Consider the following 45,656-nt stretch of genomic DNA (forward strand, 5'->3'; position numbering starts at 1 on the left):
GCCAATTTGCCACAATGCCTTATCGCTATTGAAGCTTGCGGAGGATCACACTACTGGTGCCGTAAGTTTACCGAGCTGGGTCATGACGTTCGCATCATTGCCCCCCAATTCGTGAAGCCTTACGTTAAGTCAAACAAGAATAATGCTGCTGATGCCGAGGCTATTTGCGAAAAAGCTGGGGTCACGAAAAAGCTGGGGTCAGGTCTTTCTTTTTGAAAGGGAAAACAGGACATCCACTAATCAAGGGTGAAAGCTTCAGAAAACGTTGGTTCAATTCGTATTATTAGTAAATTTATGGATGTCCTATTTATTCACTATTCATTCAGTCCTATTCATTCAGTCCTATTCATTCATACTATTCATTCCGCCTATTCATTCTTGATTGGTCAGATTAACCGTCTCTTCTCTGCGGGCTTTGGATCAGACCCGGATGAGACGTATATGTTTGGGTTTGTTTACAGCCCGGACGATGAGTTGATCGGTATATCTTTCGCGACAATGGAAAGCCTGCGGGATGAAGACAGCGACGACAGTAACGCGAGGATTTATACGTTCACCTCATGATATAGTGTGGTGCGTCCGGATGTTTTAATTTTGAACCCGGAGCCTATCTAAGTGCCGTTGCTTATTTAAGGAGCCGAATGCTACAACTGGCGTTTGATCTTGGCATTGGGCAAGCAATCGCCAGAGCTATTTCAGTCTTCAGTGCTAAAACCTTTTACAGGCTTGGGTTCTACAAACATGATGAACTGTAAGATGTTATGACAATGCCGGGAGGTCTTCCGTTTCTGCGCTTTGCGATACGATACGGAAGTAAAAAACCTCCCTGTCTCTTGTGGGTGTTGCCATGATCATCATTTTCTGAATATATCGGAGCGGAGAACAGGATATTCATAAAGAATTTATGGGTGTCCTTTTTGTTCTTCTTTTTGTTCTTTTTGTTCTTTTTGTTCTGCTATTTTTGGGGTGTATCGCTCAATACTTGCTATCATGGCATCGGGTGAGCGGTTATTTTTTTTAATTTTTTCGATACCGGGTTGTAAGCTGTTTCGCAAAGTAATCACTCCAGAATGCGGGACAGGGTAGCATTGGAAATCATTCAAACTATGGGCCAGATTACTTAGCCGGCTCACCAGTCGAATTCCAGCCTGGTAATATATATTTTTATCACCTTCTATGGCATTCAGATACTCCCTAACTTCAATCAGAATTTTCTCAACGCAGGTGGGCACTTCTTGATCATTAACAATAATCACCGAAGAATCGGATGAAACAGTATAAGCAATGGATAACATAAACAGAGAGATCACTGTGTAGTTCAATTCTTTTTGACTGACGTTACTATTGTGACAAATAATCCAACAGTTTTTTAACAGCAACCAACCAAGGCGGTCAAATAAGAGTTCTATATTATTGGTATACTTAAGATCCGCATTTTCCAGAAAATCAAAAAGAGCACGACTGTATTGATGAAAATCATTAGTTACGCACAGGTTTAAAAGGTAACTGTCTAACGCATAGATCCTGAAATTAAAGTTTTGATAGTTAGAGCGTTCTATAACAGATACCGATTTTTTTTTGCCATGGAGTTTAACCTGCCATTCTGGTTTGAGGATATCTATCTGCTCTGATTTTTTTGATGGAGTGTAACTTGCGATATGTGTTTTAAGGATCTTATTTACTCTGGCCAGGATGTTTTCAAAAGAGATTACATCTGAACGCATGATCGTTTCTGAAATCATCGTTATATCAGGTTGAACAGCGCTACTTCTCGGACTGGCGCCATCAGCAAATATTTTTTCCCCACCTGCCAACTTGTTTGCATTGTTTGTTGATGGTCCGGTCTGACTGGTCCGGATGATTTTGGATGGTTCCCTGTTCTTCTTCACCTTTGGGTTTTTATATTCAGTCACTGCCTGTAGTGTCGTATCCGTTAAAGGTGGGGCGGAATCGCCGTTTTTTTCAGCTATCCCCTTATCAATCATGATCGATTTAATCTCCTTAAGAGAACACTCTAAGGTTGGAAGATACTCTTCGGTAAAAATTCTTTTGTCCTGATAATAAGCAATAGCCAGAGTCAGATGTTGTTGTGCGAGGCTCAGGAAATCATCATTGCCACTAACTGCCTGATGGTAGTAACACAAACCAAGATTGACATTAACGTGAGAAGGGTTCTGACTGTTATGAGATCCTTTTCTAATAAGATTAAAGCAGGTAATCGCTTCGTCATACTCTCCAATTTGTTGATATATCCATCCCTTGAGCCATAATCTCTTTGAGTCGGCTTTATTATTGGCTGATATATTTTTTAATGTTTTATCATATCCATAGGTAAGAAGGTTGCTGGCATCAACGGGTAAAAAATTTCTCCCTTTACTCAGGCCTCTCACCCTGTCTTGCCTGATCTTTTCATGAATAGTACTGGATTTAGATGGATTGTCGTACTCGTATAAAGCTATTAAGAATAATTCAATGCTCGCCAGATCATCATCTACATTATCAAGAAGCATACCTTTCGAATTAAAGGTATGTCCGAAGGTTATCATATCATTGTCAAAATGGTAGGGCGTCGGGTTTCGGGCAACCGATAAATGATTTAAGGCAATATCGGGTAAATAATATTCCCGATGGTTTAACAATAGCCATGCACTATACGCTCTCCCCAGAAGGTGTCCTTGTTTCGTTAGAGCCACCAGAGAAGGTAGAAATTCTGTCTCTTTTTTTATGATGAGTGACAATGATTGCCATCTAGCCATAGATATAAAGAAAATTGACTGATTCATTACAAATAAAATATCAGATTTTATTAATGATTCTTTGATGCATATTAAATGATCGAGAGTGGTTTTTAACTCATTAGCACGGAAAGTGAAAGTGCATTCGGTGCTTTTTATTTCTCTAGAATGATCTGATTGTTTTTTTTCCTGGCCCCTTTGTTGTAAATTCTGTGATTGTAAGTAATGCTCTCTATTTATATAAATTGTTTTGCTGACGTTAATTATTTTGTCAGTAATGGCTGTCTCTTCTGGTTCAATTGATTGCGAATTTTCTAATTTGGTTGATAATAACGTCCAATACTGTCTGATATTGATAAGAGCAAAAGCAAGAATGGAATTCAAAACGTGGGCTGATATGTCTGTGATACGGATTGTTTTTAGGAGGTCACAGGCTAAATCCATGGTCAATCCATTAAAATTTGAAGCGTGTAGTTTATCCAAACCAAGCCCTGTTACTAATTTTACAAAACCCGATATTTCCTCCATTCCTATATCCTCCAGGGATACAGATCCTGTCAGTTGCCTGGATAATTCATCTTTTCTCTTTCTGATAGAGCTGGCAAGTTGTTCTGTTTTACACTTAAAAAGAATAGTGGTTATTCTATTGGTCATCTCTGCTAATGTATCGCTGGTGTTGCCATCATGGTGTGACTGTTCATTTTCTACGGGCAAAACCGGTGATTCATAAGCATCTTTACCTTGACTACCGCGCTGCAGAGAGTTTGTGACAGATTCTGTTGGCGGAGGATTCTCAGCATTTACTTCGCAGTGGCGTGAATTAAAAACAAAGCTATGTATGAGCGAGTTTAAAAGATATGGCGTATTGATATCCTTAGAGGTCATTAAATTGGCAAGAGCCATTGTAGTTTTTAAAGAATTTTGGGACTGTTGTTTTGTTAGAGAGAAGTTAACATTTAAAAAAGAAAAATTAAGCCAGTCAAAATATACTATTGATAGTATGTGCAGAATCAGAAATACCTCATAGTGATTAGCTTTAGATAGAATATCTATTAATGCTTGTTTTAGAGTTGTTTGATGTTTTAAGCTAGATTTATTTGAAATGAAATGAAAAATTGATGTGATTAATTTATTCGTTATTCTGTCGTTAACGCAAAGATCATGTTTGCTTTTTAAAATACTGCAGTCTGTTATTATTGTGGTCCTCAGTTGTATAAGCGAAAATTTGAATATGCTTTCAATAAAGGTTATTTTATTTGTTCTATCTATTCCTTCTAAAAATAAACCTATTAAATGGTTTATGATATTTGACTTGGCTTTGATGATTCCGCTTCGTTTCAGATGCGTTTCCATGACACTTCTGCTTGATAATATATCGTTCTCCAGAGAGGTGCGTGCGTCCGCTGATAATTTGTCAACCAGTCGTTCAGGGTGTTTGATGCAATTTTCAAGACAGAACAGAAATGTATTTTCCTGAAGATCTTCCTGATTGCGAATGGGCGGGATACCAGCCTGTTGGGTTAACCGATAACGGGTTAAAGGCTTTCGTTCATTCCCTGTTTGGTGTGGGATTTTTGCATTTACTGTGCTCTGTTGGGTTGCTCTGGCTCCCCCCACTGTTTTTTTTTCTTGTTCTCCGGGTTGTTTGGATACGGGCTTTGGATCTATTGCACCGTTTGCGCTGTTAATCATTTGTCGTTGATACCTTTATTCCAGCTATAACGAATTGTTGGCTGGTTATTTTCCTGATGATTATTTTGGACAAAGCGTTCGAAAATAAGTTCCCTGGATTTCTGGCAAGAGGTACGTCTGAGCCTTCGGATTAAACCGGATTCCGGGTAACTCGCCAGTGAGACAGCGCCGCCACTGTAGTCGATCTTGCCGACCTGAACGCCTGCATTGGTTTCAGTGCTGATTTTCTTATAGACCGAACCATCCCGATCAAAGTAGGTTTCACCATTCCATGAAAAGACGACACTACCGGGAAGGAGGACGGTGTTCTCCATCAAGGGCAGCAGCAGCAATTCCCGCTCTTTATACGCCGATGCTCGTTTAAAAGTTAATTTTCACTTACCTCGCAAACCAGTTTAGATAAGCGATTTATGGATTGTAAGCAGATTATGCTAAACAAAATTTGACAGCAAACTGTGCGAACAGTGCCGATCATGCAGCGATCTTGCACAGGTATACGACAGTGAAACCAAATGATATCAAGGGGTTGGTATTTAGTTTTTTATATCACCGCACAATTTTTTCATTATCAAATTTGTGATTTAGTTATATGACGCTACAATCCCTATTTTCAAAGGGGTAAAAATTATTTCATGCCAACTTTAACGAGAATTGACGTGTAATCATCGGGAACTGCTGGGTCTTTACCCTGTTTCTTTACTCGCTTCAGGTCCTTCTCGAAACGTCGGGTAAATACCGGCGTTAACATTCATCAAGGCCCAGTTTTTTACAGAAATCTTTCAGGTCTTTACAATGCACCAGGTCTTCGCCCCGGTCAGTCGCCTCGAAAGTCTTTCGGGTTTCTTCATTAGGGATTCTGACCGGGAAAGGTAATCCCCTGTGCAGCTGCACCTGTTTATAAAAAAGGGTGATGGCCTCCGTGGTGGTCAGGCCAAGCTGCTGAAACACGGTTTCAACGTCGGACTTTAAATCCTCCTCCATTCTGGCTCTCACCGTGGTATTTCTGTTCATTTGAAACCTCCGCTGAGTAATGACCTCAAGTGTAGCTCACTTGGGCTATAGCTGCCCATCACCTGTGGATAACCAAAAAAAGCTTACCCCCGGTTGCCGGGAACCTGAGAATGGGGGGGGGAGCCATCTTGTTTTCCATATCATCAGTTCCGGACCGCTCATGGCGAACCTCCTCATGTTATGGACTATCGATCACAGGCAATCATGAGATTACGGTTTCACTATGGGAAGTGAGATTACAGAGAAATGTGATACGCCACGGGAAAAATATTCTGAAGAGCACGAGCAACGCTTTGAAAATAGCACTGAGCCAATGCAATATAATTTATCCATACAAAACATAAGGAAATGTGCGATGAGATTGGTAGCTGCTTTTTGCTTACTTTTAACCGGCTCTGTTTTTGCCTCAGAAAGTGGCTTTTATGTGGGAGGTAAATTCGGGGTTGAATCTGTGACCAATAAGTTGGAATCATCGTCTGTCACTATCGATTCCATTGGTAGCGAGGGTACCCTTTATGGCGTATTTGTTGGTTACAATATACCTATCTCTTCGGACTTATATTGGGGGGTTGAGCTGGAGCATTTGTCGCACGATGTAGCCGCAGCGTATGAGGATGATGGCTATAAAGCGGAAATTTCTTTAGAGAATGAGTACGGCGTTGGTCTTCTGTTTGGGAATAGATTCAGTGATAACGTTAATATCTATTGAGCCCAAAGATTGTCTGGCTAGCCTTGAGCCTGGTTTTGGTTTTGGTTTTTTCAACCATGGAATATCTGACCCAAGCCTTAAAGCTAAGTTATACCAAGCCCAGACCTTTCTTGGCTTGCTGAAAAATGAGCTGTCTAACCCAGTAAGCTGGTAATCGTAAATCTGTTTGCCATTGTCAAAGATCATAAAAGCGTACCAAAAAACGTCACCATATCTGATCAGTTGGTAGCGTTTGATGATCAAGAAGCGTTTAGTATTTCATCATTACACCCTGATGCTTTGGCGAACAAAGATGTTATTGAGTTCACTGACGCCAATGGGGTTAGATACCTTTCCTATAAAAGTCCACCTGAGTCTATTAGGGCAGAGCTTAGTGCAGGGCGCTTGGAGGCTAGAGAACTTACCACAGTAACCACTGAATCTCTGGGTGAATGGGTAAGAATGAAGGGGATTGATTCGATTTTTTCCGGTCTGACGGAACTTGACAACCGACGGCCGAATTATCAGGACCGTGATATTCCGTGCCTGCTGGAAGATATAGTCAAAATTGATACTGATTTTTTTGGAACCGAATTGAACACCTGTCTTAGTACTCTTCTTCATTTGTGCAACGAGGGGTCAGTAGGCAGAAGTACAAAACAGGTAGTACAAGAATACTTAGAAGAAGTATATGGAATTAGACCGGAGTCAGGCCAAAGTGAGCGTATTGCAACGATATTGAGTCGAAAAGACTCACCAGCGGCATACAAAGAAGGCACAAAAGTGATCACTGAGCCATTCAATGAATATATAGACAACAAAGAGGAGGGCGCTCAATCATCACAGGCATTTAAAAAGCGACAACAGACTCTGTTTCATGCCTCATGGAGTTCAAAATCGCCCAAGAATTAAAAAAATAATATTTAGTTCAGAGCATACCCCCCCTATCTAAGCCCAGTAAATATCTGGTCTACACAACCATGCCCCCCGGTATAAACCAACCATGCCCCCCTGTATCAGGGGGTTTGGAACTCCCTTTTTGGCTGTGTTTATTTATTCCTGTGAGCCAAGGAAAGCTATGGCTAACCACAGGAGATGATACATGCCCATAGATAAAAAAACGCACATCCTTTTGAGCCGTTCAGAAGTACTCGATCGCTATGGCATCGGTAATACGACGCTCTATCGCTGGCTTAGTGATGGCCGTTTCGTAGAACCCATACGTTTTGGCCCACGATGCATCCGCTGGAAACTGCAAGACCTCGAAGCATGGGAACAACAGCGACAGGATGCCGCTGAATAGCCTTCTTAAATACCACCCATATTATACAGGGAGATGTAATGATGAAGCCCCCATCCAAACGTGAAGCCCTTTTGCTGGAGCTATTGATCGCTGGTCGTAAAGGCATTAGCCAGCTCGACATCTTGAGCTCCAACAGGTTTCAGCCTCATCAACGACGAGACCGTTACTGCTCATGGAATCTTAGCTCCGATATTTCAAAGCTCCGCAGGGAGTACGGGCTTAGCATCACCAGGCAAACCGAAGCGTACAAATCTAATTCAGGCAGGGTCGTTACCTGCAAGCGATACCGTATTCCGGATTGTGCTTCTGCCCAGAGGATCGTGAACCTTATTAATAGACTCCGTCGTCTAAGAAAAGCACCCCTTATGGAGTGCAAAAGGTCTTCTTACCTGGTCTCAGAGTTTGCAGGACCAGAGGTGATGACGAATGAAAAATGAACGGTCAGAGCAGGTTAAACTGGCCGCGTATGGTCAGTGGGATATGATCCTGCAGAATCTGTGTGGTTTGTCAGATAAGGAAACTATACCCACCAAGTCAGGCATGCCTTGCCCCAACTGTGGCGGTCATGATCGGTATGAATTCAAGTCAGCAGATGACGGCTATCATATGTGCCGTGGCTGTGGTGCAGGCGACGGGTTCTGTATGGTGATGAAGTTATTATCCTGTTCGTTTCCCGATGCTGTGAAGCGGGTTGAGCAATTGCTGGGTTTGACTCCGGAAACCAGTTATATGGAAACGGAAGTTCTGCGGAGGAATCATCAGAGCGCTCTACAGGCAAAGGCAGTTGCACAGGAAGAGAGGGTACGTTCACAGTATGAGCAGGCGAAACAGGCGGCCCATCGTCTTATGCAAGGTGCAGCCCCTGCCAATCCTGACCATCCCTATCTTGTCAGTAAACAACTACCGCCGTTTGATCTGTTGCAGGATCAGGGCAACCTGTTGATCCCTCTGTTTGATGAGAACCACAACCTTGTGAACATTGAGCGCATTGCTCCTGATGGCCGTAAACGCGGCCTGAAGGGAGGCCTGCGTCGTGGTGTTTATCACCGTTTTGGTGAACCTTCCTGGACGGTACTGATTGCTGAGGGTTGGGCATCTGCTGCCAGCATTTACCTTAGTGAAGATTGTGCCTGTCGGGTCTATGCCGCCATGGGTAAAAGTAATCTTGAAGCTGTGTGTCAGGTCGCCGCCAGACAGAATCCTGAAAGCCGCTTTGTGGTGGTTGCAGATAACGATACACATCTGCCAGATAATCCGGGTGTTCATCAGGCACTGGCGGCCGCTTATGGCATTGGTGCAGGGCTCATAATTCCCGTTATGGAGAGCCAGACAGGCGGTGTTGACGCCTCAGACATCTATACCAGCAGAAGGGATATCACATAATGGCAAAGCTGGATCAGTACGTTCAAGTAACCGCAGAAGATGTTACCAGACTGGTTACGTCCAGTGGTGCTGCAAATACTACCGACGACAACTCCGCAGAATACAAACAGGCCTTTCCCATGACTATTGGGTCTGATGGATACGATGCCAGGATGGCCTATCTGATCAAGGAGTATATCCCCGCAGAGTCGTTTGGTGTGATCTACGGAGCCTCCGGAAGTTACAAGTCCTTTCTGGCTATCAGTCTGGCGTGCCATGTTTCGTCCGGCAGTGGCTGGAATAAGGCCAAAGTACAGCAGGGATTGGTATTTTTTATTGCCGGGGAGGGGGGGGATTGGTGTCCCAAGGCGGATCAAAGCCTGGGAGGATGAGTATAACCAAGGCGAAAAACTGCAAAACCTGTATGTGATTAACCAGCCTGTCTATCTGGTGAATGAAAGCAGTGTGCAACAGCTCATCAACACCATTAAAGCTACATCCCGTGAGCGTGGCATTGAGGCTTCGTTAATTGTGGTAGATACATTAGCCCGATGTTTTGCCGGTGCCGATGAGAACAGTACCCGTGATATGAATAACTTTATCGCTGGTTGTGATCGGATTAAAGCAGCTACCCGAGCAACGGTCATGGTTGTTCACCATACGGGTAAAGATATAGAAAAAGGTGCCAGGGGGAGCAGTGCATTACGAGCAGCTTCCGATTTTGAATATGCGGTAAAGCGTACAGACGACGGAGGCGCTTTTATCCTTAGTTGTACCAAGTCCAAAGACGACAGAGAGCCGGAAGCGCAGCTATTCAACCTTAAATCCCGAACTATTTTTGTTGACGAAGAGGGGGATGAGGTCACTTCACTGACTTCGGAAAAAGAGGGTATACCACTGCCCGGTGAGTATGATACCCCGCCCAAAGGCAAGAATGTTACCGCTAACCATATCGCTGTCTGGCAGTCGGTACGCAGCCGTCTGGCTAAAGACGAACCCACCACAAGGGCGATGATTAAAGATGATCTTATAGCCATGGAATTTGACAAAGATCTGGTCAGGAAGAAACTGGGAGGCTGGATCAAGAAGCTGATCGATGATGGCTGTCTGATGGAACGTGAGGGGTCATATTACCCGACAGATAGCGAGTTTGAAGGGTGCTGAATCTGGTGTTAGACAGATCGTGTGACATGGGTTGAGGGCAGTGTCACACTTTCTGTTTACTAAGTACCTGAAAAGTGGGGACACCAGAAAATGAGCAATGGTTTTGACGGGAAATGTCTTTTTTCGTAGGGATTCAGGTTCTACCAGGGAGGTGGGGTTCATTATGGGTGGCTATAACAGCGGCAAAAAAGGCAGTGGTGAAAAGAGTGTTGAAGACTTCTATTCGCTGGACGTTTGCTGGCTTTATCAACAAGGGATGCTGAAACCCGGTAAGCGGGGCATCGTGAGATTGGGTAATGACTTTGCGGTCAAAGTGAAGTGTAAGGCTAAATTCTGGGGCTGGCAGCAGTGCCTTTATGTCTGGTATCCGGTATGGAACGAGGCAGGGAAAATTGAGACCAGAGAACAGGTCATCGGCTTTGAAATGGTCAGCACCCTCAATGGCAAAAGTCAGCGGCCTTATTTTTTCTGCCCAATGCTCGAAATTCGAGCTGGTAAGCTGCTAATGGGAAGCAATGGCTTTGCTCATCGCAAATGGTACGGTCCACTATACCATGGCCAGACGCTTGGGCATTTTGACCGGGCAATCAGGGCCTGCAGGGTTATCAGGAACAGGTTGGGCAGTGCTGAAATGGAGTTTGCCACTGACAGGCCTGACAGGCCTAAAGGAATGCACCAGAGCACATATCGGAAGTACCTTGAAAAACACGCCAGAGCCGCTTTGCCTGCTCTTGCTTGTATGGGGGGCACGTCGTGAATGTTGATTAACAAATGAGGCGGTTAACAAGCCCATTTCCAGTGTCAGTAATAAACCAGTATCGACAGTAGAATCAATATCAAGCCTTGAACGAACCTTTCTGGCTGGACTGTCCTTGTGGGGACGTTCAACGAACCTATAAAAGGACTTAATGATGAATGACATTGTTTATATAGATCAAGGCCAACTGAAGACCAACTCAGTCTTACTGGCAGACCTGTTTGGTTGCCATCACTGCGATGTCTTGAGACGTCTGAACAGCCTTGTTTCAACCGGTTATTTTAACGAGCGAGACTTTGTGCTCATTAAATACACCGATATTAAAGGCCAGCAAGGTGCTATGTATGAGTTGACCGATCGGGCTTTCCTGATCGCTACGTCCTTTATCGGTGGCGTAAACTTGAAAGAAGGGCAGTTAGCATTAGTAGATGCCTTTCTGGAAAAGAGAGCACTGCTCAATGCTCAGCACCAGGCAAAACAAATCACCCGTAGTATTCACTGAAAGTGAACATGCCCGAAAGAATTCAATGTTAGCACTGCTTCAATGACCACACAGCCAGTTCCAGAAAGAGTTGCAGGGCTTTGCCATGGAGGATGTCCGAACGGGGGTGAGTAATATCAGTTTCACTGTTTGCTGGTTAACAGGTTATAAAGAGTCTGCCTGCTGACCCCATACTCCTGGGCCAACGCTTTTTTCTGTTCTCCGGCAGCCACTCGATCCTTGAGTTCTTCCATCTGTTCAGAAGACAGCTTTGGTTTCGCCCCAATCTGCTTACCCTGTTTCCTGGCAGCAGCAATACCTTCCCGTTGTCGTTCACGGATCATACCGCGTTCAAACTCGGCGAAGGCTCCCATCATCTGGAACATCAGCTTGTGCATCGGGTTGCTGTCACCGGTAAAGATCAGGTTCTCCTTGTGGAACTGGATGCTGATGCCCTGCTCGGTCAGGTCTTCAACCAGTGTTTGCAGGTCTTTCAGGCTGCGGGCAAGACGATCTATAGAGTGGACATGCAGTTGATCACCTTTACGCAAATGACGCAGGCAGGCCTTTAATTGAGGCCTGTTGGTATCCTTGCCGCTGCAATGATCTTCAAAGGTCGTATTCAGCTCGATGCCATCAAGCTGGCGAGCGGTGTTCTGGTCAACGCTGCTGACTCGGATATATCCGACGTTCTGGCCTTTCATACTGCTACATCCTTTACTTCTTATTTGTGTAAAGGAAAAACTAGACGCTGCTTTACGATCTGTCCAATTGATCAGAAATAAGCTTATTGGACACGGTAGATCAATTACTTAGGCGGGGCTGTGAATGTGTCCAGCAAGTACACTCATCTTTACAGATGAAACTGGGCTTGGGGCTGACTGGAGGCTAAAGAGTGAATACCAAAGGGGAAGGGTTCCACGTATACCGGACATGGGACTTCCCCAGTGCTTTAGACCGTTCAACCACTGCGCGCGGACACTGGTGAGTATGGGCTGAAGGGTGGCTAGTGGTATGTTTCAATATGAGGCACTATATGTTGTGTTTGGGTCGTATTGACTTTAAAATAGTTGCCCGATTTTTAAATTGCGTATTGACTTAGTTCATAGGTGAGCTAAGATTCTCGGTAACACGACCTCTTTCGACTGAACCGCATGCGGGAATGTTGCTAAGGGGTTTTTTATTGCCTGCTATTTACCACTCCCAAGTTTCCCACCCATCAATTACCCCCATACCATAGAGATTAAGCCCGAGATGATCCAGTTTCGGAAATTCAGACATATGTTTCGATAGCCTTTGAAACCACGAAGAACCCGGATTTATTGTCACCATCAAATGCTGGGCTATACAGAGCAAAAAGAAGGCTCTGAACTGCGCATGTTCATTGCTCCGGAAATGCTCAACAAATGTAATCTCGCCTCGTGAAGTAAGCTTTGGTTTGTCGATAATGTTGCGATTCCACAGGCGGCTATGGTGGGCGCACAGGTTTCTGAGATAGTTCAGCCCCCGCAGCCAGGAGGCGAAATGGCGACCATTTTTAACACCATACTTAACCGAAATTGCATCCTGATCTTCCAGCCTCATACCACTGTATAGCGTAGACAGGGTGCCAAAATCCCAAACCTCGCAGGTAATCCAGATCGGTAGCGGTAGGCCATATTGAGCCTTGTTATGTTTGATAAATTCCTCTTTTGACCGGTTGATGAGTTTGGCGTGGCGCCTTAACCAGTCTTGATGTTGGGTCAGCTTGGTTTTGGGGTTGATTACCGAGGTAAATTTGTCAAAAAACAGAGCCGGGTTTACATAAGCAAATGAGTCTTTTTCTCCGAGGAAATGGGAAATATCGACCCGTAATGCAATTTCAATCCTTTCCAGTGCATCCATGGCCAGCATGCAGGTCGGAGACTAATTGGCGGATTTTACTTTTATTTTTAAGAATGTTAAGGGCATCATCGAAAATATTCATAAATCTGATTCTCTGCGTCATGGTGGGGTAACAGAGTATTCTACCTCAATCAGATAGTTTGTTACCATCGTCCATATAAAAACACGGGTAACTGTTGTATGTCATCCAGAATATTACCCTTTGAAGATAGGTTTAGCCTTTGCTGTGGGCACTGCCTTCAGCCACTCATTGGCTACAAAACAGATCGGGAATTGTGGGGATTGGGTTGCCCGGATGTTTTGTCGCCGCCATATATTCGGAAGTCATCTCATACGCTATATGAGGCATGTATCTATGTTCTGCTTCAGCCAGACTTACCGGGATGATTAGGACAGGACTTGTGGGTGGTAACGCACATTAATGGCAATCACTTGTGGGTTCTGGAAAGGGTCATTGGCAAGGAGATCGGTACAATTGGCAGGTGGTAGCATTGTCAGCATTGTCAGAGGTGTAATAATCCAGACTTGATAATAGTGCAACCTAATATGAGCAAGAGAGTGCTAGATCAAGTCTTGGCAATTACATTTAAATAATTTCCAATATGGTGAACTATATATTGGTACAACTTCCGCAATGTAAGTATTTTACATTGCGAAATTTCTGTGTGTCGGAGTTACGATAATTCATTGAGGGAATTATTGATTTACCCAAAATGGTTTAATAAATATCTGGAGTTTTTTCACGTTTCGCATACGCCTCTGCATATTTTGGATTCATATTTGCTCCATACAAGCTATTAAACAAAGAATTTGTCACGTAATCTAGATCAGGGCCATCTTTTTCCATAAAGATAAAACGATTTATTATAGTGCTAGCTGTGCCGGATAAAAAACTTCCCGTTGAAAACTTATAACCTCCACTACGATCTAGCTTTTGTGCTGACAACATTGTTTTTATTTCTTCTTTTAGTTCGCTGGCAGAACCGAGGAAAATATCAGGTTTTGCCATATAGCTACATCGTGTTAGATCTAACAATACTGGGTCACTTTCCTCCTTACTTTTGAAAACCAAGCACGAGTGACCAACCACTCGTGGAGTCTCTTTAATATCACTTAACAGTCTAGATTCAGGCAATAAGGAATAACTACCTAAATGATGTTTACTGATAAGCAATCCAACACTATATCCCAAAGATAAGACATTGCTATCATGACTAAATACTTCGAATATCGGCGAATTGATGTACATGCTATTGTTTGTCCGGTTATAGATTTTATCCATTCTTCCCGTAGAGGGGATTTTTTCCTTTGTATGGATCAATTCTTCGCTGTATGGTTCGACAAATTTAAGATCAAGCTCTAAGTTTAACAATTTTTTTTGAATATAACTGATTAATGCCGTAGATTTGGAGCTACATTGCCGCTCCCGAATAGGCTGAGTTAATAACTGGTCAGTTAATTTTTCCTCCTGACGGCTGGATGTACTAATTCCACCTAGAGCAACATTTTCTAATGATGCCGCATGCTTTTGGGCGAATGATGGCTTTTTATCAGATAATTCTGAATAAGGGGCAGTATTGCTATTACCATTATCATGTGGTTCAGCTTGACTACGAATAGAAGGTAATGAAGTTTCCATTGAGCACCACTCATACTTGAAGAAACAGGTGATCTATTGGACAACCTCTGAAGATAAAAGTTTCCTTAATCAAGATTACAAGTACAAAAGGGAAATTAATAATAGCTTATAATTTAGCCTGCGCTGTGGACACTGCCTTCAGCCACTCATTGGCTACAAAACAGATCGGGAGTTGTGGGGATTGGGGTGCCCGGATGTTTTGTCGCCACCATATTTTCGGAAGTCTACACATACCCTTTACGAGACAGGTATCCCTGTCCTACTTAAGCCTGATTTTTCGGCTACGACCTGTAGGGCTGGTCTGGTTTTGATACATATCACCGGCCAGTATTTGAAGGTTATGGAACGAGTTATTGGTAGGGGAGGGAGGAATCTTATTAGGAATATAACAGTGATTTATAGGATCAGTGGTTTGGTTTCAGAAACTGATCAGGCTATTGATGAGCCTGCATGTCATTACAACATTACGAATGAGTGTAATTCATCCAAAGGGTTTAACTGCTGAGCAGATTGTTGGGATGGTTTCTCAGCTAGTTAAAGCGACTTTATTTCAGGGCAGGCGATATAATGCGAAGTAGCCATTTATTGTTCCAAGTTAGTGGCTACCCCCATATGTGCATATATTATTTAAAGCATATTCTGACGGCTTAGCTTTCCTGAGTTCTCAGTTTGAGAATCCCGGAGCAAGTGTCAAAGAATTAATATCATGTAACTCATGCAGGTTCATCAACTGAAGAGGAAACTGAAATGGTGATAGTTCTGCTTTAGCTGAGCAGTCTACCCTGAGATCAGATAGCACAAAACCTGCCATAGCAGCATTGGTTACAATGTTTGACACTGGTTTGTCGGTGACCCAAATCCATTCGAAGCGCCTCTGGATGTGGGTGCTTTTGATGAGGAGCGAGTGTCAGTGTGATAGAGGTATTCCAACTTTCATCCTGCGGTAACGCCTTTGAGTCATACAATTTCTGTTTCTCGGCAGACAGGACTCTTGAAAACTTGTAATTCCTGTACGACTTTCTGGCTTGATCATAAGCCCTGAAGTACCACCCACCTTGGCTTGAGAAAATATGCTGGGGAATTACGTTTCTCTTTCCGGCCTCAGAACTCGCTGATATGTAGTTAATCTCAATCCCCCTTTGCTGTACCAATGCTGTGGTGATAGTTGCAGTAATCTCCGCATCCAACGTCGCCATAAACTCTTGTACAACAGCAGGACCATATTTAAATGATGAGAGTTGTCGCTCCTCAATACCATATGCCAGATGCCTAAGTGCCGAATCGGGGTTGTGATCAAATCTTACCTTAAAACTGTCTGATGCAATGTAGCTACGCTGACTGACATCAAATGACATGTTTTTCGGATACTGTTCTCGATATGCTTTCAATGTACGGCTTGCAGTGGCAATAGCAATATCATTGTGACGCATCAAGTCACTCCTGCCCACCTTGCCCCAGAACATTAGATAAAAATCGATCTGCTTTAGCCTAAGTTCAACTTGTGTTTCCATAACCATCACCACCAATTTGATAACAAGTATCATAACGCACTGTATGAATTACCTCTACCGAATCATTTGATTCGATAGTACAGTAAAACTATCTGAAGTCCGTTTTGTCTGGAGTTGGTTATGCGTTGGGATGATCTACTAAAGGAACAGCTCTTCAACATCGCTGTTGAGCACAATGTGGAAAGCATTCAGGATGCAACCATCACAGAAATTCACCCTGTGGTTTTACAGGTTACTGAAGCGTTCGGACACCAAGATGCTGATACCAAGGCAGTGCTGTACCAGTTGGAAAAAATGAACTTTTTTTCAACTGATAGGAATAGCCGAAGGGATGGTATTTTCTACAAGAGACATCCTAATAATACCGTGCAGAACTTCCGGGTCTCAGTTGAAAGGTCGCACCTGGTTTGAATTGATCCAATGCTAACCGGTCTGTACGGCCTATGTTGCCGCCATTGATCGGACAATACTCACCACTTCGTTCCCGGAATGGAAACCAATACCCACTTAACCGGTAGTATCCTATCCGCTCAAGGTAGGATAGTGCTTTATCATCATCGGTCACCACCAGTCCGCGTTGCTTTAACCTGTCCAGTTGTTCCTGGTAGCTGATCCAAGGTTTGCTGTATGGCACTCAATCACTCCGCATCGGTTGCCTGATTCTTCTTTTCTGGTGTTTAGCCAGAGTTATCTCGTCACTGAAAATTTTACACCGGTCTTGTCGCAGAAACCTCAACAAAAAAATGTTGGATGCCTACCGGCCACAGCACTTCTTGAACTTCTTGCCACTGCCACAGGGGCAGGGTTCATTGCGGCCAACCTTTGCCGCCTGGTTGATGACCGGGGCTGAGATATGGAAGTAATCGTCATCATCGTACGGCGCATCGGCGGGTTTCAAATACGCTTCCTGAAACGCTGCCCACCCTTTAAGTTCAGCGATAGTGTCGGTGATGTAGTGCTTGTCGTAGCTGAGCCTTCGAAGGTCGTCGTATTCTGTCTCTATTTCGACTTCCACATCTTTCAGGGCCGCAAAGCGGTTAGTGGCCAGACCTTCTTTGTAGGCCTGGCGGATATCGGGTAGCAACTCGCTGAAACGCATCGCTTCTGAACAGATAACCAGAGAATTCCAGATCAGGTTGGGTTCACGGATCGGGTGCAGACGGAACATACTTTTGAAGTACGACAGCAGGTCATCACGGCTTAATGCCTGCTCCGAGTACAGGGTGATCAGACTGTGCAGGGCCGCACTGCGAACATAGGGGTTTACGCCGTTACTTTCCACCAGCCGTTTGATCAACGTGGTGTCACCCTGGCAAACGGAGGCCAGTATGCGGCTCAGCCCTTCGGTCACGATATCGCCTAAATGGAAAAAGGCCGAACCCTCCCAGGCCGACATCAGCCGGTAAATCAGCGGGTACGCCCCGGCCTCACGGAACTGGGCCAGAAGGTACACGGTGAACATCGTCAACCCCTGATCGCCATGGTGCTCATCATCCTCTTCTTCTCTGGCCTCTTCTCCCAGGTCCACCAAATGCTGTAAATGGGCCAGCAGGTGCGGGGTGATGGTTTGCTGCTGCTCTATGGCCGCTTCGACGGCGGCAGTGGGGAAATAGCCTTCCCAGAGGTTCAGTTCGTTCAGGATTTCTTCAGTGGTCACAGTCAGGCTACCTTGTGGGATTCGTTGGGCTGATTATGAGTGGTGATGGCCTGTTCCACCAATGCGGAGGCCAGTTGCTGCTGGGTGCTTTGGGCTTGTTGAACCTGTTGTTGCAGGGTCTTGCACAGGGTCATCAGCTCGTTGATTCGGGTGACGATGCGCTTTTGTTCTGGCTCAGGAGGGCAGGCAATGATTACATCGTTGATATCCTCACGAGATATGCCTGGTATTGCGATACCTACACCTTTGCTTTGGAAGTAGCGATAGAGAGATTTGGTAATCAGTTGGACATAGTCACTTTTAAGTAAAATTGGCCGTATAGACATAAGCTGCCTGCTTATTGCCGTAGTTTCTTTGGCGAGGTTCATTTTGCCGATACCTGACCCTTTGCAGGTAATCAATATATCCCCATGCTCAGAGACCGCTCTTTTTTCTTTTGTATATTTCGAAAAAGTCGGATACACGGGCCCAAATTCCGCTGGGCCTGTTATGTATGGTATGGTTCCATCTTGATGAGAGCCGGTGTACTCATCAGGCTTTAAGTGTTGCCCTGAAATTAAAGTAATAACTTCTCCAAGTCTTACCCACTTCCAACCATTTGGTAATTCAACCAGCTTTTCTTTATCTGTGATGGTAGGTAGCTTCTTTTGTTTTTTTATTTTGCCATCTTTGATTAGCTGGACCTTTTCAGCGGAAATACGCTCCAACAGTTTGGCTGCCGGTTCATCGTCCGGATTTTGTGGTACCAGTCTGCCCATCACCGCCAGTTGCAGGATGGTTTGGCGCAGTCGGGTAATGCTGGCTTCGGTGGTGAACAGGGTGTCGAAGTGCTCTGCCACCAGTGACCAGCTTTCTGCCAGCTCGAAGGCGTCCTTACTGTCGGTCAGGGTGGTGAGCATGACATCCACCAGCGTCTGGTGAGCGGTGATGCTGATGGTTTCTTCCTGTTCAAGTTGGTCGCACAGGGCCATTAGTTCATCGACTTTGGTGACGATGCGGTGTTGTTCAGCTAAGGGTGGGTAAGCAATAGGTAATGAACCAATATGTGTTTGGTTGACAGTTTTTTGCCCGGCAGTACTCACAAACAAGTCTGCAATTTTGTTTCTAATAAGTCTGGATGACCCGAGGGTAGATAAATACCTGCTATCCAAACATTTAATTGGAAAACGCATTCGTATGAAATGATCGCAGTAAATTACATCATAATCTTTGCTGCATGTGATAAACCGTCCGACGATTTCTGCGCTGCCGTTTACTCGGATAATCAACACATCATCTTTCTCTACTGAGTATCGAGTAATTGAGTTATGGGTAATAGTGAGCGATCTCGTATCCTCAAGCGATACTTGCCAATTTTTGATATCAGCCAAACGCAACACTATGACGTTTTCACCATCTTTATCACCACGGCTCGATGCTCCATTCTGGAATTGTGGGATAAGCTCTGTAAGGCGGCACCATTCCCAGCCATCCGGAAGCTCAAAGAACTTTTCCTCTTGTTTCATGGCTGGTAACGGATTCTGCTTTTTTATTTTTCCCTCTTTCACCAGCTGGGCTTTTTCAGCAGCAATCTTTTCCAGCAACGCGGAGGCCGGTTCATCCTCTGGATTCTGCGGCACCAGCCTGCCCCGCACCGCCAGCTCCAAAATCAACTCTCGCAGTTTTTTAATGCCGGCCAGCTCCAGCTTGTTACCCCGCCCCCGCACGCTGGTGGAACGGTTGGTGCGGGTGGTGGTGAGCAGGTCAAGGTGCTCGGTCAGTTCATTTAACATCACGCGTTCTCCCCAGCCATTGCCGCTTCCAGAATCGCCTTAATCCGGCTACGGGTTTCAGTCATGCTCTGTTGCTGTTGCTGATAGTGCGCCAACAATACTTTCGGGTCGTGGCTCACCTGCTCCCCCTCATGGGGGTTTTTAATATCCAAGTTGAAGATGGGCCAATAGATGGCATCTGCCGTCTTTTTCTCAATATCGGCTTTGGCTTTTAGCTGTTTTGCTTCATCGCTCTGCTGACGAATCTGTTCATTCAGGCTGGCCTTGATACCGGCATCCTTCGTTGCCTTCAGGTCCTCCTTCAGTTGCCGGACGCTCATTTCCAGCGCATTGGCCTGCTGCTTATAACGGGCCTCGTTATCCCGGTGGGGCTGGCAGCGTTGTTCGGCGGCGGTTTTGATCGCCTTAAAGTCCACCTTCCAGGCTTGTTCATTTTCAACCCGGCTGGCAAAACCGTCCGCTTCATCGCCCCACCACGCTTGTTCTGTGGCAAACTCGGCGACTCGCATGGGGCGGGTTTTGCTGTAGTTTTTGTAACCTTCGGGATAGGGATGTTCGTAGTACCAGATGGTGTCCGTGGGCTTGCCTTTGGTAAAGAACAGCAGGTTGGTTTTGATGCCGGTGTAGGGATTAAAAACGCCATTGGGCAGCCGGATAATGGTGTGCAGGTTGCACTCGGTCAGCAGTTTTTCCTTCAGGCGGGATTTGGTGCCTTCGCCAAACAGAAAACCATCGGGCAGTACCACCGCTGCACGGCCATTGTCTTTCAACAGGCGAATAAACAGCGCCATAAACAGGTCGGCCGTTTCCCGGGTGCGGATATCGGTGGGGAAGTTTTTCTCAATGCCTGCTTCTTCAGTACCACCAAACGGTGGGTTGGCCACGATAACATCCACCCGTTCCTCTTTGGTCCAGTCTTTCAGAGGACGAGCCAGTGTGTTGTCGTGACGAATCTGGCTGGGTACTTCAATGCCGTGCAGAATCATATTGGTGGTGGCCAGCAGGTGTGGAAGCGGCTTCTTCTCGACACCGAAAATACTCGCCTCCAGTCGCTTTCCGTCAGCTTGGGTATGTTTGACGTAATGCTTGCGCTTATGCTCAATCGCGCAGGTCAGAAACCCGCCGGTACCGCAGGCGGGGTCCATCACCTTGTCGTCCAGCTTTGGGTCAACCTGTGCCACCATAAATTCGGTGACGGCTCTGGGTGTATAAAACTCCCCGGCGTTACCGGCACTTTGCAGGTCCTTAAGAATCTGCTCGTACATATCCCCGAAGGCATGGCGTTGTTGAGACTTATTAAAGTCGATATCTGCCTGAATTCTGTTAACCACCTGCCGGATCAGGTGGCCGGACTTCATGTAGTTGTAAGCATCCGCGAATACATTACGAATCACTATGGCACGTTGATCACCTTCTTTGGCATGAAGCGTTTGCAGCTCCGGGAACAGTTCAGTATCGATAAAGGTTTTCAGTGCGTCCCCCGTAATACCGGCTGGATCAGCGGCCCAGTTGCGCCAGCGCAGTGCATCCGGAATAGGGCTCTCATAATGATCGTTCAGCATTTCCCATTCCTGCTCACGGTCATCAAAGATTTTCAGGAACAGCAGCCAGACCAACTGGCCAATTCGCTGGGCATCGCCGTCGACGCCCACATCCTGACGCATAAGGTCCTGGATAGACTTGATGGTGGTACTGATCGACATGGGCAATCCTTATTCAAAAACAGATTAGGCAGCGCCGGACTATCCGGGCCGCCATTGTAAAAGAGGTGAGGGTAAAAATCAGGCGGATTGTGGTTTGCTATAAAGCAGGGCTTCCAGCTCCTGAACCGCTTGCAGGTAACCGGATTTGCCGCCAAAGGCACTGACCAGTTCCATGGGGGCGCCAATCTTGCTGAAGGCCTGATCGGTGAGGATGGTGATCTCTTCCACCGGCTCAATGCCCACATCGGCGTACTTCTCCAGCAGGGTTTCCAGAACCTGCCGGGCAGCCCCTTCATAGCGGGTAAAGTAGTTGCGCTTTTTCACGTTGTCCGCCCGTTCCCTTCGGGTGAGCGGTGGCTGATCAAAGGCGACATGGCAGATCAAGTCGAAAGGGTCCAACTCAGTACCCAGTTTTTTGCTGACGTTGGCTTGCAGCTCAGGCCAGAAGACACCCTGCTCAGCCAGTTCGGCGATCACGGCCTTTTTCTTGTCGGCACTGCCCCATTTACGCAGAAAGTCGTCCAGGCTGGCGTACTGGCGGGTGACGCATTCCCTGGTGTGGTCGTGCATGGATTCGATGACCAGTTTGCCGTTGGCATCCAGATGCTGTACCCGTTCTTTGGAGACTTTGAATTCCTGACCCTGAACATGGTATTTGATGCGGGGCTCTGGCTCTCCTTCTTCTTCGGGTGGCGGTGGTGTGGGCGTATCTTCCTCATCGGTGTCATCGTTGCCCCACTCTTCGCCATCTTCAATGCTTTCATCGTCGACGGGATCGTCAATATCATCCGGGGTTATGTCGTCATCTTCGGGCGGGATGTCGTCCGGCGGAACAATATCGTCGCCTTCTTTGGGTTTGAAAATCTGTACCGGGTCGCCATCGAAGTCTTTGTCGGCAAATCGTTCGGTTGCCTTTTTGAAGTCCATGATGGTGAACCAGTGTTTGTTGTGTTCCTCATCGATGCGGGTACCCCGGCCAATGATCTGCTTGAACTCGGTGGGCGAATTGATGGTTTTATCCAGTACGATCAGTTTGCAGGTTTTGGCATCGACACCGGTACTCATCAGCTCACTGGTAGTGACGATGGTGGGATAACGGGATTCCGGATCGATAAAATTATCCAGCTCGGCTTTGCCTTCGGGATTGTCGCCGGTAATACGCATGATGTACTTGCGGTTTTCTTTGACCCGCTCAGGATTTTGGTTGACCAGTGCCTGCCGCATTCGTTCCGCGTGGTCGATATCAGTGCAAAAGATGATGGTCTTCTGGAATTCGCCGGTCTGCTGCAGGTACTCGGTGACTTTGAAGGCCACCAGTTGGGTGCGCTCGTCAAAAACGATATTGCGGTCCATATCTTTCTGGTTGTAGATGCGGTCTTCAATCAGGTTGCCGTATTTATCCTTCTGCCCGGATTTTGGCCGCCAGCCTTGCAGGTCAACATCAAGGTCGATGCGGATGACTTTGTAGGGGGCCAGAAAACCATCCTCAATACCCTGCTTCAAAGAATAGGTGTAGACCGGTTCCCCAAAGTAATTAATGTTGGAAACGTCTTTGGTCTCTTTCGGTGTGGCGGTCAGCCCCACATGGGTTGCCCCGGAAAAGTAGTTCAGTATCTCCCGCCAGGCAGAATCGTCTGAGGCACTGCCTCGATGACATTCATCAATAATGATCAGATCAAAGAAGTCCGGCGGAAATTGTTTATAGATGTTTCTGACTTCTTCATTACCGGTGACGGCCTGATACAGTGACAGGTAAATTTCAAAGGCGGTGTTGACCTGACGCTTTTCAATCTTGGTCATGGCCGGACCAAAGGGTTTGAAGTCGTTGGATTTGGTTTGATCCACCAGAATGTTGCGGTCGGCCAGAAAGAGGATGCGTTTTTTCTGTTTACCCTTCCACAGTCGCCAGATGATCTGAAAAGCCGTGTAGGTTTTGCCGGTACCGGTGGCCATGACCAGCAGTATACGATTTTGACCCCGGGCAATGGCTTCGATGGTTCGGTTAATGGCATTGGCCTGATAATAGCGGGGAGACTTACCGGATCCGTCATCATAATAAGGAAAGGAGACAATCTGTTGAGCCGTGTCGTCCAACCCCTTGTACTGGCTGTAACGTTGCCATAGCTCGGCGGGGGAGGGGAACTGGTCAAGGCTTAGCTCGGTTTCCATCTGGCTGGCAAGGCCGGTACGGTCATGAAACAGAAAGCCATCGCCATTGCTGGAGAATATAAAGGGGATATCCAGGGCCTCGGCATAACCCAGTGCCTGTTCCATTCCGGCACCCAGACTGTGTTTGTTGTCTTTGGCTTCGATCACCGCCAGCGGCACATTTTTTTGATGATAAAGAATGTAGTCAGCCCGTCGCTTTTTGCCTCGGGTATGCAGCCTGCCACGGACGATGATTCTTCCGGCGGTGAAGGTGACTTCTTCCCTGATCTGGGTTTGCAGATCCCAACCCGCTCGGACAATGGCCGGGGTGATGAATTTGGTGCAGATGTCTCGTTCGCTAAAGTGCTTCTTGTTCACCGTACAGACTCCCGAGCGTCCACAAATAAGAAATGCTGAGAGCCTTTATTACTGACGATGTAGGGGCAGATAATGAGGGCAGGCTGGTACAGCGAAACTATTGTACCAGTCAACCGGGTGATTTGGGGATTGTGGATTTATGAATTCAGGTCAGCAGTTGCCATTTTGCCGAAGGGCAAGCTGGACGATATTGCCTCTGTGCTTGCCAGCAGTGCCATGGATAGTACAGCAGGCTGCTATCAAATAACGATCAAATAAAAATAGCCTTATTATTTCTTTAATATTCAATGGGTTAATAAGTTGCGGTGCCTGCTTTATCAGCATCCCATCAAATAACGATCAAATAAAATCAGGCCCAGAAGGGAACGTAACGGGCATTACGCCGTCCCTGGTTCTCATCAAAAGGGCGGATCTGGATCAGGTGTGCCGGGTGACGGGGCTGGACAGTTTTATCCACCAGTGCCCGGACGGTTACGATCATGAAATCAGTGAACAGGGCCGGAATCTTTCCAGCGGCCAGCAACAGGCGTTGTGTTTAGCCAGAACCCTGTTGCAGGGTGGCAAGCTGTTGCTGTTGGATGAACCCACCAGTGCCTTCGATAACCTGAATGAATCCCGGCTTTGTCAGCAGCTGCCGGATTTTCTGGACAAGGAACAGACCCTGATTGTCATCACCCACCGCACCAGCCTGCTGCAGCTGGTGGACAGAATCATTGTTCTGGCCAGGGGTGAGATAGTTGCCGATGGTCCCCGGGAGCAGGTGCTTGCCCGAATGAATTCCAAAGGTGCTAACTGACACGCAATCATTATCACCAGATTGTTGACGAAACTTATCCTGTCCTCTCGAGTCAAATCTGTCAGAGATTTACAATTCTCTGTAATACATTTAACTGGGTGCAATGTTGTCGGAAGCGGTATTTTACCTGAACAGCCTGGGAATAACTCTTTCCAGACTATTCTTAATTGATTTTCCAATACGTTAAACGGGACTTAAGGATATTGGCTCTGAGCGGCGTATCTACTTCCGACGACAGTATGGAATTGTCCCAAAATAACTTGCACATTTCTGAGCCTCTAAACCCCGTTCGTCCTGAGCCTGTCGAAGGGCGTTAACTCCGGGCCCTATCGTGCCAGACATCCTTCGACTCCGCTCAAGATGAACGGAAACCGAGTTGGAAATGTCGGAATTATTTAAGAACAATTCCCATATAAGCACCTGAGCACCTTGCGTTTGAGCAAATTGTAAGCTGGACGAAGAAGTAGCAATTGGAAACTCAATCCGGCCCGGAGAAAATAGACTCCTGCACTGTCATTGGCTTCGGCTTCGGCTTCCTGACAATAGTCTGAGCCATTTACAGAATGCACAAAACCATCTGCCTGGCTATCCGTGATTTCTGAATGTTTAGCATAAAATGCACATACCGTACCAGTAACGAAAAGACCCACGCCCGCCACGGCAAAGACGCGATCTAGCACCTTAATAGATCTGTTTATCATTGATTTGCTAGATTGATTATCCGATTCTGGAATATTTAACACTACTATTTCTTCTTCACAATGCTTGTGGTCATTGTATGATGATGGCGAGATTGGGTCTGATGCCATACCAGACCGGACGATGGATTGATTTGTTTCAAACATGCTTTTACAGCCAACATTTGCATAATACGTTAAGCATGCAGAGGCGAAAGCTACGGTCCTTGCTTTATAACAATTCAAGTTGGCAAGAGCAATGGTGTTGATTTCAATGCAATCGTCTGTTGTATTTCCATTAATTGAATCTTCAGGAATATCTGATAAATCAAGAAAAAACCATGTTGCCAGACCAGCTGTGTACAGCACCACGGTCGCACCCGAAAGTGTGCGTGTAACCGCGGCTTTCGTGATATTGCGTAACTTAGCTCCTATTGCATTACGGTCGACTTCAGGTTGATCCCTGTTAGCTGGGATTATTGACTCCGCTGACGTTTCACGACAAGTCCGGTGGTTGTGGATCGCTGAGGGTGGATATAATGAATCACAACGGGGTGGAGGATATACTGAACGGTGACCAAGTGGCTCTTTATAGTCAGTATTAATAATTTCACTAAAATTCATAGTCAACTCTTAATAAGTAAGGGATCATTTGCAATCGACTATTTCGACCATTAGTTCGGGTATAAGTTTCAATACTTTTTGTTCGCTTCAGCAGCTTTTTCTTCTTGGCTTTCACATTCACTGCAATATCAGGACTTCCTGCGGATTTGCGGATTTTATACCCGGATGAATGACTGATCTACAGCCTTTTTAATTCGGTAATTTGAAATTACAAGCGCTAAAACTGCGGAATCGGATTTTAGTCAAGGCATCAGCAGCCGAAGGCATCCCGGTATTTTCCGGCGGGAACTATTCAGGGGCAAACATTCATCTACTTTTTAAGAAATAGCGACCATGCTTCTACACCTTGGTATCACCGGTGATGATCGGTTCATAAAACAATAATAACCACACGTTCAGTTAGTTTATATTGAAGCAGATTTCCACCTGCTTAAGTTTTGCAATGACTTAGACCATTCCCAGAATGGTATTCTTGCCTTCGCCCCACGAAAAGCACAGCACCGGAGCTTCAGGGCAACCAGGCGCCCCGGTTTTGGGCTCTGAGTTTTTCATCAGTACTCACCGAAAACCCGACATTAGCACCATCAATTTTTTCTTCGACTGTCAGCTCTGCCTGAAGCAGTTCTTCAGCATCGGTAGCTGACAGCATCTTATCCCCTCGGGGTTTACCGGAACCCAGCCATTGAATATGGGGCGTCTGGGGAAACCGGAAAAAATCAGTGGTCATGGTGTTTTTTCTACTGGTAATTTCCGGGTAAGGGTAGAAGTGTTTATCGCCCGCAACACTTTTTGAACTTTTTACCACTGCCACAGGGGCATGGATCGTTACGGCCGGTTTTCGGTGTTTCACGAACCAGAGTACCGTCGGTATGGATAAACCGTGATTCCGGGATGGCATCGTTACGTCTGTTCGGTTTGGGTTCGGGTCTGAATGTTGCCCAATCCTGGAGTTCAGCAACGGTGTCATCAATCAGTGATGTCTTTATACGCCTGAACAGGGGTTCGCCGCTGTGCTCAAGCAGCAAATTTTCAAGGCAGTTATCCTGATAGTAATAGGGCTCAGTCAAGTCATTACTGAAGGCTTTGTTCATCTCATCCAGCAGCTCGATAAAACCGAACGCTTCGGTGCAGGCTACCAGGGCATTCCATACCTGACTGTACTCACGGGTTAACTTGCCACGGTAAAGTTGGGTGAAATAATCCAGTATGGTTTCCCGCGTTAATTGCCCTGACTGATATAGGGGAGCCATGGCTTCTATTGCTGAACCACGAACATACTGACTGTTATCATCGTCTTCAATCAGGGACTGAATGGGCGTCAGGTCACCATCATAGACGGAGGCAAGAATCTGGTTCAGCCCCATACATGTGATATCGCCAAACAGAATTTCAACCGTCTCTGGTTCAGTGGCTGCCATGGCCACAATCAAGGGGTAAGCACGGGTTTCCCGGAACTGTGATAACAGGAACAGGGAAAACAGGGATAAACCGGAGTTGTCCTCCTGGTCAACAGCATCGCCGGCATCGGCCAGTCTTTGCAAGTCTTCCAGAAGGTAAGGGGTGATGGCCTCTTTTTGTTCGATGGCCGCGACGACTGCCTCTTTGGGGAAATAGCCTTTGCGCTGGGCAAACTCGTTTAAGATTTCATCAATGGTCACAGGTGTACTCTTGATTAAAGCCGCAACGAGCACAACATTCGTTGTTATGACTACAGCTCAAGCTGCATTTATGCAGGTTCAAAGCACAAAAACCTTTCTCTTACGGAGAAAAATTCTCGTGTTTATTGCACATAACCACCTGCAACGAACTCATTCTAGATAGTCTTGTTGCGAGTGTTGCTATTTTTTGTAACTGCCTTTTCACCAAGTTAAGAGAGGGCGACTGAAATCGTCTGTTCCATCGATGCCATCAGCCGCAAGCGGGGTTGTTGCTTTCGTTCCTGATGGCGGTGCTTTAATGACGGGTCATCATCGAATGCTCATGGGCACTCAAAAAGAAACCACCGTCTGGTCTGATTTAATTCGCTCCAGATTGTCTTCGATAAAACCGAGTAATTCCTCGCCCTCCGTTATATCAATCAGCCCGAGCCCGTAATGGCTAAGGATATAACAAAACGCAAAGGCCATATGAGGGTCCAGCAGTATTGGCTGGTCATTCCTGTTGGCCACATAACTGGCGAGAGCCGCATCGGTTGCTTTTTTTCTGGCTGTTTTGGTGGGCTTAATCCCGCGAAACTTCAGGCATACATCGGGAGCAACGTGAAACAGTTCATGCTCTGTCGTCTTGTGCCCGATCACTTGTCCGTATGGAATCACTTCTGTGGCGTCTTGCCAGGCGGCCCGAATTTCCTGAATCCATTGATCTTTAGTTTGTGGCGGTTGTTTTTTTACCTTCACAGGCCAAACCTCGTTTGCTATGCCAGATGAATTGAATAATCGCCATCATCAAACGGTTGATCATGGCTGCATCCATGATCTTAACCTGTTAATTCCGTTTTCAGAATCGCCAGCGCGGCTTCTCTTTCGTCAATAATATCCTGATGCCTGCCATTCAACCGGTTGGGTGGCACTTCAATGGGAGCCTCTGTATGAGGTATCCGAAGTTATTGCCTGCTATAAAACCGGCCAGTGTCGAAGGACGATTGGCCGGATGATTTCTCAATTTTCGATGCTTTCGTGGGATGTCCGACCCGATCCTAACGGCCACAACACTTTTTAAACTTTTTACCACTTCCGCAGGGGCATGGGTCATTGCGGCCGACTTTGGGGCCATCACGGACCGTTGTTACCGCCTGGACGACAGGTTCTCTGGGTGCCGAACGGACTTCCGGTTCCGGTCTGAAAGCGGCCCACCATTGGAGCTCTTCTACCGTATTGGTGATCAGGGTAGCGTCGCTTTCTTCTTCAGGCATGCTGTTTTTTTCCATCAGCATATTTTCAACATCGCTGAGACTGCAATACATGTCGTCTACCAGATCATCCTGGAAGGCCAGCTTTACTTCAGGCAGTAATTCATCCAGTCCCATTTGGCCGGTGTAATCAACCAGTGAGCCCCAGATGAGGTTTTCGCTGCGTTCTAACCTTTCTTGATAAAGTGTTTTGAAATACGCGAGAATCGTATCCCGTTCCAGTTGGCCCGTGAAATAGAGTACGGTTATTGCTCTGATGGCGGCACTGCGAACAAACTCATAGGTCTTGTCGTTTTCAATTACTGCCTGTAACGGTGCCAGCTCACCGTCGTATACGGAGGCCAGAATCCGATTGAGCCCTTCGGTGGTGATATCGCCCAGCAGATATTCCGCTTCTTTCGCAGGCCGGTTAATGACGTTGATGATAATGGGATAGGCTTTCTGCTCCCGAAACTGCGCCAGCAGGAACAGGGCAAAGATGGAGAGCATTGCATTGCTGTCATCATCAGTGCGGCCATTAGCTGCCATTTTTTCCAGGGAGTTCAGCAGGTAAGGGGTAATTGCCTCTTTCTGCTCAATAGCGGCTTCAACGGCGGCTTTGGGGAAGTAGCCTTTGCGCTGGGAAAGCTCGTTTAATATCTCGTCAACGGTCACAGGCGACCGTTGCGGTGCAGAAAGTCCACAAAGAGAAAAGCGCCACTTCGTTTATTGCCGTCGGTAAAGGGATGGTTCTTCACAACAAAATAGAGAAGATGAGCCGCCTTGCTTTCAAGGGTAGGGTAAGCCGGTTCACCAAAGGCACTCTGATCCAGATTACCCAGCAGTGCGCCCAGACCATCGCCCCGGGGACGGGCAAACAGGTCGGTGGCTTCGCCTCGTTCCATCAGTTGTTGCTTCAGCTCCGCCAGTGCTTTTGTAGCCTGCTGTTCGGTGGGCAGGGTGCCGCCGGGTTGGCCATGGGGTTCATTGAGCAGCCCTTCGTCGTAGCGTTGCAGCCAGAGAAAGGTTTGGGTGTAGCGGCTGATGATTTCAATCAGTCCACGGCCAGTATCGCCTTGCAGTTCTGATGTCGCCGCCGCTTTACGCACCAGTCTGAGCGCCGCTTCCAGCTCCAGGGCGTTCTGTTCGAATCGCTGCTGGTTGATGGTGTAGCCACGGGTCAGATGGTCTTTCAGGATGCCAGTCGCCCATTGCCTGAAGAGTACCGCCCGCTTGGAGTTCACCCGGTAGCCTACTGAAATAATGGCATCCAGGTCGTAGTGTTTCAGGTTCCGTTGCACCTGCCGTTTGCCTTCCTGCTGAACTACTAAGAAATCCTTAGAAGTTGCCAGCTCCTCAAGCTCCTGGTCTTTGAAGATGTTCTTCAGGTGCATCAGGATGTTTTCAGGCGTAGTGCCGAATACCTGCCCCATCTGCCGCTGGGTAAGCCAGACGGTTTCCCCATCAAGCTGCACACGGACATCACCACTTTCCCCCGAGAAAATACGGAGATCACCAGACTTCGGCTGCTCAGACGATTGTTCAGACATAATTATTATTCACCGGTTGTGGATCAAAGCGTCTTCAAACGTAGCCTTTAACTGGTCCAGAAGTCCGGTCAATTCCTGCTGTTGCTGGTTATAACTGGCCAGCAGTTCATCCGGGTCGTGGTTGATAACTTCACCGACATGGGGGTTTTTAATGTCCAGGTTGAAGTTGCGGGCGATAATCTCATCAATGCTGACCTTCCATGCCTGCTCGTTTTCTACCCGTGTTGAGAAGCCGTCCGCCTCATCGCCCCACCAGTCCATTTCCTGTTGGAACTCTTCATACTTCATGGGTTTGGTTTTGCTGTAGTTCTTGACCCCAGCCGGGTAAGGATGCTCGTAGAACCAGATCGCTTTGGTGGGCTGACCTTTGGTAAAGAACAGAATGTTGGTTTTGATGCCGGTGTAGGGATTAAAGACGCCGTTGGGCAGACGCACGATGGTGTGTAGGTTGCACTCTTCGGTGAGCAGTTTTTTGATTTTGGTTTTTACGCCTTCGCCAAACAGGGTGCCATCGGGTAAGACCACTGCCGCACGTCCACCGTCTTTTAACACCTCAATAATAAGCTGCAAAAACAGGTCGGCGGGGAAGTTTTTTTCGATGCCGTCTTCTTCGGTGCCACCAAAGGGTGGATTGGGGTCGATCACATCGAGCTGCTCATCCCAGCTGGACAGCGGCTTGCTCTCTATTTGCCTGCTTTTGGCTGGTAAATGGCCAAAAGAAATCTGGCTCACTCTTCACTCTGATAAGGCTCAACACCGTCACCCAGAAAACGGTTATTGGCTTCCCGTATTTTTGCGGCTGCATCATCATAAAGAAAGGGCAATGTGACATAGCGGGTGCCACGGGTAACGGGCGTTGCTGCGTGCATTAGTGAGCAGGAGAAAACGATGGCACCGCCAGTGGGTGGCTTGTACCGGCGGTTGCCATATTCCGGGAACCAGAGTTCGCCTCCATCGTAATCTTCACTGTTCAGGTTGATGCTGATGGCAAAGCGTCGGTGCGCTGTCCCTTTGGTGGTATTGTCTCTGTGCTCTTTGAAAAAACCGGCGTTATTTTCGTCATAGCAGGCAACAATATAGCGCTCTATGCGTGTTGCCTGAAATTGGAAGGCTCTGGCAATTTCCGGCGTCAGGCGGGACCAGATTCGCTGTCGTAGCGCGATTTGTAGCGTTTCATCATCAATGTTGACGTCGGTGCGACGTTTAACATTGTTATCTCTAAGCTCAAGAGTTTTGCCATCGACAGTACGCATAAAACCGGAGGGCTCAGGCTGTCCTTCCTGATAATAACGGATAAGGGTTTCACAAAGGTCGGTTTCCAGCACCCTGGGTACCAGCAGTACCGGAGCCCAGAGGTCTATATTGGGGGCAGCGTGGTGAGCAGGGTCAGGCAGGCTCTGCATGGCGTTGATAAAACGGTCTGGCTGATCAATGCTGCCTTTGGCATAGACCCGGAGGGTTGGGTCAAGAATAAGCCAGTAGGGGGAAAATGCTTCTTGCTGCGAGCCATGGTCATGGCTCAGTGCTCCGTATTCTCTGGCAATGCTGCCATCTTCATCATAAAAGAGTCGTTGTTTCGGGAATGTCGCTAACGCCAGAGGATCCTGCAGGTCCTGCTGGTTCAGGGTAATGGCAAAACGGACACTTTTATCATCATTTATAATTAAGTTTGATTCTTTAATTGCTTCTAGAAATTTAATGACCGGTGGTGCTGAGCAATTGCCGAGTAAAGTAAGCCCGACAAATCGTCCTGCGACGCTTGAAAATGCAAAACGAGGGTTGTTAAATGTGTGTGCATGGAACCAGGGGACAGATTCCCCCCATGACGGTGTTTTATTGTTCATAAATGCTGATCTTAATGGTTTAAAATTAATAATTAAAAATCTTTTTAATTATGAAATCTGTTTTATTAAATGCACTTCTTTTTATTCTCTGGATTCTTTGAATTAATGGTATCGGCTAACTATACCTTATTAAGATGGCTTGTGATTTAAATAGGGTGCTTAGCTGTTTAATAGGGCTGGTGAGAATTGTTGAATACAGAATAATTATAAAATCAATCAGGGTTGATTGGTTGTTCCTTTTCTTTGCAATTAATGAAAAAGAATACACAGGGAAGTTGCTATGGCCGAAGATAGCGGCGCCAGCGGTGATCAGCAGTCGCAAGCTACTGGCAGTTCAGGGGGAAATCCAGAAGATAATAACAAGAAAGTAGAAGTAATTAATGCTGAATCATTATCAAAATCGGTAGTTAAGCCTGCATCGGGTGATACTCAGTATCAGCTTGATGTCAATCCGGATGACGTCAAACTGGAAGTCAGGGGGCCTGACTTTGTTCTCGTTTTTCCCGGTGGAATTGAAGTAACACTGTTGCTTGCAGGGGTAATGATTGCGACTGAAAAAGCCATTGAGTTTAAATTTGCTGATGGCACAGTGATTTCCGGCGATGATTTTATTGCAAAGGCTGAATTTGCTGAATCGGAAGATGTTCCGGTCAATATGCTCAAAGGGGCTGAAGGGGAATCAGAGGAGTCGGTAGACGAGTCAACGGAGCAGAAGCAACAGTCTTCATACAGTGAGTCTGATGCCAAAAAACAATCTAAGTCCACAAAAGAAATCAAGAAAAATGAGGAGGAGTTTAAGGCTAAAGAGAAGGTAGAAGAGGTTGAGCAGCATGAAGGCGACTTTACCGAAAGCCTTACTTCAACCAAAAGCAATGTCAGTAATATCGCCCCTGATGATAACGTTGCCCCTTATGAGTCTTTGTCTGAAGGTAATGTCGATATTACCTTCTCCGTTTCAGTCACCAATGTTGGCGCAAAAACAGCCGGGCAGCTGATTGTTGGTGGTGGTGGTAATGATCCGTCAATCACTCAGGCAGATCCGGAGCAGCATCTTGGGGCCGAGTATTTTGGTGGTTCCGGTGATGGACTTAATGGCGAGAATCCCGATAACACCTTCAATACAAACAATGGCTTAGAAATATACGGTGATAATCCATCACTGTTTAGCAACACCCTCAACAGTAAAGAGTTAATTCTGCAAAACGATGCCAATATTACTGATATTGCCGAGATATATGTTGAAAATGTGCCTGATGGGTGGGGGGTCGCCAGCGGTGCTGATCAGGGGGATGGCAGTTGGCTGCTGCCCAGTCTGACGTCATTTATTCTCTCGTTTCCAGGCGAGTCTGATAGTCAGGTTGTCGACCTGTCCTTCCGGGTTGTCTTCAATGATGGCTCTGAAAATGAATACGGTATTCCAGTGGTTCGGCGGGACGCTGATGATCCTGATGAACTGACCCTGACGTCCTCAGGCCTTACTCCCCTGATATTAGATACCAGTCCGAACAATGATCAGATTATCACCGGTGATCAGAATGACATTATTCACGCAGGCGTTGGTGATGATGTGGTTGATGCCAGGGGGGGGGATGATTTCGTTTCCGGCGGCTCTGGTAATGATCAGCTCGATGGCGGCGCAGGCTCTGACACCATTCAGTTCAGCTATGAATATGAGGGGAATACCATTGGGCCTGACAGCGGTGTTACCGTTGATCTCGGCTCCGGAACGGTGGCTGATGATGGTTATGGTACTTCCGATGCTATCAGTAATTTTGAGAGCGCTATCGGTACCATCCATGACGATACCATCACCGGTAGTGAATACCTTGACGCCAGTAATCATGGTGGTAATACGCTGACCGGCCTTGCTGGCGACGACACCATTTATGGCTTGAGCGGCGATGATTTTCTGGAGGGCGGTGCCGGTATTGATGAACTCAATGGCGGCGACGGGAGTGATCTTCTGGACGGTGGCGCTGATGACGATACTCTTTCAGGCGGTGCGGGTACGGATACGCTGAAAGGGGGTGCCGGTGCCGACAGTCTGGATGGTGGTGCTGATACGGATACGGCGGATTACAGCGATGAAGCCGGTCCTGTCATGGTTAATCTGGCAGGCTCCACCGCCACCGACAGTGGTGGTGATACCGATACCCTGACCAATATTGAGAACGTGACCGGCAGTTCCGGCGATGACCAGATTTTTAGTGATCTGGGTGCCAATGTTCTTAATGGCATTGACGGCAATGACACGATCTCTGGTGGTGGCGGGGCAGACACCATCAACGGTGGTGCCGGTAACGACACCATCAATGGTAATGAGGGCGATGACACCATCGATGGTGGTGAAAATGACGACACCATCCATGGCGGTTTTGGTAACGATACCCTCGACGGTGGTGCTGGTATCGATACGCTGGACATGGTGGGGACGGTAACCAGCCCTTTCGATACACCGGATGATATTACGGTTGATCTGAGCGCCTCACCGGATGGCTCCGGGACAGTGACGGTTAACAAGAGTTATGGCGGTGGCCTGTTTACCGGTACGGATACCGTTACTGGTTTTGAGAATGTCACTACGGATCATGGCAATGACACCCTTATCGGGAATGATCTCGATAACGTGCTGAGCAGCGGTCGTGGCGTCGATACGCTCGATGGTGGTGAGGGACATGACACCCTTCAGGGTGGCGCTGGCGATGACGTGCTGACCGGGGGCGCGGGTAACGACCTGCTCGAAGGTGGCGACGACAACGACATACTGGCCGGCGGCTCCGGCAACGATGATCTTCGTGGTGGTGATGGGATTGATACCGTCAGCTTTGCCGCGCTCACCAATGCGGTCAGTGTTGACCTGAGTGATGGCCGTATTTCCGATGACGGTCTGGGTGGCACAGATACCATTGATTCCATTGAAAACCTTGAAGGTACCAACCTGTCGGACCAGGGCGATACGTTGCTCGGTGATACCGCAGACAATGAAATCTTTGGTCTGGATGGAGACGATACTCTGGGTGGCGGTGGCGGTACCAATACCCTGGATGGTGGTGACGGCAGTGACACCGTCAGTTATGGCAGCGAGACTACCGGCGTTACCATCGATCTGGATGATACGGCCAATCCCGTTGTGACCAGTTCCGGTCAGGATACGCTGATTTCCATTGAGAACGTTGCCGGTGGTTCCGGCGACGATACATTGAAAGGCACTTCCGCTGACAATACCCTCAGTGGCGGCGATGGCGACGACACCCTGGTTGGGCGAGGCGGTAACGATACGCTGGATGGTGGCAATAATGGCCTGGTCGGCGACCGGGTGGATTACAGTGATGCCAGCACTGCCGTAACCGTTAACCTTTCCGCTACTGATTACACCGTTTCTCACAATATTGGTGCCAACACGGCCCGGGATGGTGAGGGTGGCATCGATACCCTTCAAAACCTTGAACATGTGACCGGCTCCACGGGCAGTGATCTGCTGATTGGCAATGCTGCGGATAACCATCTGCAGGGCGGTGATGGTTCGGATACCTTCGTGGGTGGTGATGGCAGCGATACCTTCGATGGTGGTACTGGCCTGGAGAGTGATACCCTGACTGGCGATGCCGAAGCCAATACCCTCAACGGCATGGCGGGGGATGATCTCCTGGTCGGTGGTGAAGGTGTCGATACGCTCAATGGCGGCGAAGGTGCTGAAACCCTGGGCGACACGGCCGATTACAGTGCCGCGCTGGCAGGGCAGACGCTCACGATTGATCTCAGCACCGGCTCCGCAACGGACCAGTTTGGTGACACGGATACCCTGCAGAATATTGAGAATGTCACCGCGGGTGCCGGTGATGACCATCTGACGGGTAATATGGAAAACAATGTTCTGACCGGTAACGACGGTGATGATGTGCTGTCCGGCGGGGTGGGCTCTGTTACCGGGGCAGACATACTGGATGGTGGTGCCCACGGTGTCGGTGGTGACACCGCTGATTACAGTCTTAACAGTAGTGCTGTTGAGGTGGATCTGTCGGCGGCCAGTAATCAGGTGAAGGAAGGTGGCCTGACCACCGACACCCTGATTGGCATAGAAAACGTCACGGGTTCCGGCGGTGATGACACACTGACCGGTGATACCCTGGATAATGTCCTGACCGGCAATGCTGGCGTGGATACATTGCGCGGTAATGACGGGGATGACACCCTCAATGGTGGCAATGAAAATGACATCCTCGCCGGGGGCGGCAGCGGTAACGATGCCCTGACCGGTAACAGTATTGACAATACCCTGCAGGGTGGCAGTGGTACGGACGCGTTATCCGGTAATGACGGCAACGATGTGCTTGAGGGGGACGATGGCGATGATACCCTCAGGGGCGGTGAGGGCAGCGATACCTTGCGTGGTGGTGAAAATCAGGAAACCATCGGTGATACGGCGGATTACAGTACCCATCTGCGAGCCATCACCGTCGACCTCGCCAATGGCACGGCAACCGATGTCACCAGCGCGGTTGATACGCTGGAAAATATTGAGAACGTCACCGGCTCGGACCTTGGTGATACGCTGACGGGGGATGCCGGCAAGAATATCCTTACCGGCGGCCTCGGAGGCGACACCTTCTCGGGCGGCGCCGGTGATGATGTGATTATCGGTGGTGATGATGCCAGTATCGATACCCTGGATTATTCCGCTCAAACCACCAATGTTACCGTCGATTTGGAAAACCAGGCGCTCAACAACGATGGCCTGGGTGGCAGGGACGACATTTCCGGTATTGAGGCATTCATCGGTGGTTCCGGCAACGATACGTTGCGGGGTGACGCCAGTGCCCAGAGCATCACCGGGGGCAGTGGTAACGACAGTCTGAGTGGCCGTGACGGGGATGACACCCTGGATGGCGGCAGCAATGATGACACCCTGTCCGGCGGTGCCGGTCAGGATACGCTAAATGGTGGCAGCGGTACCGACACCGTTGATTACAGTTACAACACCACCGATGCCATCACCGTCAATCTCGGGACCAACCAGGCCACGGAAGGCACCGTCACAGAAACACTGAGCAGCATTGAAAGTGCTATTGGCGGTGCGCTGGACGACACCCTGACCGGCACCAACTCAGAAAACAGCCTCAGTGGTGGCGACGGAGATGACACCTTGCGCGGCGGTGCGGGTGATGATGATCTTGATGGTGGTATGGGTACTGATACTGCGGATTACAGCCAGGATGGTGGTTCCGTCAGCATTGACCTTGATGGCACATCCACGGACGGCAGCGGTGGCCGGGATACGCTGAGCAATATTGAAAATGTGACAGGCAGTGATCATGGTGATTCTCTCACCGGTAACAGCAGTGATAACTTGCTTCAGGGTGGACTTGGGGACGATTTCCTCTTCGGTGAAGAAGGGGCCGACAGTCTTGATGGTGGCGATGAGAATGACACACTCCGGGGTGGGGATGGTGCTGACATACTGAACGGTGGTTCAGGTATTGATACCGCCGATTACAGCCAGGATGGCACAGCCGGGATCACGGTGGATCTTTCCGTTGAAGCGGGCGTGACACCCGCCACGGCACAGGATGGTTCTGGTGCCACCGACTCGCTGATCAGTATTGAGAACATCATTGGTAGCCAGGGGGACGATACGATCACCGGTAATGCCCTGGCGAACCATCTTCAGGGCGGTGATAGCACGGATACCCTGATCGGCGGGGGTGAAGACGACATTCTGGAAGGCCAGGCCGGTGACGATACCCTGAAAGGCGGTGCCGGTGACGATACCCTCGATGGCGGTGCCGGGCTGGACGATACCGCCGATTACAGCGATGAAACCGGCGCGGTGATTGTGAATCTATCGGCCTCTGCACCCCAGGCCACGGATGGTACCGGCGGTGAGGACACCCTGATTGATATTGAAAATATCAGCGGTGGTAGCGGTGCTGACCAGTTGACCGGGGATACCAGTGAAAACAGGCTGGATGGTGGTGCTGGTAATGATGTGCTGGTGGGCGGTAGTGGTATCGATGAACTGATCGGCGGCGCTGATATTGACACGGCGGATTACAGCACCAGTAGCCATGATGTCACCGTGGATCTTGGTGCCGGCACGGCGTTTAATGACGGTTTTGGTTCCACCGACACCTTGAGCGGCATTGAAAATGTTATCGGCAGTGATAATGACGATGAGCTGACCGGCGATGACGGGGATAACGAGCTGTCCGGTGGTCTGGGTAGCGATACTCTGGCCGGTGGTCTCGGCAATGATACCTTCCGGGGTGGCAGTGATGGTACCGATGAAAATACCGTTGACTATACCGATGCGGCGGGAGCCGTTACCGCCAGCCTGGCGGACGGTGAAGCGACTGATGATGGTGATGGCGGTCAGGATACCTTCCACGATATCGATAATATCCAGGGCAGTAACCATGACGATCTGCTCACCGGTGACAGTAATGCCAATGATCTTTACGGTGATGACGGCGATGACACCCTGACAGGCCGGGCGGGCAATGATCGTCTGGAAGGTGGATTGAATACGACAGTGGGCGATACCGCCGATTACTCCCTGGCGGCCAGTGCGGTCAGTGTTGATCTGTCCATCAGCAAGACCACTGACGATGGCGATGGCGGTCAGGATGACCTGATCGGGATAGAGAATATTCTTGGCAGCAGCGCCCATGATGAGCTGGTGGGCGATGGGGCTGCCAACAGGCTGCAGGGTGCCGGTGGTAACGACAGGCTTGAAGGCGGACTGGGTGACGATTCCCTTGAGGGGGGAGAGGGATCCGATACGCTGGTAGGTGGCGCGGGCGCTGACACCATTGACGGTGGCAGCGGTACCGGTGTGGATACCGTGGACTATACCACTGACCAGGATGCCAATGGCGACGGTATTGGCGTGGTTGTGGATCTCTCATCGAGTCAGGCCACCGATGGCAGTGGTGCTATTGATACCATCACCAATATTGACAATGTCACCGGCAGTGATTTCCGGGATACCCTGACCGGTGATGCCGGTGCCAATATTCTGGCTGGCGGCCTTGAGGATGATACTCTGGCCGGTGGCGCCGGTGCCGATACGCTGGATGGTGGTGACGAAGGCAGCGGTGGTGATACGGCGGATTACACCGATGCCACGGGATTTGTTACCGCAGACCTGTCCGGCTCAAGTGATACCGGCAGTGTTGATGGTGATGCCACCGATATCCTGATCAGCATTGAAAATATTACCGGTAGTGCTTTTGCCGATACGCTGACCGGTGATGATAATGCCAATACCCTGCTGGGTAATGACAGTGATGACATCCTTAATGGTGGAGGGGGAGAGGACACGCTGGCAGGCGGTGCCGGTGCAGATACGCTGGACGGAGGGATGGATGCTGACATCCTCAGGGGTGAAGCGGGCGAAGATACCCTGAGGGGCGGCAGTGGTGGCGACATACTGGAAGGCGGTGCCGGGGCGGACCACCTTGAAGGGGGTTCAGGTGGCGACCAGCTGCGAGGTGGCGATGGCATTGACACCGCTGTCTATAGCAATGATGCCAGCGGTATTACTGTCAATCTCGCCGACACCACAGCCACGGATGGTTCCGGCGGTACGGATACTCTGGACAGCATCGAGAATATTGTCGGTAGCACCAGTGGCGACAGCATTACCGGCGATAGTCTGGTCAACCTGCTGCAGGGTGGTGATGGCGATGACACGCTGCGTGGCGGCGGTGACGACGACACCCTTGAGGGTGGCAGTAATGCCGATACGCTCTACGGTGATGCCGGTGATGACACTCTGGAAGGCGGCAGTGGCAACGATACCCTTGATGGCGGCACTGGCAGCGATACCCTCAATGGCGGCGGTGGTGCTGACACGGTTGATTACAGTCAGGCATCTGCCGGTGTGACTGTGGATATATCCGGTAACACCGATACGGTAATCATTGGCAGCGACACCGATACCCTGACCAGTATTGAGAATATTACCGGCAGCAGCTTCGGCGATGAGTTAACGGGCGATGATGGCGCCAATGTTCTCCGGGGCAATGAGGGTATCGATACCCTTAGCGGCAATGCCGCCGCTGACCAGCTATTCGGTGAGGGTGGTGATGACACTCTGATCGGTGGCAGCGGCAGTGATGTGCTTAATGGGGGTGCCGACGGGGAGACTAACGGTGACACGGCGGACTACACCGACCATGGCCGTGCGATAAACGCTGACCTGAGCAGCGGCACCACCACCGATGGCACCGCCGATACTGACACTCTGACCGATATTGAAAACCTCAAGGGCAGCGGGCTGGGTGATACCCTGACCGGCGATCTTAACGACAACCTCCTGGAAGGCCAGGATGGCAACGACATCATCAAGGGCAATGCCGGTACTGACCATCTTCAGGGCGGCAGCGGCGATGATATCCTGAGTGGCGGCCTCGGCGGCGATACCCTTGACGGCGGCACCACCGGCGAATCCGCAGGTGACATGGCGGACTACAGCGATGCTACCGGCTCCGTCAACGCCAACCTTTCTCTTGGTACTCCCCAGGCATCCGTGAGTGGCGATGCCACAGACACGCTGATCAGTATTGAAAATCTGCGCGGCAGTGATCACCTCGACACGTTAACCGGCGATAACAGCGCCAATGATCTTTACGGTGGCCTCTCTGGCGATACCCTGGACGGTAATGGCGGCGTTGACCGGCTGTATGGCGAAAGCGGCGATGACACCCTGGTGGGTGGCGATGGCGCGGATACGCTTGATGGTGGCAGTGCCGGTGAATCGGCGGGTGATACGGCGGATTACAGTGCCCGGAGTACGTCGGTCACCATTAATCTCCAGAACCAGTCCCTGAACGATGACGGTAGCGGTGGTCAGGACACGCTGGTGGATATAGAGAACATCACCGGGGGCAGTGCCGATGATGCGCTCACCGGTGATGCCGGAGACAATGTGCTCACCGGTAATAGCGGCGATGATACCCTGGTGGGTGGTGCCGGTCAGGATCGTCTGGTGGGCAGTGGCGGTTCCGATGTGGATACCGTGGATTACAGCAATGCTGCCGGTCAGGTGGTGGCCAACCTGTCCAACTCACAAGCCACCAGTGACGGTGATGGTAGCTCTGATGACCTGATTGATATTGAGAACCTGATCGGTAGCTCCAGCGGTGATGCCCTGACCGGAGACAGTGACGCCAACCGGCTTCAGGGCGGTGCGGGTGATGACACACTGAAAGGTATGAGTGGCGGCGATACCCTGGAGGGTGGCGCCAATGATGACATTCTGAGCGGCGGTGCCGGTACCGACACCCTCAAAGGCGGTACGGGCACCGATACGGCGGATTATACCGATGCCCAGTCTGGCGTGACGGTGGATCTTTCCGCAGGCTCGAATCAGACCTCTGACGACGGTGATTCCTCCAGCGATACACTGGACAGCATTGAGAATGTCACGGGCAGTGAGAATAGTGACAGTCTGACGGGGGATAATCAGAACAATACCCTGACCGGGCTTGGGGGCATCGATACCCTGTCCGGTGGAGAAGGTGCCGATACTCTCGATGGCGGTGCCGGGGACGATATTCTGGATGGTGGCACGGGCAGTGATTCCCTGCTGGGCGGTATCGGGAATGATGACCTGACCGGGGCGGCCGGTGCCGACACCCTCGAAGGTGGTGATAACAACGATACCCTGCGCGGTAACAGCGGTAATGACACCCTGAAAGGCGGCGCAGGTACCGATACCGCTGATTACAGCGACGTAACCGGCGCCGTGACTGCCAGCCTGTTGAATAATCAGGCCTCCAGCGATGGCGACAGTGGCCAGGATACCTTTGAGAGTATTGAGAACCTGATTGGCGGTATCCAGGGCGATTCGCTGACCGGCGATAACCTGGGTAATACACTGGAAGGCCGTGAAGGGAGTGATGTCCTCAAGGGTGGCCTGGGTGATGATGTACTGATTGGTGGCGACGATTCCGGCACCTCTGACCGGGCGGATTACGACGATGCCCAGGCCGGGGTTACCGTCAACCTGACCGCAGGTAATGCATCCGGTGCCAGCGGCAATGACATCCTGATCGGCATTGAGGATATCAAGGGCGGTAATTTCGATGACACCCTGACCGGCAGCAGTGGTGCAAACACCATTGAAGGGCTTGACGGGGTTGATATCATCCGTGGTGAAGGGGATGCAGACACACTCTTCGGCGGTGATCAAAACGATATCATTTACGGTGGTGCCGGTGCCGACACCATCAGTGGCCAGAATGACGATGACATCATCAGCGGTGGCACCGGTGATGATAATCTCAATGGTGGTACCGGCTTTGATACGCTGGATTACAGTGACTCCGGCACTAATCTCACGGTTGATCTCACCCTTTCTCAGGTTAATGCGGGCACGGATGGTGTGGATACCATCAGTAATTTTGAAGCGGTCAGTACCGGAGGTGGTGACGATACGCTGACCGGCACAAGCGCTGCCAATACTCTCAAGGGCAATGCCGGTACCGATACCATCACCGGCGGCGATGGCGCGGATACCCTGGAAGGCGGGGCTGGCAATGACCGCTTTATAGAAGGTGCCGGTAGCGACATCATTGATGGCGGTGCTGATACCGACACCGTCGATTACAGCAACCTGGGTGTGGGGCAGTCCGTTCAGGCAACGCTGGTTCTGGGGGGCGATGGTACGGCGATTTCCGGTAGCGATACTGACATCCTTCGTAATATTGAAAACATCACTGGTACCGATTCCGGCGATACCCTGACCGGTAATACCGCAAGTAATGAGCTGATGGGTGGTCTGGGTGAAGACACGCTGATCGGGGGCGCAGGTGATGACGCTCTTGATGGTGGTGGTGATACTGACACGGTTGATTATTCAGCAAATACCAGCGTTCAGGCCATTGTTATTGATCTGGTCAATCAGGGTTTGAACAATGATGGTTACGGGGATAACGATACCCTGGTCGATATCGAGGTTATTCGCCTCGGTGCAGGGGATGATCAGGCCACCGGCGATAGTAACAACAACGAATTTTACGGCAATGGTGGTATCGATACCCTGAGCGGAGCGGATGGTGATGACCAGCTCTATGGTGGCGATCAGGATGACATCCTGCAAGGTGGTGCTGGCAACGACCTGCTGGATGGTGGCGCAGGCACCGACACGGTTTATTACACGGAAGCCTCTGAAGCTGTAAACGTTGATCTCACCACTAATACCATTTTCATTTTCAAACTATGAGATAAAAGAGCTACAGCCCTTATTTTTTATGGGGAACGTTTAATATTAGAAAGTGGCATTGGTATAACCGGGCCACCGAAGGTGGTGTACTGACCGACACCATCACTGATGTGGAGAACATTCTCGCCGGTGATCATGACGACATTCTGACGGGTAGTGCGGGAATCAACCGGATTGAAGGCGGGAAAGGGGCTGACACTATCACCGGTGGTGCCGCGAGTGACCAGCTGTTTGGTGGTGACGGTGCCGATACGTTCTTCGAAGGTGGCGGCAGCGATACCATTGATGGTGGTGCTGGTACCGATACGGTTGATTACAGCGGTGTACTTAACGTTAATTTAACCATTGACCTTGATAACGACAACGGTGCTGATACAGGCTCAGTCGTAGCTGGCTCTGACACCGATACCCTGATTGATATTGAGAATATTGTTGGTTCCAATGTCAATGATGACATCACCGGCAACAGCGAGGCGAATGATCTCAGCGGTGGTGACGGGAATGACCGGCTGGTGGGTGAGGCGGGTAATGACTGGTTACGGGGCGGTGATGGTGTCGATACCGCGGATTATGGCTACCAGACCAATGATATCCAGATCAATCCGGGTGTTTTTACTGATAATGATGATGGTCACGGTGATCGGGATAACTTTGAAAGCGTTGAAAACCTTATTGGTGGCTCGGGTAATGACACCCTGACGGGCTTTACTCAGGACAATAACCTTGATGGTGGCCTGGGCAATGACATCCTTGTGGGTGGTCGGGGTGACGATACCCTGAATGGTAATGATGGTATTGATACCGTTGATTACAGTGATGCGGAATATGGGCTGACGGTTGATCTCTCCAGTAGCGCACAGGTCAACGATGGTCACTATAGTCTGGACACGCTTCAATCGATTGAAAATGTGATTGGTAGTGATCATGCCGATACGCTGACCGGTGACAATATTGCTAACGTACTTCAGGGTGGCCAAAACAATGACGCTCTGAACGGGCTGGGTGGGGCTGATACTCTGGAAGGGCAGGACGGTGATGACACCCTGAATGGTGGTGATCTCATTGATACCCTCAGAGGTGGCAATGATGATGACACCCTGATCGGTGGCTCAGGTGATGACAACCTGTTCGGTGATGCCGGTAGCGATACCGCAGATTACAGTGCCCAGTCTCAGTCTGTCACCGTCAATCTTCTTGACCAGTCAGAAAACAACGATGGCCAGAGCGGCAGAGATACCCTCACTGATATCGAAAACCTTGCCGGCGGCAGCAACGCTGACACGCTGACCGGCGACAATGTTGCTAACGTCCTCCACGGTAATGACGGTAATGACCTGCTAAGCGGCAGCGGTGGTGCTGACCAGCTCTTTGGTGGTGCCGATGACGATACCCTGCAAGGTGGCGCTGGCAGTGACACTCTTGATGGTGGTGCCGGTTCCGGCGATACGGCAGATTACACCGGACATGGCAGCGCAGTAACGGCAACACTGACCGGTGGTGGCAGTGGTACGGCCACGGATGCAGGCACCAGTGATACGGATACCCTGGCCGATATTGAAAACCTCACCGGCAGCAGTAACAACGATACGTTAACCGGTAATAATCTGGCCAATGTACTCCATGGTGGCGGTGGTGCGGATACCCTCAAAGGCGGTGATGGTGCTGACACTCTGCGTGGTGGCGATGAGACAACGGATAACAGCCTGAATGATGTTGTTGACTACAGCGACGCCACCGGCGCCCTGACCATTGATCTGGCCAGTGAAGAAGCCATCGATGATGGTTATGGCAACCGTGATGCGGTGATTGATATCGAAAGAGTGGTTGGCACCGATTACGATGATTCGATCCGGGGTGATGATGAAAATAACCGACTGACCGGTGGCGATGGCAGCGATACATTTTATGGCGCGGGAGGAGTAGATACTCTTATCGGCGGCACTGACGGTGCTGATGGCACGGGCATTGATACGGTTGACTACAGTGATGCCGGCAGTGCTGTCAATGTTGACCTGCTTAATCAGGAAGCCAGCGACGATGGTGATAGTTCCAGCGACGTACTGATCGGCATTGAGAATGTTATTGGTTCTGATGGTGCTGACACCATAACGGGTGATGCCGAAGCGAACCGGCTGGAAGGTGGCGATAACGCCGATACCCTGACGG

33 protein-coding genes and 3 pseudogenes are annotated in these 45,656 nt (G+C 49.0%); 15 read left to right on the forward strand and 21 right to left on the reverse strand.

Going from position 1 to position 45,656, the window contains the following annotated elements; all coding sequences use genetic code 11:
• Together RM811_RS17880 and RM811_RS17885 are read left to right on the forward strand one after the other, a co-directional pair.
• A pseudogene (locus RM811_RS17880) lies at positions 1 to 171 on the forward strand (IS110 family transposase); the annotation flags it as partial.
• A 270-nt stretch (positions 172 to 441) separates the two neighbouring features.
• Positions 442 to 564 carry a hypothetical protein gene (locus tag RM811_RS17885; RefSeq protein WP_402527037.1) on the forward strand — a complete coding sequence of 41 codons (123 nt, stop codon included), beginning with the start codon at positions 442 to 444 and terminating at the stop codon, positions 562 to 564.
• A 338-nt stretch (positions 565 to 902) separates the two neighbouring features.
• Here RM811_RS17885 and RM811_RS17890 read toward each other — a convergent pair whose 3' ends face one another.
• The 3 genes from RM811_RS17890 to RM811_RS17900 form a co-directional block, all read right to left on the reverse strand.
• Positions 903 to 4,427 (reverse strand): hypothetical protein, encoded by a 3,525-nt coding sequence (locus tag RM811_RS17890; RefSeq protein WP_402527039.1) that lies wholly within the window; start codon positions 4,425 to 4,427, stop codon positions 903 to 905.
• Positions 4,424 to 4,759 carry a hypothetical protein gene (locus RM811_RS17895; protein WP_402527041.1) on the reverse strand — a complete coding sequence of 112 codons (336 nt, stop codon included), beginning with the start codon at positions 4,757 to 4,759 and terminating at the stop codon, positions 4,424 to 4,426. Before RM811_RS17895 ends, RM811_RS17890 begins: the two co-directional genes overlap by 4 nt.
• Before the next feature lie 409 nt (positions 4,760 to 5,168).
• The gene (locus RM811_RS17900) at positions 5,169 to 5,438 is read right to left on the reverse strand and encodes a type II toxin-antitoxin system RelB/DinJ family antitoxin (RefSeq protein WP_402527043.1); all 270 of its coding nucleotides are present in this window, start codon (positions 5,436 to 5,438) and stop codon (positions 5,169 to 5,171) included.
• Positions 5,439 to 5,661: 223 nt separating this feature from the next.
• Here RM811_RS17900 and RM811_RS17905 point away from each other — a divergent pair, with 223 nt between their 5' ends.
• From RM811_RS17905 to RM811_RS17945, 9 genes are all read left to right on the forward strand, one after another.
• A complete protein-coding gene (locus RM811_RS17905; RefSeq protein WP_402527045.1) occupies positions 5,662 to 6,147 on the forward strand; it encodes an outer membrane beta-barrel protein in 486 nt (161 codons plus the stop codon).
• A 222-nt stretch (positions 6,148 to 6,369) separates the two neighbouring features.
• On the forward strand, positions 6,370 to 7,038 hold the full coding sequence (locus tag RM811_RS17910; protein ID WP_402527046.1) for a hypothetical protein: 669 nt from the start codon (positions 6,370 to 6,372) through the stop codon (positions 7,036 to 7,038).
• 190 nt (positions 7,039 to 7,228) lie between these two features.
• Entirely contained in the window at positions 7,229 to 7,429 is a 201-nt protein-coding gene (locus tag RM811_RS17915; protein ID WP_402527048.1) for a helix-turn-helix transcriptional regulator, read from the forward strand.
• A gap of 38 nt (positions 7,430 to 7,467) precedes the next feature.
• Positions 7,468 to 7,866, forward strand: coding sequence for a hypothetical protein (locus RM811_RS17920; RefSeq protein WP_402527050.1), 399 nt, complete (start codon positions 7,468 to 7,470; stop codon positions 7,864 to 7,866).
• Entirely contained in the window at positions 7,856 to 8,812 is a 957-nt protein-coding gene (locus RM811_RS17925; protein WP_402527052.1) for a primase-helicase zinc-binding domain-containing protein, read from the forward strand. Before RM811_RS17920 ends, RM811_RS17925 begins: the two co-directional genes overlap by 11 nt.
• Positions 8,812 to 9,183, forward strand: coding sequence for an AAA family ATPase (locus RM811_RS17930; protein ID WP_402527054.1), 372 nt, complete (start codon positions 8,812 to 8,814; stop codon positions 9,181 to 9,183). The genes RM811_RS17925 and RM811_RS17930 overlap by 1 nt, the downstream gene beginning before the upstream one ends.
• Positions 9,068 to 9,955, forward strand: a complete 888-nt coding sequence (locus RM811_RS17935; RefSeq protein WP_402527056.1) for an AAA family ATPase — start codon at positions 9,068 to 9,070, stop codon at positions 9,953 to 9,955. The genes RM811_RS17930 and RM811_RS17935 overlap by 116 nt, the downstream gene beginning before the upstream one ends.
• Positions 9,956 to 10,118: 163 nt before the next feature.
• Entirely contained in the window at positions 10,119 to 10,712 is a 594-nt protein-coding gene (locus RM811_RS17940) for a hypothetical protein (protein ID WP_402527058.1), read from the forward strand.
• 151 nt (positions 10,713 to 10,863) lie between these two features.
• Positions 10,864 to 11,214, forward strand: coding sequence for a Rha family transcriptional regulator (locus RM811_RS17945; RefSeq protein ID WP_402527059.1), 351 nt, complete (start codon positions 10,864 to 10,866; stop codon positions 11,212 to 11,214).
• Between the two features lie 122 nt (positions 11,215 to 11,336).
• Here RM811_RS17945 and RM811_RS17950 read toward each other — a convergent pair whose 3' ends face one another.
• The 9 genes from RM811_RS17950 to hsdR all read right to left on the reverse strand — a co-directional run bounded on the left by RM811_RS17950 (position 11,337) and on the right by hsdR (position 23,885).
• The gene (locus RM811_RS17950) at positions 11,337 to 11,897 is read right to left on the reverse strand and encodes a recombinase family protein (protein ID WP_402527062.1); all 561 of its coding nucleotides are present in this window, start codon (positions 11,895 to 11,897) and stop codon (positions 11,337 to 11,339) included.
• A 490-nt stretch (positions 11,898 to 12,387) separates the two neighbouring features.
• Positions 12,388 to 13,077 (reverse strand): Abi family protein, encoded by a 690-nt coding sequence (locus tag RM811_RS17955; protein ID WP_402527064.1) that lies wholly within the window; start codon positions 13,075 to 13,077, stop codon positions 12,388 to 12,390.
• A 718-nt stretch (positions 13,078 to 13,795) separates the two neighbouring features.
• Positions 13,796 to 14,716, reverse strand: a complete 921-nt coding sequence (locus RM811_RS17960; protein WP_402527066.1) for a hypothetical protein — start codon at positions 14,714 to 14,716, stop codon at positions 13,796 to 13,798.
• A gap of 788 nt (positions 14,717 to 15,504) precedes the next feature.
• Positions 15,505 to 16,227 carry a WYL domain-containing protein gene (locus tag RM811_RS17965; RefSeq protein WP_402527068.1) on the reverse strand — a complete coding sequence of 241 codons (723 nt, stop codon included), beginning with the start codon at positions 16,225 to 16,227 and terminating at the stop codon, positions 15,505 to 15,507.
• A 355-nt stretch (positions 16,228 to 16,582) separates the two neighbouring features.
• A complete protein-coding gene (locus RM811_RS17970; protein ID WP_402527070.1) occupies positions 16,583 to 16,861 on the reverse strand; it encodes a hypothetical protein in 279 nt (92 codons plus the stop codon).
• A gap of 120 nt (positions 16,862 to 16,981) precedes the next feature.
• Positions 16,982 to 17,884 (reverse strand): DUF1186 domain-containing protein, encoded by a 903-nt coding sequence (locus RM811_RS17975; RefSeq protein WP_402527071.1) that lies wholly within the window; start codon positions 17,882 to 17,884, stop codon positions 16,982 to 16,984.
• Positions 17,885 to 17,886: 2 nt separating this feature from the next.
• A complete protein-coding gene (locus RM811_RS17980; RefSeq protein WP_402527098.1) occupies positions 17,887 to 19,656 on the reverse strand; it encodes a restriction endonuclease subunit S in 1,770 nt (589 codons plus the stop codon).
• Positions 19,656 to 21,359 (reverse strand): N-6 DNA methylase, encoded by a 1,704-nt coding sequence (locus tag RM811_RS17985; protein ID WP_402527073.1) that lies wholly within the window; start codon positions 21,357 to 21,359, stop codon positions 19,656 to 19,658. The genes RM811_RS17980 and RM811_RS17985 overlap by 1 nt, the downstream gene beginning before the upstream one ends.
• A 78-nt stretch (positions 21,360 to 21,437) precedes the next feature.
• A complete protein-coding gene (gene hsdR / locus RM811_RS17990; RefSeq protein WP_402527075.1) occupies positions 21,438 to 23,885 on the reverse strand; it encodes an EcoAI/FtnUII family type I restriction enzme subunit R in 2,448 nt (815 codons plus the stop codon).
• A 72-nt stretch (positions 23,886 to 23,957) separates the two neighbouring features.
• Between hsdR and RM811_RS17995 the strand changes: the two genes are divergently transcribed.
• Positions 23,958 to 24,143 carry a hypothetical protein gene (locus RM811_RS17995; protein WP_402527078.1) on the forward strand — a complete coding sequence of 62 codons (186 nt, stop codon included), beginning with the start codon at positions 23,958 to 23,960 and terminating at the stop codon, positions 24,141 to 24,143.
• Positions 24,144 to 24,315: 172 nt separating this feature from the next.
• The gene (locus RM811_RS18000) at positions 24,316 to 24,681 is read left to right on the forward strand and encodes an ATP-binding cassette domain-containing protein (RefSeq protein ID WP_402527080.1); all 366 of its coding nucleotides are present in this window, start codon (positions 24,316 to 24,318) and stop codon (positions 24,679 to 24,681) included.
• A gap of 395 nt (positions 24,682 to 25,076) precedes the next feature.
• Here RM811_RS18000 and RM811_RS18005 read toward each other — a convergent pair whose 3' ends face one another.
• The 9 genes and pseudogenes from RM811_RS18005 to RM811_RS18045 form a co-directional block, all read right to left on the reverse strand.
• On the reverse strand, positions 25,077 to 25,982 hold the full coding sequence (locus RM811_RS18005; RefSeq protein WP_402527082.1) for a hypothetical protein: 906 nt from the start codon (positions 25,980 to 25,982) through the stop codon (positions 25,077 to 25,079).
• A 508-nt stretch (positions 25,983 to 26,490) separates the two neighbouring features.
• Positions 26,491 to 26,787, reverse strand: a complete 297-nt coding sequence (locus tag RM811_RS18010) for a hypothetical protein (protein WP_402527100.1) — start codon at positions 26,785 to 26,787, stop codon at positions 26,491 to 26,493.
• Entirely contained in the window at positions 26,753 to 27,640 is an 888-nt protein-coding gene (locus tag RM811_RS18015) for a DUF1186 domain-containing protein (protein ID WP_402527084.1), read from the reverse strand. The genes RM811_RS18010 and RM811_RS18015 overlap by 35 nt, the downstream gene beginning before the upstream one ends.
• 330 nt (positions 27,641 to 27,970) lie before the next feature.
• Positions 27,971 to 28,378: a hypothetical protein gene (locus RM811_RS18020; protein ID WP_402527086.1), complete on the reverse strand. Its 408-nt coding sequence runs from the start codon at positions 28,376 to 28,378 to the stop codon at positions 27,971 to 27,973.
• A gap of 299 nt (positions 28,379 to 28,677) precedes the next feature.
• A pseudogene (locus RM811_RS18025) lies at positions 28,678 to 28,758 on the reverse strand (SEC-C metal-binding domain-containing protein); the annotation flags it as partial.
• A gap of 75 nt (positions 28,759 to 28,833) precedes the next feature.
• Positions 28,834 to 29,544, reverse strand: a pseudogene (locus RM811_RS18030) (DUF1186 domain-containing protein); the annotation flags it as partial.
• Positions 29,541 to 30,419, reverse strand: a complete 879-nt coding sequence (gene rhuM, locus RM811_RS18035; RefSeq protein WP_402527088.1) for a RhuM family protein — start codon at positions 30,417 to 30,419, stop codon at positions 29,541 to 29,543. The pseudogene RM811_RS18030 and the gene rhuM, both read right to left, overlap by 4 nt.
• A gap of 9 nt (positions 30,420 to 30,428) precedes the next feature.
• Positions 30,429 to 31,151: an N-6 DNA methylase gene (locus RM811_RS18040; RefSeq protein WP_402527090.1), complete on the reverse strand. Its 723-nt coding sequence runs from the start codon at positions 31,149 to 31,151 to the stop codon at positions 30,429 to 30,431.
• The gene (locus RM811_RS18045) at positions 31,148 to 32,263 is read right to left on the reverse strand and encodes a 2OG-Fe(II) oxygenase (RefSeq protein WP_402527092.1); all 1,116 of its coding nucleotides are present in this window, start codon (positions 32,261 to 32,263) and stop codon (positions 31,148 to 31,150) included. Before RM811_RS18045 ends, RM811_RS18040 begins: the two co-directional genes overlap by 4 nt.
• Positions 32,264 to 32,543: 280 nt before the next feature.
• On the opposite strand from RM811_RS18045, the gene RM811_RS18050 reads away from it, so the two are divergent.
• Positions 32,544 to 43,490, forward strand: coding sequence for a hypothetical protein (locus RM811_RS18050; RefSeq protein WP_402527094.1), 10,947 nt, complete (start codon positions 32,544 to 32,546; stop codon positions 43,488 to 43,490).
• A 110-nt stretch (positions 43,491 to 43,600) separates the two neighbouring features.
• On the forward strand, positions 43,601 to 45,656 hold a 2,056-nt coding region (locus RM811_RS18055), incomplete at its 3' end, for a calcium-binding protein (RefSeq protein ID WP_402527096.1).

The organism is Endozoicomonas sp. (genome assembly GCF_031844845.1).
Taxonomy (GTDB): domain Bacteria; phylum Pseudomonadota; class Gammaproteobacteria; order Pseudomonadales; family Endozoicomonadaceae; genus Endozoicomonas.

What these genes read in the sequence shown, in the direction of transcription:
- RM811_RS17885 (WP_402527037.1), top strand. Translation starts at nt 442, where the DNA reads ATGTTTGGGTTTGTTTACAGCCCGGACGATGAGTTGATCGGTATATCT.
- RM811_RS17890 (WP_402527039.1), bottom strand. Translation starts at nt 4,427, where the DNA reads ATGATTAACAGCGCAAACGGTGCAATAGATCCAAAGCCCGTATCCAAA.
- RM811_RS17900 (WP_402527043.1), bottom strand. Translation starts at nt 5,438, where the DNA reads ATGAACAGAAATACCACGGTGAGAGCCAGAATGGAGGAGGATTTAAAG.
- RM811_RS17905 (WP_402527045.1), top strand. Translation starts at nt 5,662, where the DNA reads ATGGGAAGTGAGATTACAGAGAAATGTGATACGCCACGGGAAAAATAT.
- RM811_RS17915 (WP_402527048.1), top strand. Translation starts at nt 7,229, where the DNA reads ATGCCCATAGATAAAAAAACGCACATCCTTTTGAGCCGTTCAGAAGTA.
- RM811_RS17920 (WP_402527050.1), top strand. Translation starts at nt 7,468, where the DNA reads ATGATGAAGCCCCCATCCAAACGTGAAGCCCTTTTGCTGGAGCTATTG.
- RM811_RS17925 (WP_402527052.1), top strand. Translation starts at nt 7,856, where the DNA reads ATGAAAAATGAACGGTCAGAGCAGGTTAAACTGGCCGCGTATGGTCAG.
- RM811_RS17930 (WP_402527054.1), top strand. Translation starts at nt 8,812, where the DNA reads ATGGCAAAGCTGGATCAGTACGTTCAAGTAACCGCAGAAGATGTTACC.
- RM811_RS17935 (WP_402527056.1), top strand. Translation starts at nt 9,068, where the DNA reads ATGTTTCGTCCGGCAGTGGCTGGAATAAGGCCAAAGTACAGCAGGGAT.
- RM811_RS17940 (WP_402527058.1), top strand. Translation starts at nt 10,119, where the DNA reads ATGGGTGGCTATAACAGCGGCAAAAAAGGCAGTGGTGAAAAGAGTGTT.
- RM811_RS17945 (WP_402527059.1), top strand. Translation starts at nt 10,864, where the DNA reads ATGATGAATGACATTGTTTATATAGATCAAGGCCAACTGAAGACCAAC.
- RM811_RS17950 (WP_402527062.1), bottom strand. Translation starts at nt 11,897, where the DNA reads ATGAAAGGCCAGAACGTCGGATATATCCGAGTCAGCAGCGTTGACCAG.
- RM811_RS17955 (WP_402527064.1), bottom strand. Translation starts at nt 13,077, where the DNA reads ATGGATGCACTGGAAAGGATTGAAATTGCATTACGGGTCGATATTTCC.
- RM811_RS17960 (WP_402527066.1), bottom strand. Translation starts at nt 14,716, where the DNA reads ATGGAAACTTCATTACCTTCTATTCGTAGTCAAGCTGAACCACATGAT.
- RM811_RS17965 (WP_402527068.1), bottom strand. Translation starts at nt 16,227, where the DNA reads ATGGAAACACAAGTTGAACTTAGGCTAAAGCAGATCGATTTTTATCTA.
- RM811_RS17980 (WP_402527098.1), bottom strand. Translation starts at nt 19,656, where the DNA reads ATGTTAAATGAACTGACCGAGCACCTTGACCTGCTCACCACCACCCGC.
- RM811_RS17985 (WP_402527073.1), bottom strand. Translation starts at nt 21,359, where the DNA reads ATGTCGATCAGTACCACCATCAAGTCTATCCAGGACCTTATGCGTCAG.
- RM811_RS17995 (WP_402527078.1), top strand. Translation starts at nt 23,958, where the DNA reads ATGAGGGCAGGCTGGTACAGCGAAACTATTGTACCAGTCAACCGGGTG.
- RM811_RS18005 (WP_402527082.1), bottom strand. Translation starts at nt 25,982, where the DNA reads ATGAATTTTAGTGAAATTATTAATACTGACTATAAAGAGCCACTTGGT.
- rhuM (WP_402527088.1), bottom strand. Translation starts at nt 30,419, where the DNA reads ATGTCTGAACAATCGTCTGAGCAGCCGAAGTCTGGTGATCTCCGTATT.
- RM811_RS18045 (WP_402527092.1), bottom strand. Translation starts at nt 32,263, where the DNA reads ATGAACAATAAAACACCGTCATGGGGGGAATCTGTCCCCTGGTTCCAT.
- RM811_RS18050 (WP_402527094.1), top strand. Translation starts at nt 32,544, where the DNA reads ATGGCCGAAGATAGCGGCGCCAGCGGTGATCAGCAGTCGCAAGCTACT.